63 protein-coding genes, 1 pseudogene and 2 riboswitches (2 of these 66 only partly in view) are annotated in these 53,455 nt (G+C 68.5%); of the genes and pseudogenes, 32 read left to right on the top strand and 32 right to left on the bottom strand.

The features are described from left to right. Positions 1–740 carry the 5' portion of a glutamate ABC transporter substrate-binding protein gene (locus tag ACQI5H_RS18505; protein WP_427080773.1) on the bottom strand. It extends 238 nt beyond the left edge of the window, so the window shows 740 of its 978 coding nt (coding positions 1–740); it begins with the start codon at positions 738–740; its stop codon lies beyond the left edge, outside the window. Beyond that, entirely contained in the window at positions 740–2,059 is a 1,320-nt protein-coding gene (glnX, locus tag ACQI5H_RS18500) for a protein kinase G-activating protein GlnX (protein WP_427080772.1), read from the bottom strand. The genes ACQI5H_RS18505 and glnX overlap by 1 nt, the downstream gene beginning before the upstream one ends. A 139-nt stretch (positions 2,060–2,198) precedes the next feature. Between glnX and ACQI5H_RS18495 the strand changes: the two genes are divergently transcribed. Beyond that, positions 2,199–2,831: an NUDIX hydrolase gene (locus ACQI5H_RS18495; protein WP_427080771.1), complete on the top strand. Its 633-nt coding sequence runs from the start codon at positions 2,199–2,201 to the stop codon at positions 2,829–2,831. On the opposite strand, the gene thiE is transcribed toward ACQI5H_RS18495, so the two are convergent. Further along, positions 2,803–3,486 carry a thiamine phosphate synthase gene (thiE, locus tag ACQI5H_RS18490; RefSeq protein WP_427080770.1) on the bottom strand — a complete coding sequence of 228 codons (684 nt, stop codon included), beginning with the start codon at positions 3,484–3,486 and terminating at the stop codon, positions 2,803–2,805. The two genes, ACQI5H_RS18495 and thiE, sit on opposite strands and share 29 nt — an antisense overlap. A 31-nt stretch (positions 3,487–3,517) precedes the next feature. After that, positions 3,518–3,628: riboswitch (TPP riboswitch) on the top strand. On the opposite strand from thiE, the gene thiO reads away from it, so the two are divergent. From thiO to ACQI5H_RS18470, 4 genes are all read left to right on the top strand, one after another. Continuing rightward, on the top strand, positions 3,619–4,632 hold the full coding sequence (gene thiO, locus ACQI5H_RS18485) for a glycine oxidase ThiO (protein ID WP_427080769.1): 1,014 nt from the start codon (positions 3,619–3,621) through the stop codon (positions 4,630–4,632). It overlaps the preceding riboswitch by 10 nt. Beyond that, positions 4,629–4,835, top strand: a complete 207-nt coding sequence (gene thiS, locus ACQI5H_RS18480) for a sulfur carrier protein ThiS (RefSeq protein WP_427080768.1) — start codon at positions 4,629–4,631, stop codon at positions 4,833–4,835. Before thiO ends, thiS begins: the two co-directional genes overlap by 4 nt. Next, positions 4,828–5,586: a thiazole synthase gene (locus ACQI5H_RS18475; protein WP_427080767.1), complete on the top strand. Its 759-nt coding sequence runs from the start codon at positions 4,828–4,830 to the stop codon at positions 5,584–5,586. Before thiS ends, ACQI5H_RS18475 begins: the two co-directional genes overlap by 8 nt. Then, entirely contained in the window at positions 5,583–6,347 is a 765-nt protein-coding gene (locus tag ACQI5H_RS18470; protein WP_427080766.1) for an SGNH/GDSL hydrolase family protein, read from the top strand. Before ACQI5H_RS18475 ends, ACQI5H_RS18470 begins: the two co-directional genes overlap by 4 nt. Positions 6,348–6,350: 3 nt before the next feature. On the opposite strand, the gene ACQI5H_RS18465 is transcribed toward ACQI5H_RS18470, so the two are convergent. Both ACQI5H_RS18465 and ACQI5H_RS18460 read right to left on the bottom strand, forming a co-directional pair. Next, complete coding sequence (locus tag ACQI5H_RS18465; protein WP_427080765.1) at positions 6,351–6,869, bottom strand: serine/threonine protein kinase; 519 nt, start codon at positions 6,867–6,869, stop codon at positions 6,351–6,353. Between the two features lie 86 nt (positions 6,870–6,955). Then, positions 6,956–7,456, bottom strand: coding sequence for a serine/threonine protein kinase (locus ACQI5H_RS18460; protein WP_427080764.1), 501 nt, complete (start codon positions 7,454–7,456; stop codon positions 6,956–6,958). A 399-nt stretch (positions 7,457–7,855) separates the two neighbouring features. Here ACQI5H_RS18460 and ACQI5H_RS18455 point away from each other — a divergent pair, with 399 nt between their 5' ends. The 7 genes from ACQI5H_RS18455 (at position 7,856) to ACQI5H_RS18425 (ending at position 14,519) form a co-directional block, all read left to right on the top strand. Continuing rightward, entirely contained in the window at positions 7,856–8,191 is a 336-nt protein-coding gene (locus ACQI5H_RS18455) for a CD225/dispanin family protein (RefSeq protein ID WP_427080763.1), read from the top strand. Positions 8,192–8,252: 61 nt separating this feature from the next. After that, complete coding sequence (locus tag ACQI5H_RS18450; protein WP_076062673.1) at positions 8,253–8,630, top strand: DUF2752 domain-containing protein; 378 nt, start codon at positions 8,253–8,255, stop codon at positions 8,628–8,630. 39 nt (positions 8,631–8,669) lie between these two features. Next, positions 8,670–10,163, top strand: coding sequence for a M28 family metallopeptidase (locus ACQI5H_RS18445; protein WP_427080762.1), 1,494 nt, complete (start codon positions 8,670–8,672; stop codon positions 10,161–10,163). 8 nt (positions 10,164–10,171) lie between these two features. After that, entirely contained in the window at positions 10,172–11,638 is a 1,467-nt protein-coding gene (locus ACQI5H_RS18440; RefSeq protein WP_427080793.1) for a M28 family peptidase, read from the top strand. 90 nt (positions 11,639–11,728) lie between these two features. Beyond that, positions 11,729–13,225, top strand: a complete 1,497-nt coding sequence (locus ACQI5H_RS18435) for a peptidase (protein ID WP_427080761.1) — start codon at positions 11,729–11,731, stop codon at positions 13,223–13,225. 10 nt (positions 13,226–13,235) lie between these two features. Continuing rightward, positions 13,236–13,643, top strand: coding sequence for a DUF4190 domain-containing protein (locus ACQI5H_RS18430; RefSeq protein ID WP_427080760.1), 408 nt, complete (start codon positions 13,236–13,238; stop codon positions 13,641–13,643). Between the two features lie 90 nt (positions 13,644–13,733). After that, complete coding sequence (locus ACQI5H_RS18425) at positions 13,734–14,519, top strand: oxidoreductase (protein ID WP_427080759.1); 786 nt, start codon at positions 13,734–13,736, stop codon at positions 14,517–14,519. Positions 14,520–14,537: 18 nt separating this feature from the next. On the opposite strand, the gene ACQI5H_RS18420 is transcribed toward ACQI5H_RS18425, so the two are convergent. Further along, positions 14,538–15,629 carry an NmrA family NAD(P)-binding protein gene (locus ACQI5H_RS18420; RefSeq protein ID WP_427080758.1) on the bottom strand — a complete coding sequence of 364 codons (1,092 nt, stop codon included), beginning with the start codon at positions 15,627–15,629 and terminating at the stop codon, positions 14,538–14,540. A 93-nt stretch (positions 15,630–15,722) separates the two neighbouring features. Here ACQI5H_RS18420 and ACQI5H_RS18415 point away from each other — a divergent pair, with 93 nt between their 5' ends. Next, positions 15,723–16,298 (top strand): TetR/AcrR family transcriptional regulator, encoded by a 576-nt coding sequence (locus ACQI5H_RS18415; RefSeq protein WP_427080757.1) that lies wholly within the window; start codon positions 15,723–15,725, stop codon positions 16,296–16,298. A 3-nt stretch (positions 16,299–16,301) separates the two neighbouring features. Here ACQI5H_RS18415 and ACQI5H_RS18410 read toward each other — a convergent pair whose 3' ends face one another. The 3 genes from ACQI5H_RS18410 to thiC form a co-directional block, all read right to left on the bottom strand. Then, positions 16,302–16,919 (bottom strand): alpha/beta family hydrolase, encoded by a 618-nt coding sequence (locus tag ACQI5H_RS18410; RefSeq protein ID WP_427080756.1) that lies wholly within the window; start codon positions 16,917–16,919, stop codon positions 16,302–16,304. Continuing rightward, a complete protein-coding gene (gene thiD, locus ACQI5H_RS18405) occupies positions 16,916–17,743 on the bottom strand; it encodes a bifunctional hydroxymethylpyrimidine kinase/phosphomethylpyrimidine kinase (protein WP_427080755.1) in 828 nt (275 codons plus the stop codon). Before thiD ends, ACQI5H_RS18410 begins: the two co-directional genes overlap by 4 nt. Further along, complete coding sequence (gene thiC, locus ACQI5H_RS18400) at positions 17,740–19,368, bottom strand: phosphomethylpyrimidine synthase ThiC (protein WP_427080754.1); 1,629 nt, start codon at positions 19,366–19,368, stop codon at positions 17,740–17,742. Before thiC ends, thiD begins: the two co-directional genes overlap by 4 nt. Then, positions 19,359–19,468: riboswitch (TPP riboswitch) on the bottom strand. (Overlaps the previous gene by 10 nt.) Before the next feature lie 83 nt (positions 19,469–19,551). Here thiC and ACQI5H_RS18395 point away from each other — a divergent pair. After that, the gene (locus tag ACQI5H_RS18395) at positions 19,552–20,238 is read left to right on the top strand and encodes a PAS and ANTAR domain-containing protein (protein ID WP_427080753.1); all 687 of its coding nucleotides are present in this window, start codon (positions 19,552–19,554) and stop codon (positions 20,236–20,238) included. 10 nt (positions 20,239–20,248) lie between these two features. Here ACQI5H_RS18395 and ACQI5H_RS18390 read toward each other — a convergent pair whose 3' ends face one another. Next, positions 20,249–20,524: a hypothetical protein gene (locus ACQI5H_RS18390; RefSeq protein ID WP_427080792.1), complete on the bottom strand. Its 276-nt coding sequence runs from the start codon at positions 20,522–20,524 to the stop codon at positions 20,249–20,251. Positions 20,525–20,587: 63 nt separating this feature from the next. Here ACQI5H_RS18390 and ACQI5H_RS18385 point away from each other — a divergent pair, with 63 nt between their 5' ends. Then, entirely contained in the window at positions 20,588–20,782 is a 195-nt protein-coding gene (locus tag ACQI5H_RS18385; RefSeq protein WP_427080752.1) for an Rv1535 domain-containing protein, read from the top strand. Positions 20,783–20,799: 17 nt separating this feature from the next. On the opposite strand, the gene ACQI5H_RS18380 is transcribed toward ACQI5H_RS18385, so the two are convergent. From ACQI5H_RS18380 to ACQI5H_RS18365, 4 genes are all read right to left on the bottom strand, one after another. Then, the gene (locus ACQI5H_RS18380) at positions 20,800–21,237 is read right to left on the bottom strand and encodes a hypothetical protein (RefSeq protein ID WP_427080751.1); all 438 of its coding nucleotides are present in this window, start codon (positions 21,235–21,237) and stop codon (positions 20,800–20,802) included. A gap of 83 nt (positions 21,238–21,320) precedes the next feature. After that, positions 21,321–22,121: an exodeoxyribonuclease III gene (locus ACQI5H_RS18375; RefSeq protein WP_427080791.1), complete on the bottom strand. Its 801-nt coding sequence runs from the start codon at positions 22,119–22,121 to the stop codon at positions 21,321–21,323. Positions 22,122–22,138: 17 nt separating this feature from the next. Beyond that, the gene (locus tag ACQI5H_RS18370; protein WP_427080750.1) at positions 22,139–22,924 is read right to left on the bottom strand and encodes a GNAT family N-acetyltransferase, cg3035/Rv0428c family; all 786 of its coding nucleotides are present in this window, start codon (positions 22,922–22,924) and stop codon (positions 22,139–22,141) included. Further along, positions 22,924–23,517 carry a peptide deformylase gene (locus ACQI5H_RS18365; RefSeq protein ID WP_427080749.1) on the bottom strand — a complete coding sequence of 198 codons (594 nt, stop codon included), beginning with the start codon at positions 23,515–23,517 and terminating at the stop codon, positions 22,924–22,926. Before ACQI5H_RS18365 ends, ACQI5H_RS18370 begins: the two co-directional genes overlap by 1 nt. A gap of 194 nt (positions 23,518–23,711) precedes the next feature. Here ACQI5H_RS18365 and ACQI5H_RS18360 point away from each other — a divergent pair, with 194 nt between their 5' ends. From ACQI5H_RS18360 to ACQI5H_RS18335, 6 genes are read left to right on the top strand one after another with little or no spacing between them, the layout of a single operon-like run. Further along, the gene (locus tag ACQI5H_RS18360) at positions 23,712–24,020 is read left to right on the top strand and encodes a DUF3263 domain-containing protein (RefSeq protein ID WP_046185798.1); all 309 of its coding nucleotides are present in this window, start codon (positions 23,712–23,714) and stop codon (positions 24,018–24,020) included. A gap of 53 nt (positions 24,021–24,073) precedes the next feature. After that, complete coding sequence (locus ACQI5H_RS18355) at positions 24,074–24,550, top strand: LytR C-terminal domain-containing protein (protein WP_427080748.1); 477 nt, start codon at positions 24,074–24,076, stop codon at positions 24,548–24,550. Positions 24,551–24,597: 47 nt separating this feature from the next. Then, positions 24,598–25,302, top strand: coding sequence for a superoxide dismutase[Cu-Zn] (gene sodC / locus ACQI5H_RS18350; protein ID WP_427080747.1), 705 nt, complete (start codon positions 24,598–24,600; stop codon positions 25,300–25,302). Further along, the gene (locus ACQI5H_RS18345) at positions 25,283–26,422 is read left to right on the top strand and encodes a glutamate--cysteine ligase (protein ID WP_427080746.1); all 1,140 of its coding nucleotides are present in this window, start codon (positions 25,283–25,285) and stop codon (positions 26,420–26,422) included. The genes sodC and ACQI5H_RS18345 overlap by 20 nt, the downstream gene beginning before the upstream one ends. Before the next feature lie 3 nt (positions 26,423–26,425). Then, a complete protein-coding gene (locus tag ACQI5H_RS18340) occupies positions 26,426–27,076 on the top strand; it encodes an LON peptidase substrate-binding domain-containing protein (protein WP_427080745.1) in 651 nt (216 codons plus the stop codon). Then, a complete protein-coding gene (locus ACQI5H_RS18335) occupies positions 27,073–27,885 on the top strand; it encodes an enoyl-CoA hydratase/isomerase family protein (protein ID WP_427080744.1) in 813 nt (270 codons plus the stop codon). Before ACQI5H_RS18340 ends, ACQI5H_RS18335 begins: the two co-directional genes overlap by 4 nt. Positions 27,886–27,889: 4 nt before the next feature. Here ACQI5H_RS18335 and ACQI5H_RS18330 read toward each other — a convergent pair whose 3' ends face one another. The 3 genes from ACQI5H_RS18330 to ACQI5H_RS18320 are packed head-to-tail and all read right to left on the bottom strand — an operon-like array spanning position 27,890 to position 30,137. Beyond that, positions 27,890–28,822: an SDR family NAD(P)-dependent oxidoreductase gene (locus tag ACQI5H_RS18330; protein WP_427080743.1), complete on the bottom strand. Its 933-nt coding sequence runs from the start codon at positions 28,820–28,822 to the stop codon at positions 27,890–27,892. Beyond that, positions 28,819–29,313 carry a hypothetical protein gene (locus ACQI5H_RS18325; protein ID WP_427080742.1) on the bottom strand — a complete coding sequence of 165 codons (495 nt, stop codon included), beginning with the start codon at positions 29,311–29,313 and terminating at the stop codon, positions 28,819–28,821. The genes ACQI5H_RS18330 and ACQI5H_RS18325 overlap by 4 nt, the downstream gene beginning before the upstream one ends. Further along, entirely contained in the window at positions 29,310–30,137 is an 828-nt protein-coding gene (locus tag ACQI5H_RS18320; protein WP_427080741.1) for a hypothetical protein, read from the bottom strand. Before ACQI5H_RS18320 ends, ACQI5H_RS18325 begins: the two co-directional genes overlap by 4 nt. A 21-nt stretch (positions 30,138–30,158) precedes the next feature. Between ACQI5H_RS18320 and ACQI5H_RS18315 the strand changes: the two genes are divergently transcribed. Then, positions 30,159–30,761, top strand: coding sequence for a TetR/AcrR family transcriptional regulator (locus ACQI5H_RS18315; RefSeq protein ID WP_427080740.1), 603 nt, complete (start codon positions 30,159–30,161; stop codon positions 30,759–30,761). Here the strand turns inward: ACQI5H_RS18315 and ACQI5H_RS18310 are convergent. The 4 genes from ACQI5H_RS18310 to moeA are packed head-to-tail and all read right to left on the bottom strand — an operon-like array spanning position 30,735 to position 35,730. Further along, entirely contained in the window at positions 30,735–32,921 is a 2,187-nt protein-coding gene (locus ACQI5H_RS18310) for an AAA family ATPase (RefSeq protein WP_427080739.1), read from the bottom strand. The two genes, ACQI5H_RS18315 and ACQI5H_RS18310, sit on opposite strands and share 27 nt — an antisense overlap. After that, positions 32,918–33,781, bottom strand: coding sequence for a CDP-diacylglycerol--serine O-phosphatidyltransferase (gene pssA / locus ACQI5H_RS18305; RefSeq protein WP_427080738.1), 864 nt, complete (start codon positions 33,779–33,781; stop codon positions 32,918–32,920). Before pssA ends, ACQI5H_RS18310 begins: the two co-directional genes overlap by 4 nt. After that, entirely contained in the window at positions 33,778–34,500 is a 723-nt protein-coding gene (locus ACQI5H_RS18300) for a phosphatidylserine decarboxylase (protein WP_427080737.1), read from the bottom strand. The genes pssA and ACQI5H_RS18300 overlap by 4 nt, the downstream gene beginning before the upstream one ends. A gap of 24 nt (positions 34,501–34,524) precedes the next feature. Continuing rightward, complete coding sequence (gene moeA, locus ACQI5H_RS18295) at positions 34,525–35,730, bottom strand: molybdopterin molybdotransferase MoeA (protein WP_427080736.1); 1,206 nt, start codon at positions 35,728–35,730, stop codon at positions 34,525–34,527. Positions 35,731–35,783: 53 nt separating this feature from the next. On the opposite strand from moeA, the gene ACQI5H_RS18290 reads away from it, so the two are divergent. Continuing rightward, the gene (locus ACQI5H_RS18290) at positions 35,784–36,263 is read left to right on the top strand and encodes a VOC family protein (protein WP_427080735.1); all 480 of its coding nucleotides are present in this window, start codon (positions 35,784–35,786) and stop codon (positions 36,261–36,263) included. Then, positions 36,254–37,693, top strand: coding sequence for a flavin-containing monooxygenase (locus ACQI5H_RS18285; RefSeq protein ID WP_427080734.1), 1,440 nt, complete (start codon positions 36,254–36,256; stop codon positions 37,691–37,693). Before ACQI5H_RS18290 ends, ACQI5H_RS18285 begins: the two co-directional genes overlap by 10 nt. Here the strand turns inward: ACQI5H_RS18285 and ACQI5H_RS18280 are convergent. After that, complete coding sequence (locus tag ACQI5H_RS18280; RefSeq protein WP_427080733.1) at positions 37,678–38,187, bottom strand: cupin domain-containing protein; 510 nt, start codon at positions 38,185–38,187, stop codon at positions 37,678–37,680. The two genes, ACQI5H_RS18285 and ACQI5H_RS18280, sit on opposite strands and share 16 nt — an antisense overlap. Positions 38,188–38,213: 26 nt before the next feature. Then, positions 38,214–39,140, bottom strand: a complete 927-nt coding sequence (locus ACQI5H_RS18275) for an SDR family NAD(P)-dependent oxidoreductase (protein WP_427080732.1) — start codon at positions 39,138–39,140, stop codon at positions 38,214–38,216. Between the two features lie 102 nt (positions 39,141–39,242). Between ACQI5H_RS18275 and ACQI5H_RS18270 the strand changes: the two genes are divergently transcribed. Both ACQI5H_RS18270 and groL read left to right on the top strand, forming a co-directional pair. Continuing rightward, the gene (locus tag ACQI5H_RS18270) at positions 39,243–39,812 is read left to right on the top strand and encodes a TetR/AcrR family transcriptional regulator (RefSeq protein WP_427080731.1); all 570 of its coding nucleotides are present in this window, start codon (positions 39,243–39,245) and stop codon (positions 39,810–39,812) included. A 177-nt stretch (positions 39,813–39,989) separates the two neighbouring features. Further along, positions 39,990–41,615, top strand: a complete 1,626-nt coding sequence (groL, locus tag ACQI5H_RS18265) for a chaperonin GroEL (protein WP_427080730.1) — start codon at positions 39,990–39,992, stop codon at positions 41,613–41,615. A gap of 146 nt (positions 41,616–41,761) precedes the next feature. Here the strand turns inward: groL and ACQI5H_RS18260 are convergent, their stop codons facing one another. From ACQI5H_RS18260 to ACQI5H_RS18250, 3 genes and pseudogenes are all read right to left on the bottom strand, one after another. Further along, positions 41,762–42,160, bottom strand: coding sequence for a pyridoxamine 5'-phosphate oxidase family protein (locus ACQI5H_RS18260; RefSeq protein WP_427080729.1), 399 nt, complete (start codon positions 42,158–42,160; stop codon positions 41,762–41,764). A gap of 182 nt (positions 42,161–42,342) precedes the next feature. Continuing rightward, a pseudogene (locus ACQI5H_RS18255) lies at positions 42,343–42,876 on the bottom strand (PPE family protein); the annotation flags it as partial. Between the two features lie 38 nt (positions 42,877–42,914). After that, positions 42,915–44,654: an N-acyl-D-amino-acid deacylase family protein gene (locus tag ACQI5H_RS18250; RefSeq protein ID WP_427080728.1), complete on the bottom strand. Its 1,740-nt coding sequence runs from the start codon at positions 44,652–44,654 to the stop codon at positions 42,915–42,917. Between the two features lie 47 nt (positions 44,655–44,701). On the opposite strand from ACQI5H_RS18250, the gene ACQI5H_RS18245 reads away from it, so the two are divergent. Genes ACQI5H_RS18245 through ACQI5H_RS18235 form a run of 3 tightly spaced genes read left to right on the top strand, consistent with a single transcriptional unit; the run spans position 44,702 to position 46,479 of the window. Further along, the gene (locus ACQI5H_RS18245; protein ID WP_427080790.1) at positions 44,702–45,073 is read left to right on the top strand and encodes a VOC family protein; all 372 of its coding nucleotides are present in this window, start codon (positions 44,702–44,704) and stop codon (positions 45,071–45,073) included. A 10-nt stretch (positions 45,074–45,083) separates the two neighbouring features. Further along, a complete protein-coding gene (locus ACQI5H_RS18240; protein ID WP_427080727.1) occupies positions 45,084–45,608 on the top strand; it encodes a mycothiol transferase in 525 nt (174 codons plus the stop codon). A 10-nt stretch (positions 45,609–45,618) separates the two neighbouring features. Continuing rightward, positions 45,619–46,479: a hypothetical protein gene (locus ACQI5H_RS18235; RefSeq protein ID WP_427080726.1), complete on the top strand. Its 861-nt coding sequence runs from the start codon at positions 45,619–45,621 to the stop codon at positions 46,477–46,479. On the opposite strand, the gene ACQI5H_RS18230 is transcribed toward ACQI5H_RS18235, so the two are convergent. The 6 genes from ACQI5H_RS18230 to ACQI5H_RS18205 are packed head-to-tail and all read right to left on the bottom strand — an operon-like array spanning position 46,476 to position 51,831. After that, a complete protein-coding gene (locus tag ACQI5H_RS18230; protein ID WP_427080725.1) occupies positions 46,476–47,174 on the bottom strand; it encodes an anti-sigma factor domain-containing protein in 699 nt (232 codons plus the stop codon). The two genes, ACQI5H_RS18235 and ACQI5H_RS18230, sit on opposite strands and share 4 nt — an antisense overlap. Then, the gene (locus ACQI5H_RS18225) at positions 47,171–47,746 is read right to left on the bottom strand and encodes a sigma-70 family RNA polymerase sigma factor (protein WP_427080724.1); all 576 of its coding nucleotides are present in this window, start codon (positions 47,744–47,746) and stop codon (positions 47,171–47,173) included. The genes ACQI5H_RS18230 and ACQI5H_RS18225 overlap by 4 nt, the downstream gene beginning before the upstream one ends. An 11-nt stretch (positions 47,747–47,757) precedes the next feature. Next, positions 47,758–48,549 (bottom strand): DUF1295 domain-containing protein, encoded by a 792-nt coding sequence (locus tag ACQI5H_RS18220; protein ID WP_427080723.1) that lies wholly within the window; start codon positions 48,547–48,549, stop codon positions 47,758–47,760. Further along, positions 48,546–49,808 carry a class I SAM-dependent methyltransferase gene (locus ACQI5H_RS18215; RefSeq protein WP_427080722.1) on the bottom strand — a complete coding sequence of 421 codons (1,263 nt, stop codon included), beginning with the start codon at positions 49,806–49,808 and terminating at the stop codon, positions 48,546–48,548. The genes ACQI5H_RS18220 and ACQI5H_RS18215 overlap by 4 nt, the downstream gene beginning before the upstream one ends. Continuing rightward, positions 49,805–50,539, bottom strand: a complete 735-nt coding sequence (locus tag ACQI5H_RS18210) for a DUF1365 domain-containing protein (protein WP_427080789.1) — start codon at positions 50,537–50,539, stop codon at positions 49,805–49,807. The genes ACQI5H_RS18215 and ACQI5H_RS18210 overlap by 4 nt, the downstream gene beginning before the upstream one ends. Further along, positions 50,536–51,831 carry an NAD(P)/FAD-dependent oxidoreductase gene (locus ACQI5H_RS18205; protein ID WP_427080721.1) on the bottom strand — a complete coding sequence of 432 codons (1,296 nt, stop codon included), beginning with the start codon at positions 51,829–51,831 and terminating at the stop codon, positions 50,536–50,538. Before ACQI5H_RS18205 ends, ACQI5H_RS18210 begins: the two co-directional genes overlap by 4 nt. A 113-nt stretch (positions 51,832–51,944) precedes the next feature. On the opposite strand from ACQI5H_RS18205, the gene ACQI5H_RS18200 reads away from it, so the two are divergent. From ACQI5H_RS18200 to ACQI5H_RS18190, 3 genes are all read left to right on the top strand, one after another. Beyond that, a complete protein-coding gene (locus ACQI5H_RS18200; protein WP_427080720.1) occupies positions 51,945–52,625 on the top strand; it encodes a TetR family transcriptional regulator in 681 nt (226 codons plus the stop codon). A 151-nt stretch (positions 52,626–52,776) separates the two neighbouring features. Further along, the gene (locus ACQI5H_RS18195) at positions 52,777–53,322 is read left to right on the top strand and encodes an MmpS family transport accessory protein (protein WP_427080719.1); all 546 of its coding nucleotides are present in this window, start codon (positions 52,777–52,779) and stop codon (positions 53,320–53,322) included. Then, positions 53,319–53,455 carry the 5' portion of an RND family transporter gene (locus ACQI5H_RS18190; protein ID WP_427080718.1) on the top strand. It continues 2,788 nt past the right edge of the window, so the window shows 137 of its 2,925 coding nt (coding positions 1–137); the start codon lies at positions 53,319–53,321; its stop codon lies off the right edge, out of view. Before ACQI5H_RS18195 ends, ACQI5H_RS18190 begins: the two co-directional genes overlap by 4 nt.

The raw sequence follows: 53,455 nt of genomic DNA, 5'->3' as shown, positions 1-53,455 counted from the left end.
TCGGTGCTGACGGCGTCGATCTCCCGCTGCTGCATTGCCACGAGGCAGTCGGCCCAGTTCACCACCGACACGACGACCGGCGGTGGCACGATCTCCCGAATCCGCTGCAGCGACGTCGTGCCCCTCGCCACGCAGACCCGCTTGCCGGACAGGTCGGCCGCCCTGGCGATCGGCGAGTCACGCGGGGCGAGGATGCGCTGGTTGGCGTCGAGGTAGACGGTCGAGAAGTTCACCAGCTTGCGCCGCTCGCAGGTGATGGTCATGGTCTTGACGACGACGTCGACCTCGGATTGCTGCAGCGCGGTGACGCGCTCGTCGGACGACAGGATCCGGTACTCGACATGTGACGGGGCGCCGAAGATGTCGCGTGCGATCTCGCCGGCGATGTCGACGTCGAAACCGCTGATCTCTCCGGTGATCGGGTCGCGGAAGCTGAACAGGTTGCTGCCGATGTCGAGCCCGACGATCAGCCTGCCGCGGGCGCGGATGTCGGCCACCGCGGCGTCGGCTTCGGGCTTGGTGGCGAAGGGACGAAGGCTTGCGGTCGCGTTGCAGTCCTGGGCGGAGTCACCCTGCGGCAGCGGGGGCTCCGGCGGCAGCTGGTCCATGCCGACCGGCGAGGGTGGCGGCAGCGTCGGCACCGTGGCCACGGTCAGCGATTCGGTGTGGCTGCAACCCGCCAGGACGACCGCGGCGGCGAGTGCGCCGCACACCCGTCGAACCCGGGCCGGACGGACCATTATCGATACTCTTTCAGCCGGGGCCACAGGCCCAGCGCGACCGCGATGGCGGCGCCCAGGCTGAGCACCACGCCGCCGACCTGGGCGCCCGACAGCCCGCCGCGCGCGCTGAGGACGTCGTTGCGCAGGTGGATGCGGCTTTGCTCCATGGCCTTGCCCAGCTGGTCTTCGAGCTTGTCGAAGGCGGGGGTGGAGTCGTCCTCGCCGCTGCCGAGCGCGACCTGGGTGGCGGCCCGGTAGTTGCCCACCGAGATGTAGGAGTTGATCCGGTCGTTGGCCTGCCGCCAGCGGACCAGCAGCTGATCGGCGCCCTGCAGGTCGGGCTTGTCGACGGCGTCGCTGCGCGACATGTACTGCTCGAGCTGGGCGTGCATGGAGTCGATCCGCTCATAGAACGACTGCTTGCGCCGGTCCTCGTCGCCGCGCCGGATCAGCGACAGCGTCTCGTCAGCTCGCGCTTGCTGAGCGGTGATCGCGACATTGGTCACCGTCTTGAGTGACTCCGCCGCAGTGTCTTTTGCGCTGCGACTCGCAGTCGTCGAGATTGTCAGCGCAGTTCCGACCCACACCACCATGACGAGGATACCGAGCGCGCCGACCACCAGCCCCGGGTTGATTCGGCGCCGGGTCCGCCGGGCCAGCCAGCGATGGGAGAACGCGCCGAAAACCACCGTCGTGGCGACGACCAGGATCACCGGAGCCGGGAAGTGGGTCGACGCGGTGGTTTCCGTATCGACCCGGTCGGCCGTGGCCTGGTAGAGCTGCGCCGCGTCGGGCAGGATCGTCGACTGCATCAGTCCCGATGCCTCCGACAGATACGACGAACCGACCGGGTTGCCCGCTCGGTTGTTGGTTCGCGCGATCTCGATCAGGCCGGTGTACACGGCCAGTTCGGCGTTGATCTTTCCCAGCAATTGCACCAGCGGCTCGTCGGTCAGCCCGCTTGACGCCCGGGTCACGGCCGACGCGGCGTCGGTGATGGCCTGCTCGTAGCGCTGCCGGACCGGGCGCGGCTCGGCCTGGGCGATGAACGCGGTCGCCGCCGCGGCGTCGGCCACCGACAGCGTGGTGTACAGCCGACCGGCGGCGAACGAGAGCGGCTCGGTGTGGTTGAGCACCGTGGTCAGCACCTGCTGCCGGTGATTGATGGTCGTCGAGGTGGCAAAGGCGCTGGAGACGCCGAGCGCCGCCAGCACGATCCCGATGGTCAAGATGCGGCCCGGCGTCGTCGAGATGAACCACCAGCGTGGATGAGCCGGTTCGGCCGGCGACCGCGACCCCAGCGGCTCGGTCGACGGGTGCGCCAGCTCAACCGTCACGTCTGTTCAGACCTCACCTTTCGGCCTCGAAAAAGTCGCTGCACGAACCTTTAAGCGAATTCTAAGAGAATGTTCCGGCGTGTGGGGGGAGGCGGAGGCAATTGGGCCCGGGCGTCGCAGACCTGCATATCCTGAACTCGTGCAGGGCGACGGTGACGGATGGGTGATATCCGACGGCGGCGTCCACTATTGGGGCCGCTACGGCGCGGCCGGTCTGTTGCTGCGAGCCCCGCGACCCGACGGCACCCCGGCGGTGCTGCTCCAGCATCGCGCCGTGTGGAGCCACCAGGGCGGCACCTGGGGGTTACCGGGCGGCGCCCGCGACAGTCACGAGTCCCCGGAGGAGACGGCGGTCCGCGAAGCGCGCGAGGAGGCGGGGCTCCTCGCCGAGCTGCTGGCCGTGCGGGCGACCGTGGTCACCGCCGAGGTCTCCGGGCACGGCGGTGCGCGCTGGAGCTACACCACGGTCGTCGCCGACGCCGGCGAGCTGCTGCACACCGTGCCCAACCGCGAAAGCGCCGAGCTGCGCTGGGTCGGCGAGGACGAGGTCGCCGACCTGCCGCTGCACCCCGGCTTCGCCGCGAGCTGGCAACGGCTGCGCACCGCCCCGGCCCTGGTGCCGCTGGGCCATGCCGACGAACGGCGGCAGCGCCTGCCGCGAACGTTGGAGATCGAGGCCGGGGTGTTCGTCTGGTGCATGCCGGGCGACGCGAATCAGGAAGCTTCGCCGCTGAGCCCGCAGATCAGCTCGCTGCTGCAAGCGCTGACTTGAGCCGCTGCGCCGCGGCCCCCGGATCCTCGGCCGCGGTGATCGCCCGCACCACCACGACCCGGCGGGCTCCCGCCTCGAGCACCTCGGGCAGCCGCTGGGCGTCGATGCCGCCGATCGCGAACCACGGCTTGTCGGAACCCAGTTCGGCGGCGGCGCGCACCAGCCGCAGGCCGGGCGCCGCGCGACCCGGCTTGGTCGGCGTGGGCCAGCAGGGGCCGACGCAGAAGTAGTCGGGCGCGCCGGCCCCCGAACCAGCAACAGCGGCGCCGACCTGGCCGGTGTCGTGGGTGGACAGCCCGAGCAGCGTCGCCGGCCCGGCGATCTCCCGCGCCACATCGAGCGGCAGGTCACCCTGTCCCAGATGCAGGGCGTCCGCGCCGGCTGCGTGGGCGATATCGGCCCGGTCGTTGACCGCGAACAGCGCCCCGTGCCGGCGCGCGGCGTCCGCGAGGATCTCGCACGCCGCCAGCTCGTCGCGCGCCTCGAGCGGTCCGAACCGCCGTTCGCCCGCTGAGCCCTTGTCCCGGAGCTGGATGATGTCGACCCCGCCGGCCAACACGGCGTCGGCGAATTGGGCCAGGTCGCCGCGCTCCCGCCGGGCGTCCGTGCACAGGTACAGCCGGGCCGCGGCCAGCCGCATGAGACGTTCGTGCACACCGCGACGCTAGCGCGCTAGCGTAGGACAAGAAGAAGAGCACGGGAGTCCCGGCGAGCGGGGACTGAGAGTGGGCGCGCCCGCCCTTACCGTCGAACCTGATCCGGGTCATGCCGGCGAAGGGAGCGGAGGATGCCGATGGCCGGCTCACTAGCCGTGGTAGGCGGCGGCGTCATCGGATTATCCGTCGCGCGCGCGGCTGCCCGGGCCGGATGGTCGGTGCGCGTGCACCGCACCGGGCGGGCCGGCGCGTCGTGGGTCGCCGCGGGCATGCTGGCCCCGCACAGCGAAGGCTGGCCAGGGGAAGAGCGGCTGTTGCGGCTTGGCCTGGAGTCGCTGCGGCTGTGGCGCGAGGGTGGGTTTACCGACGGGCTGCCACCGGAGGTGATCACCGCGCGCGAGTCGTTGGTGGTGGCCGTCGACCAGGCCGACGTCGCGGACCTGCGCACGGTCGCGGAATGGCTGTCCGCGCAGGGGCACCCGGTGATCTGGGAGTCGGCCGCCCGCGACGTCGAACCGCTGCTGGCACAAGGCATTCGACACGGCTTTCGGGCGCCGACCGAACTCGCGGTGGACAACCGGGTGCTGCTCGACGCGCTATCACTGGACTGCGAGCGTCTCGGCGTGCAGTGGGCGCCGCCGGTGCGCGAGCTGGCCGGTGTCGAGGGTGACGCCGTAGTGATCGCCAACGGGATCGACGCTCCCGCGCTGTGGCCCGGCCTGCCGGTGCGCCCGGTGAAGGGCGAGGTGCTGCGGCTGCGCTGGCGAAAAGGCTGTATGCCATTGCTGGGCAGGGTGATTCGCGCGCGCGTGCACGGCCGGCAGGTCTACCTGGTTCCGCGTGCGGACGGCGTCGTCGTCGGCGCCACCCAGTATGAGCATGGCCGTGACACCGCCCCGGCGGTGTCCGGGGTGCGTGACCTCCTCGACGACGCGTGCGCGGTGGTGCCGGCACTGGGCGAGTACGAGCTCGCCGAGTGCGCCGCCGGATTGCGCCCGATGACACCGGACAATCTGCCCCTCGTGCAACGCCTGGACGCGCGCAGCCTGGTCGCCGCGGGCCACGGGCGAGCGGGGTTCCTGCTGGCCCCGTGGACTGCCGAACAGATTGTCTGTCAACTCGTTCCGGTGGGGGCCCACCGATGATCGTCATGGTCAACGACAAACGGGTCGAGGTCGACGAGCGGACCACGGTCGCGGCGCTGCTGGAGTCGCTGGGTTTCCCGGACCGGGGCATCGCGGTGGCCATGGACTTGTCCTTGCTGCCGCGATCACGCTGGACGACAAGGCTTTCCGAGCTTTCCGAGCCGGTCCGACTCGAGGTGGTGACGGCGGTGCAGGGTGGCTGATTCCAAGCTGACGATCGCGGACCGCAGCTTCGCGTCGCGGCTGATCATGGGTACCGGGGGAGCGACGAACCTGGCGGTGCTGGAGGAGGCGCTGATCGCGTCGGGCACCGAGCTGACCACGGTCGCCATGCGCCGCGTCGACGCCGAGGGTGGCACCGGGCTGCTGGATCTGCTGAACCGGCTCGGCATCACGCCGCTGCCCAATACCGCGGGGTGCCGCAGCGCGGCCGAGGCGGTGCTCACCGCGCAACTGGCCCGCGAGGCGCTGAGCACCAATTGGATCAAGCTCGAGGTGATCGCCGACGAACGGACGCTACTGCCCGACGGGATCGAATTGGTCAGGGCAGCAGAGCAATTGGTGGACGATGGGTTCGTCGTGCTGCCCTACACCAACGACGACCCGGCGCTGGCCCGCCGGCTGGAGGACACCGGCTGCGCCGCGGTGATGCCGCTGGGCTCGCCGATCGGCACCGGCCTCGGCATCACCAACCCGCACAACATCGAGATGATCGTGGCCAGCGCCGGCGTTCCGGTGGTGCTCGACGCCGGCATCGGTACCGCCAGCGACGCCGCGCTGGCGATGGAATTGGGTTGCGACGCCGTGCTGTTGGCCACCGCGGTAACCCGGGCCGCCGACCCGGCCGCGATGGCCGCGGCGATGGCCGGCGCCGTCACCGCCGGTTACCTGGCGCGGCGCGCCGGGAGGATCCCAAAGCGGTTCTGGGCGCAGGCATCCAGCCCGCAACGATGACACGCTATGTGGCGCTCGGCAGCTCGATGGCGGCCGGTCCCGGTATCTTGCCGCGCGCCGCGGGCGCGCCCCGGTGGTCGGGCCGATCGGCCCGCAATTACCCGCATCTGCTCGCCGAACGGCTGAAACTCGACCTGGTCGACGTCACCTTCTCCGGCGCGACCACCGCCCACCTGCTGGTCGACCACCAACACGGTCAGCCGCCGCAGATCGCCGCGCTGGACGGCTCGGAGAGCCTGGTCACGGTCACCATCGGTGGCAACGACGTCGGCTACGTCCCGCTGCTGATGGCCGCCGCACTGCCACACTGGGCGCGACGCCTGCCGCTGCTCGGCGGGCGCATATCCGAACTGCTGGACCGTGACACGCGCGATCGCGCCCTTGCCGAGGTGTTCGATTCCTTGTGCGCGGTCGGGCGCGCGCTGCGCGAGCGCGCGCCGCGCGCCCGGATCTACTTCGTCGACTATCTGACGATCCTGCCCGCGGACGCACCGGCCCCGCCGCTCGCGCCCGCGGAATTCGACCTCGGCCGTCACGTCGCCGGGACGCTCGAACGACTCACTGCTGAGGCCGCCGCGGCGACCGGCTGCGAGGTCGTCAGCGCCGCCGCCGCCAGCCGGCAACACCACGCGTGGTCGGCCGAGCCGTGGACAACCCTGCCGGCGCGCTACGGTGTGCCGCTGCCGGGTCGACCGGCCCCGCTGCATCCCAACGGCGCGGGGATGTGTGCGGTAGCGGAGCTGGTATCAGCGCGGTTGTGACGCTTAGCCGTTGGCCTGCCACCACTTGTACAGGGCCGCCGTGTCACCGTTGGACGCGCGGATGAACGCCAGGACGTTCTTGGAGTCGACGGTCCAAAGCACCTCGGCCTGGCCCGAATCCGTTCCGCACGCCACCTGTCCGGCCGAGTCGGAGTTGCCCTGGTGCCATGTGGTCGGCGACTTGGCGTCCCCGCAGTTGGCAAGGGTGTCGCTACTGATCAGTTTGGTGAACGAGCTGGCCGTGTCGGCGCTGCTGCCAAACAGGAAATACTTGCCGCCCATCGGACCGCTGGAGTCGGCGTTCTGTCCGCACTGCAGCACCGCTACCACCGGGGCGGAAAACGAGCCCTGCACGTCGGAGACCTGCTGTGGCGAGCAGTTGCTGCTGGTGTAGCCCTTCGACAGTGCGCTGGTGAGCGTGTCGACGGGGGCTGCCGCTGCGGTGGCGGTACCGGCGATGGCGCAACCGCCGATCAGCGCTACGGCCGTCGCCGCCCGCAGCGTGTTGGTGAGGGGGGACAATTCTGCACTCCTTTGTTTGAGGGGAAAACCGAGTAATGCGAGGATGTCTCGGGCCGCCACGCCGGAATGCGGTGCGGTGCAACCGTTCAGCCGTTGGCTCGCCACCACTGGTAGAGGGCGGCGGTGTCACCGTTGGATCCGCGGATCAGGCTCATCACGGTCTTGGCATCCGTGGTCCAGATGACCTCGGCCTGGCCCTGATAGGTGCCGCACGCCACTTGCCCGGCCGAGTCGGTCGAGCTGCCCTGGTGCCACACGGTCGGCGATTTGGCGTCCCCGCAATTGGCCAACGTGTCGGAGCCGATGCTGTTGGTGAACGAACTGGCCAGGTCGCTGGCGTTGTTGAAGAGCAGGTACTTGGCGAACACCGGCCCGCTGGGGTCGTTGTTCTGGCCGCACTGGAGCACGGCCGACACGCCACTCGGGGGCGACTGCGAGGAGCAGTTGCTGGTGTTGTAGCCCTTGGACAGCAGGCCGGCAAGCGTGTCGGTGGGATCTGCGGCGGCGGTGGCGGTGCCAAGGCAGACAGAGCTACTCACGAGTGCTGCCGCCGTCGCGGCTCGCAACGTGATGGTGAGGTGAGACATTCGATGACTCCTTACGGTCGCCGGACCGACGGTGCGGCTGCGCTGACGTCCCGGAGTGTATTTGCGTTGTCCGCCGAAAACAGCGCTTCAGCTAAAAGGATCGTAAGGCTATCTCGTGGCTATGCAACACATTCCGTTGGAAATTGTCTGTTTGGGCATCATTCTAGGCGCGCCTCGGTGCCGTGCCGAAAACCGGCCTGCGCTCAAAGCGCCCAGTAGACAAGCCATTTCGATCTGATTCGCCCGCGTTCGACAGGAAACGTCTACCCGGCAATTTTTCCCACCGCGTTTGGGAAGAATCGTTGAGTTAGGAATTTCGCGGACATGCTGCTCGAAGGGCGGCGCTCAGGTATGGTAAGCACGCTTTACGCCAGCTAACTTCTCTTGACTGGAGACCCGATGACTGCACAGCCGCCTCCCCCTCCCGGTTACCCGCCGCAGCAGCCGCCCGCGGGGCAAGCGCCGAACAACTACTTGGTGTGGTCCATTTTGGTGACGTTGTTCTGCTGCCTTCCCCTGGGGATCGTGGCAATCGTCAAGTCCAGCCAAGTCAACGGATTATGGGCGCAGGGCCAATATGCCGAGGCGCAGGCGGCCGCCGACAGTGCCAAAAAGTTCGTGATCTGGTCGGCCGTCATTGGTGTTGTCGTGGGCATCATTTACGCGATCATCGCGATTGCGGGCGGGTTGGCGACCAACTCGAACTCGGCGATGCTTGCCACGATGTTCTTCTAAGGTCGCGATTGGTTCCACGGTGATCCCTGGTTCGAGCCGGCTGAGTCTCGGTGCGCCACTGATGGTGGCGGCGGGCACGACGCTGGTGTGCGCGGCCATCTGGGTGGGCGATCCGACCACCCCGCACGGTCCGCTGCCGGTATGCCCGACCAAGGCGTTGTTGGGGATCGACTGCCCCGGTTGCGGCAGCTTGCGGATGCTGTACTCGTTGATGCACGGCAATCTGCTAGCGGCCGCGAGGTTTAACGCTGTGGGCCTGGTGGCGATCGCACTGTTGGTGTGGGCATTCGCGGCGTGGACCTACGGCCGCGTTTCGGGCCGCCGGATTCGCGGCTGGCAGCACCATCGATGGTCCGCGGCGGTGACGCTCGTGGTGGTGCTGGCCTGGTTTGTGGTGCGCAACATCCCGTTTGCGCCCTTCAGCGCGCTGTATGTCTGAGCTGGAGCTCCGGACCCCCCGCGTCTAACGTTGGGCGCGATGGTGCACAAATCCAGGGCTGTCGCGGCGGTGCTCGGCTTGGTCGGCGTCACCGTCCTTGCGTCCGGGTGCTTCCATCCGGCGACCACTTCGCCGCAACCTACCCCCGCCGCGGCCAAGTTCGCCAGTGCCTTGCAGCACAAGGTCACGACCGATGCGATGATGGCGCACCTGTCGAAGCTCCAGGACATCGCCAATGCCAACAACGGCACCCGTGCGGTAGGCACCCCCGGCTATGAGGCCAGCGTCGACTATGTGGTGAATACACTGCGTAACAGCGGGTTTGACGTGCAGACGCCGGAGTTCTCGGCCCGGGTGTTCCATGCCGACAAACCGGAGGTGACGGTCGGCGGCAAGCCCGTGGAGGCGCGTGCGCTCGACTACAGCGCCGCCACACCGCCGGACGGCGTGAGCGGGCCACTGGTGGCCGCTCCGACCGGAGAGAGCGCGGCCTGTAAGGCCTCCGACTTCGACGGGCTGGCGGTGCACGGTGCCGTGGTGCTGGTGGACCGCGGCACCTGCCCCTTCGCCCAGAAGGAGGACGCCGCGGCGCAGCGCGGCGCCGTGGCGATGATCGTCGCCGACAACGTCGACGAGCAGCAGATGGGCGGAACCCTGGGCGCGGACACCGATGTCAAGATCCCGGTGATCGGGGTGAGCAAGTCCGTGGGGGTGCAGCTGCGGGTCCAGCCGGGGCGGACGACGATCAAGCTCAATGCCAGCAGCCAGAGTTTCAAGGCTCGCAATGTCATCGCGCAGACCAAGACCGGTTCCCCCACCGACGTAGTGATGGCGGGGGCGCATCTGGACAGCGTGCCGGCGGGACCGGGCATCAACGACAACGGGTCGGGCGTAGCCGCCGTTCTGGAAACCGCGGTGCAGCTGGGTAATTCACCGCAAGTGCACAACGCGGTACGGTTCGGCTTCTGGGGTGCGGAGGAACTCGGACTGATCGGATCGCGCAACTACGTCGAGTCACTCAACCTCGACGCGCTCAAAGACATTGCGCTGTACCTCAACTTCGACATGCTCGCGTCGCCGAATCCCGGCTACTTCACCTATGACGGAGACCAATCGCTGCCGCCGGATGCGCGCGGGCAGCCGGTGGTACCTGAGGGTTCGGCGGGCATCGAGCGCACGTTTGTCGACTACCTGAAGTCGGCCGGCAAAACCGCACAGGACACCTCGTTCGACGGGCGCTCCGACTACGACGGCTTCACCCTGGCGGGCATCCCCGCGGGCGGCCTGTTCTCGGGTGCGGAGAACAAGAAGTCCGACGAGCAGGCCAAGCTGTGGGGCGGGACGGCAAACGAGCCGTTCGATCCCAACTACCACCAGAAGGGCGACACTCTCGACCACATCGACCGCACCTCGCTGGGCATCAACGGCGGCGGCGTCGCCTACACGCTGGCGCTGTACGCACAGGACCTCGGCGGACGAAACGGCGTCCCGGTCATGGCGGACCGAACGCGCCACGTGCTCTCCAAGCCATGACGCGTGCCATGCCCCGTCGGCTGGGCGCGCTGCTGGTGATCGGGCTGCTGGCCGCCTGTTCGTCGGCGCGGCCGGCTCCGCCCGCCGCGGCGCCGGACCTCGGCCGTGGCCTGGCCGCAAAGGTGAGCGTGGAGGAGATGTTCGGCCACCTGCGCGCGCTGCAGGACGTCGCCAATGCCAACAAGGGGAACCGGGCGGACGGCACACCGGGCTACGACGCCAGCGTGGAGTATGTGGTGAAGACGTTGCGCGGCAAGGGTTTCGAGGTATCGACGCCGCAGTTCGACCGCCTGTACGCCATTGCCCAGGGCAAGCCGGCGCTGACGGTCGCCGGGCGTGGCTATCCGGTCGACCAGGCCTCGCTGTTGGTCCGGACACCGCCCGGCGGTCTGACCGGGCAACCGGTCCGGCCGGCGGCGCCGTCGGGCTGCGCGGTCGGCGACTACCCGGCCGCCCTACCCAAGGGTGCGATCGCCGTCGTCGACGACACCCGCTGCTCGCTGGTCGACAAACAGAACAGCGCGGTGGAAAAGGGCGCCGTCGCGCTGGTGGTGCTCAGCACGCCGGGCGGCCAGGGCGCGCCGCCGACGTTGTTCAATCCCGGTTACTTCAAGCAGCTGACCGTTCCGGTCGCGGTCGCCGGCGCCGACGCCGCCGGCGCGCTCGCACGCAGCACCGCGCCGGTGCATCTGGTCCTGGACGCCGAGAACGTCAAGATCACGTCGCGAAATGTGCTGGCGCAGACCAAGACCGGCTCGACGAACGACGTGATCATGGTCGGCGCGCATCTGGACGGCCCGCGCGACAGCCCGGGCATCAACGACAATGGCTCGGGGGTTGCCGCGGTGCTGGCAACCGCGCTGCAGCTCGGGCCGCTGGCGCCGGTGAACAACGCGGTGCGGTTCGTGTTCTGGGGTGCCGACGAGGACGGGCTCAACGGCGTGATGGACTACGTGTTCGGCCTGGATGACCAGCAACGCAACGACATCGCCATGTACCTGAACGTCAACCTGATCGGCTCGCTCAACGCCGGCTTTTTCACCGACGACGGCGATCAGTCCGGTCCGCCCGGACAGGGCGTCTCGTTCGGTGATGTGCCCGACGGCTCGGCCGGCATCGAGCGGACGCTAGACGGCTACCTGAACCTGGCCGGGAAGCGGCCCGCCGACATGCCGCTGGGCACCCGGACCGACTACCACCCCTTCATGGTGGCGGGCGTGCCGATCGGCGGTCTGAGTGCCGGCGCGTCACAGCTGAAAACCCCTGTGCAAGCACGGCTATGGGGCGGCAAGGCCGGGGTCGGCTTCGATCCCAACTTCCAGACCCCCCGCGACACCATCGACAACATCAGCCGGGAAGCATTGGCGGTCATGGGTTCTGCGGTGGCGTACGCGGTCGGCAGCTATGCCGTGTCGATTGGGGGCGTCAACGGCGTCCCGTCCCACGACAAGCGGCACCGCACGCGACTGCCGTAGCGCTCTCATTTATGGCACGCTCGTTGATCAACGGATCTACAATGAGTCCCTTTGATGCAGTCGTGCAGGCCGGTCGGGATGAGGTTGGTCATGGATAACCACGCGCGGTATCGACGTCGACCGGCCGGAGGTCGCCGACGCAGAGCGGCGGCATCGCTGCGGGTGGCAATCGCCTGCGCGGCGGCGATACTCGTAGTGGCCGGCTGCAGCACCTTCGTCGAGGGTCGAGCCCTGTCGATGCTCAACGACCCGTTCCGGGTCGGGGGTCTGCCCGCCACCAACGGTCCCAGCGGGATCCGCCCGAACGCACCCGCTCCGACCGGAACGGTGGTCAACACCGACAACGGCACGATCGACAAGTTGTCATTGCTATCGATCAACGACATCGAGGAGTACTGGAAGTCGGTCTACGGAGAATCGCTGCAAGGAACGTTCGTCCCGGTCGGCAAGCTCATCTCCTACGACTCCAACAATCCCAGCAGTCCGATCGTCTGCCACAACGACACCTACAAGCTCGTCAACGCCTTTTTCACGTCGAGATGCAACCTGATCGCCTGGGATCGCGGCGTGTTCATGCCTGTCGCGCAACGCTATTTCGGCGACATGTCCGTCAATGGCGTGCTGGCCCACGAGTTCGGGCATGCCCTGCAGCAGATGGCGAAACTGGTGACCCGCAAGGACCCCACCATCGTTCGCGAGCAGCAGGCCGATTGTTTCGCCGGCGTGTATCTGTTCTGGGTGGCCGACGGCAAGTCGCCGCGCTTCACGCTGAGCACCGCCGACGGACTCGACCACGTGCTGGCCGGAATCATCACCACCCGTGATCCGGTGATGGACGCCGATACCGTGAACGACGACGAACACGGATCGGCCCTGGATCGGATCAGCGCCTTCCAGATGGGCTTCATCAGCGGGGCCTCGGCCTGTGCGGGAATCAACAAGCAGGAAATCGAGCAGCGCCGCGGCGACCTTCCCAAGACCCTGCGCGTCGATAACAACGGGGACCCGGAGACGGGCGAGGTCACGCTCAACGAAGACACCCTGTCGACGCTGATGGAGCTGCTGGGAAAGATCTTCTCGCCGAAGAATCCGCCGACGTTGTCCTACAAGCCGGCCGATTGCCCGGATGCGAAAGCCAGCCCGCCGGCGTCGTATTGTCCGGCCACCAACACCATCGTGGTCGATCTGCCCGGGCTGGCGAAGATGGGCAAGATCTCCGCCGAGAGCGAACACACGCTGCCGCAGGGTGACGACACCGCGCTGTCGGTCGTCATGTCGCGATACGCGCTGGCGGTACAGCACGAACGCGAGCTGGCGATGCAAAGCCCGTGGACCGCGCTGCGCACCGCATGCCTGACCGGTGTTGTGCATCGCAAGATGGCCGAACCCATCGACTTGCCTTCCAAGAAGGAGCTTTTGCTGACCGCCGGCGATCTCGACGAAGCCGTCGCGGGCTTGCTCACCAACCACCTGGTGGCCAGCGACGCGGACGGTACCAGCGTTCCGGCCGGTTTCACGCGGATAGCGGCGTTCCGCGGCGGCGTGACCGGCAACATGGACGCGTGCTTCTCGCGTTATCCCGGATAAGGAGGCGTCCGTGTCGGAACCACCTCCCAGCTATCCGCCGCCACCACCGGGTGGCTACGGCGCGCCCCCGCCCCCGGATGGTTATGGTTACCAACCGCCACCGCCGGCCGTCGGCACCAACGGGATGGCCATCGCCTCGTTGGTGTGTTCCTTGTTCGGGTGGCTGTGCGTCATCGGGGGGATTCTGGGCATCATCCTCGGCATTGTGGCGCTGGGCCAAATCAGGCAGAGCGGCCAGGGCGGCCGCGGATTGGCGGTCGCCGGAATCGTTATCGGCGGCATCGTGACCGCGCTGGTGATACTCGCGGGGATCGTCGGGGCCGTCTTCGGCGGCGCGTCACACACGCATTCCAGCGCGCCGGCGACGGCGATAGTCGTTGCAGCTCAACCTATCCCAACGAGTCTCGCTATCGGCTGATCGGCCTACCCGACCGAATTTGACCATGTCGACGCCCAGCGCGGCGTAGCCTTTAGCGTCGAGCGCGCCGCAGACGCGGGAAGGACGGATATGGATTTGCATCTCGCGGGGAAGACCGCAGTGGTCACCGGCACCAGCAAAGGCATCGGTTTCGCGATCACCAAGGCCCTCGTGGATGCGGGAGTGCATGTCGTAGCCGCGTCGCGGACCCCCGGCAACGGACTGCCAGCGCTTCAAGAGACGGGGCAGGTGTCGTTCGTGTCCGTCGATCTTTCTCAGCCCGCCGCCGCCGAAGAGCTGGTCGCCGTGGCAGCCGAGCGCGGCGGGATCGACATTCTGGTCAACAACGTCGGCGGTTCGAAGGTGCGTGCGGCCGGGCTGGCCGGCATTACCGACGACGAGTGGCAAGCGTCGTGGGATCTCAACGTGATGGCCGCGGTGCGATCCATCCGCGCCGCGCTGCCCCAGATCGAAAGGCGCGGCCGCGGCTCTATCGTCATCATCGGCTCGATCAACGCCTACCTTGCCAATCCCGAAAGCTATGACTATTGCGCCGCCAAAGCTGCCCTCGCCAGTTTTTCGAAAGCATTGTCAATAGAGTTGGCGCCGAAGAACATCCGAGTCAACTTGGTCAGCCCCGGGGCGGTGCTGACCGAGATTTGGACCGACGAGGGCAGGTTGGCCGCTCAGTATGCCGCCGCCGATGGCCGCACGCCCGAGGAAGTCCGGGCCGCGATCATCGAGAAAACTCCGACGGGCCGGTTCACCACCCCCGAACAAGTCGCCGACCTCGTCTTGTTCCTTGTCAGTGAACGCGCCGGCAACATCACCGGATCCGACTATCGCATCGACGGCGGCTTCGTCACGACCCTGTGATCGGCGCAGCAGGCGCAGCTAGAGCTTGCCGGTCCTCAAATCTGCACTGCCTTTGAGGACTGCGGAGTCAAGGCTCCAGTTTTCCGGCTGGATCCTCTCCCACAGACTGCCTTTTCCGAGCTCTCGTCCCAACTGATCTTCTCGTCTGAACCATTCCTCGGCACTGCTGATCCTGTTGGGGTGGATCTCGTCGAGCAGGGCGTAGTCGCGGGTGATGATCCCGTGTTTCCAGATGTTCCAGAACCCGGTGAAGTTTTCCCGGAAGCTCATGGTGCTCTTGTCGTTTGGGTCTGCGTTGTACCCGGCCGGCAGGTCCGCAACCCCGCTGAGTGGCCCGTTCTTCCAATAGTCATCGAGATCAGTGTCGATGTACTGGGCGGGGTGTCCGGTCACCTTCTCGAACGCCGACGCGACTTCGGTGTAGGTCATGTGGCCGATGGCCACTTCCAGGTTCATGCCGTTGGCCAGGCGTGGATGGTCGAAAAGCCAGCGTACGTAAAAGCCGCAGTCGTCCAGAGCCACGTGCGGGATGGCTCCCTGGCCGAGGGGAACTCGCCAAGTGACGACGCCGTCTTCGACGGTTGGCGTCATGGGGGTCAGTGGCGAGATGGTCATTTCGATGTAGGGGCCCGACGTGAAAACTGCCGCACCCATCCTGTTCCCGTTTTGGTTCTGGGACAGGATCCATTCGGCGATGCGCCCCTTGCCGTCATAGTGGCCCGCGCGAAACGTGGAGTCATAGCCGGATTTCTTGAGCGCATAGTCCAGATTTCCGTAGACGAAGAACTTGATTCCCTCTTCGAGGGCGATCTCGTAGCTACGGATGGCCCAGTAGGTTTCGGTTTTCTCGCCGGTGTTGAATCCGTCGATGTTGACGTACGCCCCGTCGCATCCGCGGAACCCTTCCCGCAGGACGTCATCATCGGCGAATGAACCTTCAACGATGGAGACGTTGCCAAGCGCGAGCAAGGCTTGGGCCCGCGACGAGGTGGCGTCACGGGTCAGCACTCGCACGGAGTACTTCCCGTCTGCGACGAGGTCACGCACGATCGGCATCCCTTGAGCGCCGGTGCCGCCGATGACGAAAACGGTGGAGGTGTGTTCGGACATGGCGTTGGACTCCGTTGGTTGGCTGCGCGGGATCCCGAAATCCAATATTGAACCGATCGGTTCAATAAGTCAAATCGTCGGTACCATCGCCGGGTGGGTCGGCTGAAGCAGTTCGACGACGCGACGGTGGTGCGCGCCGCCCGCGACGCGTTCTGGCAGCGCGGCTATGCCTCGACCTCCCTGGCGGACCTCGAGGCGGCGACCGGACTGAGCCGATCCAGCCTGTACCTGACCTACGGCAGCAAGAGAGGGCTGTTCGCCCGCGCGCTTCGGAACTACCTGGACGAGCTGATCTGGCCGATCCTTGCGCCCATGGAGGCCACCGGGGCCGGCCGCGAGGAAATCGCCGGCTACTTTGTCGCGCAGGCGGCCCGTCTTCGCGGTTCGCCGCACGCACACTTGCCGCGCGGGTGCCTGATCGCCAACACGTCGACGGAGCTGAATGTCCTCGACGACGAGGCCGTCCAGGTCGTTCTGCAGTACCGCAGCCGCGTGCGGGCGGCCATCCTCCACGCGCTGGGCGGGACGGCCGAAAGCGTTCACGACCGCGAAGCCAAAGCGGACATCCTGGCGGCGGCGCAAATCGGCGTGATGATCACCGCGCGGGTTGACCCGAATACGGCAGCGACGCTGGCCGAGACGATCGCGACCGAGGTCAAAACCTGGTGAATGTCAGCGCAGCAGGCGCAGCGCCGCGTCCACCGCGAGCGCGGGCACATCGAGTTTCTTGGATCGCAAATCGTGCCGGGCGCCGGCGATTTCGACAATCTCGATCGGTGCGGCGACCAGTGCCGCCGCCGCACGAACCTCGTCGGGGGTTCCGAAGGGGTCCGACGTGCCGTGGGTGAACACCGTCGGCACCGTGATGTTGGGCAGGTGTTCGGTGCGGGGCCGTTCGGGCTTGCCGGGCGGATGCACCGGATAGGAGAACAGCGTCAGCACGTCCACCGGTGCTTCGTCGGCGGCGACCACCATCGACGTCTGCCGGCCACCGTAGGAATGTCCGCCGGCGATCAGCGGGCCGTCGGCGAGGTCGCGGCACACGGTGATCGCCTCCACGATTCCGGCACGGTCGCCCGCCGCCGAGCCGGACGGCGGGCCGGTGGGCCGGCGCCTGCGATAGGGCAGGTTGTAGCGCACCGCGAGCCAGCCACGTCTCGCCCATTCGTCGCAAACCTGTTGCAGCAGTGCGGATTCCCTGCTACCCCCCGCGCCGTGGGTCAGCACGACCACCCCGGTGGCCGGGCCCGCCGGTCGATGCGCGACACCCGCGATCCGTTCGAGGTTCATGACAACCGGAACAGCGGCGAGACCGGCCCGTGTCCGTGGCCCAGCGGATAGGATGCGCGCAGGCATTCGGTCACCCACCCCTTCGCGAACTGCACCGCGTCGGGCACGGTAAAGCCGTGCGCCAGCGCGCAGGCCGTCGCCGCGGCGAGGGTGTCCCCGGCGCCGTGGTCGTGAATGGTGTCGACCCGCGGTGAGTCGAACTCGTGAAAGTCGGTGCCGTCGAACAAGATATCCGTGCTGTTCGCCGACCCCTGCAGGTGCCCGCCCTTGACCAGCGCCCACTTGGGTCCCAAGGCGTGCAGCGCGTGTGCGGCCTCCCGCTGCGACCGCGAGTCGACGACGTCGATATCGACCAGCAGCCGCACCTCGTGCAGGTTCGGCGTGACCAAGCATGCCAGCGGAAACAGTTCGGTGCGAAGCGAATCCAGTGCGCTCGCGTCCAGCAGCGGGTCGCCGTGCATCGACGCACACACCGGGTCGACCACCAGCGGCGCGTCGCCGCCGTGATCACGCCAGGCCGCGGCGACCGCTTCGATGATTTCGCCCGACGCCAGCATGCCGGTCTTGGCAGCCTGCAGCCCGATGTCGTGACAGACCACCTCGATCTGGGCGGTGATGACGTCGCCGGGGACCTTGTGAAAACCCCTGACGCCCACCGAATTCTGCACCGTCACCGCGCTCACCGCACACAGGGCATGAACCCCGAGCAGCGTGCAGGTGCGCACATCGGCCTGCATACCGGCGCCGCCACCGGAGTCCGATCCGGCGATGGCCAGCACCCGCAGCGGCGTCTCGCCCGGCCCGGGCAGCGGCAGGTACGTCACGTTATAGGTAGATACACCCGATTGCCGTGCTCGGCGAACTCGACCGACTTCTCGGCCATCGCGGCCTCGATGGCTTCCTCGCTGTCGAGCCCGTGCGCGGCGGCGTAGTCGCGGACATCTTGGGTGATCCGCATCGAGCAGAACTTCGGCCCGCACATCGAGCAGAAATGCGCCGTCTTGGCCGGCTCGGCGGGCAGCGTCTCGTCGTGGAACTCCCGTGCCGTGTCGGGGTCCAACGACAACGCGAACTGATCGTTCCAGCGGAACTCGAAGCGTGCCGTGCTCAAGGCGTCGTCGCGCTCCTGCGCGCGCGGATGGCCCTTGGCCAAGTCCGCCGAGTGCGCGGCGATCTTGTAGGCGATCACCCCGTCCTTGACGTCCTTGCGGTCGGGCAGTCCCAGGTGCTCCTTCGGGGTCACGTAGCACAGCATCGCGGTACCGGCCTGCGCGATGATGGCCGCGCCGATCGCGGAGGTGATGTGGTCGTAGGCCGGCGCGATGTCGGTGGCCAGCGGGCCCAGCGTGTAGAACGGCGCCTCCTCGCACAGCTCCTCCTCGAGCCGCACGTTCTCGACGATCTTGTGCATCGGGATGTGTCCCGGACCCTCGATCATCACCTGTGCGCCATGGGCTTTCGCGATTTTCGTCAGCTCGCCCAGGGTGCGCAGCTCGGCGAACTGCGCGGCGTCGTTGGCGTCGGCGATCGAGCCCGGACGCAGCCCGTCACCGAGCGAGAAGGTGACGTCGTAGCGCGCGAAGATGTCGCAGAGCTCTTCAAAGTTGGTGTATAGGAACGACTCCCGGTGATGCGCCAGGCACCAGGCGGCCATGATCGACCCGCCGCGGGACACGATGCCGGTGACGCGCTTGGCGGTCAGCGGCACATAGCGCAGCAGCACGCCGGCGTGCACGGTCATGTAGTCCACACCCTGCTCGCACTGCTCGATCACGGTGTCGCGGTAGATCTCCCACGTCAGCTCGGTCGGATCGCCCTTAACCTTTTCCAGCGCCTGATAGATCGGCACCGTGCCGACCGGCACCGGCGAATTGCGCAGGATCCACTCGCGGGTTTCGTGGATGTTCTTGCCGGTGGACAGGTCCATGATGGTGTCGGCGCCCCAGCGGGTGGCCCACACCATCTTGTCGACCTCTTCGGCGATCGACGACGTCACCGCCGAGTTGCCGATGTTCGCGTTGACCTTGACCGCGAATGCCTTGCCGATGATCATCGGCTCGCTCTCGGGGTGGTTGTGGTTGGCCGGAATCACCGCGCGGCCGCGGGCGACCTCGTCGCGCACCAGCTCGACCGACACGTCCTCGCGCGCGGCGATGAACGCCATCTCCGCGGTGATCTCGCCGGCGCGGGCGCGCTGCAGCTGGCTCCCGCGGTCGCGGACCACGCCGGGCCGCGCCGGCAACCCCGCCGCGAGGTCGATCATCGCCTCCGGATCCGTATACGGACCGGAGGTGTCGTAGAGGTCGAAGTGGTCGCCGGTGGACAGGTGCACCCGTCGGAACGGAACCTTGAGACCAGCGCCGGTGCCCGGCGCCGCAATTTCGCGATAGGCCTTGCTACTGCCCGCGATGGGTCCCGTGGTCACGGACGGTTCGACAGTTGCGGTCATTGTCATCTCCCTACGCCGGCATTACCCGGTCAGGTTCGTACGGTCGACGGCCCCAGCCGTCCTCTCAGCGCACTGGGCGTGCGCTCCCGCGTCCTATTGTTTGATCGTCCGCACGCGACGTTACCCCCAACCCCGTGCCTGACGACTCTCGCCGTCGAATCCAGCCGGTGGAATGATGGAGACGTGCCACAGCCCACGCCAACGACCGGCGACGCCGAGGGCGCCGCCTCGGGACACTTGAGCGTCGGCAGCTTCCGCTTCTGGTTCGCCGGCGAGCGCTGGGAATGGTCCGACGAGGTCGCGCGGATGCACGGTTACGAACCCGGGTCGGTGGTGCCGACGACGGACCTGCTTCTGTCGCACAAGCATCCGGATGACCGTGAACACGTCCGTGATCTGCTCGACCACGCGGTGCAGTCGGGAGAGTCGTTCTCCAGCCGCCACCGCTTCATCGACACCGCCGGCGGTGAGCACGATGCGATCGTCGTGGCCGACCGCATCGTGGACGAATCGGGTGCGGTGCTGGGTACGGCGGGCTACTACATCGACCTCACCGACACATTCGGTGAAGCGCGCTCGGAGACCCGGCAGGAGGTGCTCGACGAGGCGCTGCCGGACTTGTTCGAGAACCGCGCGGCCATCGAGCAGGCCAAGGGCGTGCTGATAGCCGTCTACCGGGTGAGTGCGGATCAGGCCTTTCGGGTGCTGCAGTGGCGCTCTCAGGAGACCAACGTCAAGCTGCGTGTGCTGGCCAAACAGCTCGTCGCCGAAGTCGTCAGCCTGCCGCCGCCGTCGCCCACCGTGCAAAGCCAGTTCGACCACGTGCTGCTGACCGTGCACGAGCGCGTCCCCGCCGAATCCACCCGGTGACGGGGCGCGGCTAGACCTCTTCCATCGCCTCGCCGAGTTCTTCGAGGACCTTGTTGTGGTGGTTGCTTGCCAACAGATGTCCGGCCGCGATGACCATGGCCACCGGCCAGTCGATGAGTTCGAACGCCGCCAGCGCGGCCAGACCGCCGTAGTAGGCCATTTGCTCGGGCCGCGGAATCTCCAGCTGGCCGAAAACCGGAAGATTGACGGCGAAGGTCTCGCCTTCGCGGATTTTCTGCACCGCCTCGCTCTGCGAGGTCCCCCTGCGAGCCTTCTTTTCGGCCATCATTTGCCTTTCCGTAACTAAGGATTTGCCGTTGAGCCGGGTCGGGTGGTCAACGTCGGACATATGTCGACGACCAACGCCCTGGCCGATCCGATGACTTCGACGGTAGCTTCTGTGCTGACCATGCCCGTACAGCAGCTGTATGCGCTGCTCTGGCGCGTGGGCGTCGTGGAGATTGTGGAGCCCGATCCGATGTCTCGTCGCGCCTCCGAGCCCGCGCCAGCGAGCCGGGCGGGGCACAGCCGAGCAGTCGGCTGAGCCCGGTACTCAAACATTCAGTTGGTGCTGCGCAATTGGGCGCTGCCCGTCCGGCGGCCCGTCGTCTTCTTGGCCGGCCGCTTGGCGGCGGCTTTCTGGGCCTTTTGCGGGGGCTGCTCCGTCGGAACCGGCTTGAGGTTTGCTTTGCCAGCCGTTGGCGTCTCCGGTTTGCGGTTCAGCCGCTGCAGCAACAGCGCCCCGCCGCCGACCGCCAACAGCACCGGCCACTCGACCAAGCCGGCGACACCGAGCGCACCGAGGGCCAGCGCGGCCGCGGGCGTCGAGTGACTGCCAGAGTTGATTCCGCGCCTAATGCCTTCCGCGGCTCCGGTTACGCCGCCGACGATTCCGTTCACCGCCGCGCCGCCCACCGCTCCAGCGGTCGCCGTGGTCGCCGCTGCCGCACGATTCACCGTTTTGCCCACGCTTCGGACTGTTCCGCCAACGACACCCATAGCAACTCCCTGGCCTTAGATATCGCAAGCGTACGCCGGCTCTGCACGATTTCAACGGGAGCGAACGGCCGTACGGATTCGGCTCAGCGAATGTCGATCAGCACGGGCGCGTGATCGCTCGGCGCCTTGCCCTTGCGCTCCTCACGGACGATCTGCGCATCGATCACGCGGACGGCCAGAGCCGGCGACGCGAGGATGAAGTCGATGCGCATGCCCCGGTTCTTCGGGAACCGCAACTGGGTGTAGTCCCAGTAGGTGTAGACCCCGGGGCCCGGTGTGAAAGGCCTTACCACGTCGCTGAATTGCGCGTCGACGATGGCGTTGAACGCGCGCCGCTCCGGCTCGGAGACGTGCGTGGCCCCGGCATAGAATTCGGTGCTCCATACGTCGTCGTCGGTGGGGGCGATATTCCAGTCGCCGACCAGCGCGATCTGCGCTGTGGGATCGTCGTGCAACCAGCCGGCCGCCGTATCGCGCAGCGCGGCAAGCCAATCCAGCTTGTAGGCGTAGTGCGGATCGACCAGGGCTCGTCCGTTCGGCACGTAGAGGCTCCACACCCGAACACCACCGCAGGTGGCGCTCAGGGCGCGGGCCTCCGCCGCGGCGGCCACCTCGGGCTTGCTACTCCAGCTGGGCTGGCCGTCGAAGCCGATCTGCACTTGCTCCAGACCGACGCGGGACGCGATGGCGACACCGTTCCATTGGTTGAAGCCGACGTGTGCGACCTCGTAGCCGAGTTCGAAGAACGGCAGGGCGGGAAATTGGCCATCGGCGCATTTGGTCTCCTGCATGGCCAGCACGTCGACGTCGGCGCGAGCAAGCCAGTCGACGACGCGGTCCAGGCGGGTGCGGATCGAATTCACGTTCCAGGTGGCGAGCCGCAGCGTGCCGTCGGGCATGGCTAGACCGTATCGATTCTTCGGGCCGGCATGTAGCGGCGGCGGTGGTGCAGCCGGAAGCCGAGCGCATCGGCGAATGCGATGCCGGCGCTGTCGTCGTCGCCGACTTGCACGCAACACCGAGTTGCGCCGCGACTCGCACCCCAGGCCAACAGCGCCTCGCCCGCTGGGCGTGCCGGTTCACCCGCCACGGAAAGGAACATCCACCGGGTGCCGTCGGGTGCGTCGGTCACCGCGGCTCGCCAGCGCTCCCGTTGTATGACGCTCGGGTCCGGCGGTGACGGTGGCGTGACGCTCGACAGGTTGCGCACCGAGACTCGCTCCGTGTGCTCGGCCGCCAGGCCGGGCGGCGGCCGCAGCAACCGGTCGGGAAACGCCAGCCAGGGTGTCAGGCCGCGCCGGTCGTACCAGTCGGTGATCGCGGGGATCGAAGCGATGTGGGCCGAAATATCCAGGGGTACAGCGGAATTGGCCCAGAGGGTGGTATCGTCTCCGGCGCGCAGGAGCCAGCCGTCCAGCCACGCGTGTTCGACCCCAGGCCACGCGGCGGCGGCCGCGTGTTCGAGTGCCCGGATGGCCGACGCGCGCACCGGTGCGTCGGTCAGCACCCGCAGCGCCACCACTTCGGCGGGCGAGCACTCGACGACAGCGCCGGTTTTCGTCCGTACTCGCACCACCGGTTCGACCGCCAGCAGGTGCCCCACCGCATCGGTTAGCGGTGGGACCGAACCGGCGGGGCGTCGGTAGCGAACCGTCACCCGCGTTCCCGGCTCGGGCCACGAGACCATCAGTGGCCGAACGGGTCTGGTCCCTCGCCGGGCAACCACGACAAACCCGGAACGCCCCAGCCGTGCGACTTCACCGCGCGCTTCGCGGCGCGGGCGTGTCGGCCGATGAGTCGGTCCAGATAGAGAAAGCCGTCCAGGTGCCCGGTCTCGTGCTGCAGCATGCGCGCGAACAGGCCGGTGCCCTCGATGGCGACCGGGCTGCCGTCGGCGTCGAGCCCGGTGACCCGCGCCCACTTCGCGCGGCCGGTGGGGAACGACTCGCCGGGAACCGACAAGCACCCTTCGTCGTCGTCGCCGGGGTCGGGCATGGTCTCGGGGATTTCGGAAGTTTCCAGGACGGGATTGACGACCACACCGCGGCGGCGGTCCGTCATTCCGCGGTCCTCGGCGCAGTCGTAGACGAACAGCCGCAGTCCGTAGCCGATCTGGTTGGCGGCCAACCCCACCCCGTGGGCGGCGTCCATGGTGTCGTACATGTCGGAGACCAATGTGGCCAGATCCGCAGGGAGCGAACCATCGGCGGCCACCGCCACCGGTGTGGTCGGGGCGTGCAAGACCGGATCGCCCACGATGCGAATGGGTACGACTGCCATGGTCGGCTAGCTTAGGCGGGGTGGACATCGGCTTGGGGGACAGCCGGGCAATCTTGGCCAATCGGCCGACTCGCGGGTCTGGATTACGGCTTGAGGGTTCGCGGCGTGGTTCAATATTCGCCGAAACATGCCCCTATGTAAGTCAAGTCATTCGCACAGTTGAGAATCGCCGAGAAGGGTCCAGGGGAAGCGATATGGACAGCGCCATGGCGCGGGCAAATCGATCGGGGGACGACTCTGAAATCGCCGATGGGCTGACGCGCCGCGAACACGACATCCTCGCATTCGAACGCCAGTGGTGGAAATTTGCCGGGGTCAAGGAAGAAGCGATCAAAGAGCTGTTCTCGATGTCCGCGACGCGCTACTACCAGGTGCTCAACGCGCTGGTGGACCGGCCCGAGGCGCTGGCCGCCGACCCGATGCTCGTGAAGCGGTTGCGACGGCTGCGCGCCAGCCGCCAGAAGGCCCGCGCGGCGCGGCGCCTGGGCTTCGAGGTCACCTGACACCTGACGCGCCTTTGCAGGTTCCGGCCCGGTTCTAGCTACAGTGGGCTGCGATGAAAGAGCGCGTCCCCGACTCGACGGGGCTTCCCCTGCGGGCCATGGTGATGGTGCTGCTGTTCCTCGGCGTCATTTTCCTGCTGCTGGGCTGGCAGGCCCTGGGTAGCTCGGGAAACTCCGAGGACGACTCGGCGTCGCAGGTGTCCAGCATGACCAGCACCACGTCGACGACGGCCTCGACGACCGGTAAGCCCCCGGCGAACCAGGCCGAGGTGCGCGTGTACAACGTCTCGTCCAAAGAGGGCGTCGCCGCACACACCAAGGACCAGCTCACGGGTGCCGGCTTCAAGGTCACCGAGGTTGGGAACCTGTCGATCCCCGATGTCGCGGCCACCACGGTGTACTACACCGACGCCGACGACGAGCACGCCACCGCCGATGCCGTCGGCCAGAAGTTGAGCGCGCCCGTCCAACCGCGGATCCCCGCACTGGCCAACCAGCCGCCCGGCGTCATCGTGTTGGTGACCGGCTGACGTTCGCATCGCTGCAAATTCGGAGGTCGGCGGGCTAGGCTTCCGCTATGCCTAAGCACCGCAATGTCGCAGCCGCCGCCACGTTCGCGATCGCGTTGGTCGGTGCGTGTTCGTCGCCCCAACACGCGTCGACGACCCCGGGCACCACGCCCACGGTCTGGACCGGCTCGCCCGCGCCGTCGGGAGGCTCGGGCGAGGAGGGGGCGCCCGCGGGCGCCGGCGCGGCGTCCGCATCGCAGCGCATGATCACCCATCTGAAGGCTCCGGACGGCGCCCAGGTCGCAACCGCGACGCTCGAGTTCGCCAACGGGTATGCCACCATCACGATCGCGACGACCGGTCCGGGTCAGCTCACGCCCGGCTTCCACGGGGTGCACATCCACAAGGTGGGCAAGTGCGAGCCGAATTCGGTCGCACCCACCGGCGGCGCGCCCGGCGACTTCTTGTCCGCCGGCGGGCACTTCCAGGTGCCCGGGCACGCGGCCGAGCCGGCCAGCGGTGACCTGACGTCGCTGGAGGTTCGCAAGGACGGTTCGGGGACGCTGATGACGACCACCGACGCGTTCACGATGGAAGACCTGTTGAATGGCGAGAAGACCGCGATCATCATTCACGCCGGTGCCGACAACTTCGGCAACATCCCGCGCGATCGCTACACCCAGACCAATGGCACGCCGGGGCCCGACGCGACGACGATGAGCACCGGCGACGCCGGCAAGCGGGTGGCCTGCGGTGTCATCGGTGCCGGCTAACAAGACCCGCGCTCGCATCGATTTCAAGCGCTCACCGCGGCCGACCATCGGCGTGGAGTGGGAGTTCGCGCTCGTCGACGCGCAGACCCGCGACCTGAGCAACGAGGCCACCGCCGTCATCGCCGAGATCGGCGAAAACCCGCGCGTGCACAAGGAATTGCTGCGCAACACCGTCGAGGTCGTCAGCGGTATCTGCGATTGCACCGGGCAGGCGATCGAGGACCTGCGCGAAACTCTGGGACCGGCACGCCGGATCGTCCGCGACCGCGGCATGGAGCTGTTCTGCGCGGGCACCCATCCGTTCGCGCGATGGTCCACCCAGAAGCTCACCGACGCGCCCCGCTATGCCGAGCTGATCAAGCGCACGCAGTGGTGGGGCCGGCAGATGCTGATCTGGGGTGTGCATGTGCACGTCGGAATCTCGTCGGCGCACAAGGTGATGCCGATCATGTCGTCGCTGCTGAAGTACTACCCGCATCTGCTCGCGTTGTCCGCCTCTTCACCGTGGTGGGGCGGCGAGGACACCGGATACGCCAGCAATCGCGCGATGATGTTTCAGCAGTTGCCCACCGCCGGGCTGCCGTTCCAGTTCCAGACCTGGGCGGAGTTCGAGGGCTTCGTCTACGACCAGAAGAAGACCGGCATCATCGACCATATGGACGAAGTCCGTTGGGACATCAGGCCTTCGCCGCATCTGGGCACCCTCGAGGTGCGTGTCTGCGACGGCGTGTCCAACCTGCGCGAGCTGGGCGCGCTGGTGGCGTTGACGCACTGCCTGATTGTCGACCTGGACCGCCGGCTGGACGCCGACGAGTCGTTGCCGACCATGCCGCCCTGGCATGTGCAGGAGAATAAGTGGCGAGCCGCCCGCTACGGCCTGGACGCGATCATCATCCAGGACGCCGACAGCAACGAGCGCCTGGTCACCGAGGATCTCCTCGACGTGCTGAACCGGCTCGAGCCCGTCGCGAAGTCGCTGCACTGCGCTGACGAATTGGCCGCGGTGGCCGACATCCCGCGAGTGGGAGCCTCCTACCAGCGGCAGCGGCGGGTCGCCGAAGACCATGACGGCGATCTGCGCGCCGTTGTCGACGCGCTCGTGGGCGAGCTGGACAGCTGAGTCATGCCGGACCTCGAAGCTGTTGACATGGCGATGTTTCCGCTCGAATCGGCGGTGCTGCCCAACCAGGATCTGCCGCTGCGGATTTTCGAGCCCCGCTACGTCGCGCTGGTGCGCCACTGCGTCGAGGCCGGCGATCCCTTCGGCGTGGTGCTCATCTCCCGCGGGCGCGAGGTCGGCGGCGGCGAGACGCGGTGTGACGTCGGCGTTTTGACCCGGATCATCGAATGCGTCGATCACGGCCTCGACCGATACTCGCTGCGCTGCCGTACCGGCGAGCGAATTCGGGTGCGCGAGTGGCTGACCGACGACCCCTACCCGCGGGCGACCGTCACGCAGTGGCCCGACGAGCCGGGGGATCCGGTGACCCGCGCGCAGCTGCACGACCTCGAGGACCGGGTGATCGCACTGTTCGAGCGGATCGCCGAAGCGCGCGGCGCGCAGCTGCCGGGCCGCGACGTGCTACTGGGCTACGAGGAAGCCGACGCGGACGACCCAGGCTCGCTCATGTTCGCGTTGGCATCCCGCCTTCCGATCGGCACCGCCGACCGTTACGCCGTGCTGTCCGCGCCGTCGGCGGCCGATCGGCTGGCCGCGCTGCGCGAGGCCGTGGACACCGTTGCCGAGATGGTGGAGTTCCAGCTATCCGAATGAATACCGATGTGACAGTTGAGATCGACGGCGGCGTGGCGGTGCTCACGCTGAATCGTCCCGAACATCTCAACGCCTACACCGCCGAGATGGGCGCGCTGCTGAGTCGGGCTTATCGGGATTGCGACGGTGACGACAACGTCCGCGCAATCGTCGTCACCGGGGCGGGCGGCGCCTTCTGCGCCGGCGCGGACTTCTCGGGCAACGTATCGCCGTTCGACGCCCCGGCCGAGACCTTCTCGGCATCGCCGATCAACCCGGCGGCCTTCGAATTGCGCAAGCCGGTGATCGCCGCGCTCAACGGCCACGCCATCGGCATCGGCCTGACCATCGCGCTGCAGGCCGACATCCGCATCGTCGCGAGCGACGCCAAATACGGTGTGGTGCAAGTGCGCCGGGGCGTGATTCCGGACTGCATGTCGCACTGGACGTTGGCGCATCTGACCACCCTGGGCGCGGCCGCGGAGATACTGCTCACCGGCCGCACCTTCACCGGCGCGGAAGCCGTCGGGCTCGGCGTCGCCAACGCGGCGTTGCCCGCCGAACGGGTGCTGGCCCATGCGATGGAGATGGCGCGCGACATCGCGGTCAATGTCGCCCCGATGTCCGCGGCGCTGGCCAAGCGGCTGCTGTGGGACAGCGCGATCAACAACTACACAGCGCGGGAGGTCGCGTCGCTGGAAACGCAACTGCACCACCGGGTGATGGGAACCGCGGACGCCCGCGAAGGTGTCGCCGCGTTCCTGGATCGCCGGCCGCCGCGGTTCAGCGCGCGGGTTTCCGCCGAGTGGACGGCTCTACCGGAGCCGTGAGAGCTCACCGCGCCGCACACAACTCCTCGGACAGGATCCACAACTGCGCCGCGCGCTCGGTGTCGCGGGCATAGGGCGCGACCGCGTCGCTGACACGGCAGTCTTCGAGATACGAGCCACCCCGGTCCGCCAGGTCGGGGCTTACCGCCGCCCACACCTGGGTTGCCGCACCGTGTTCGGGCGTCACGACGTCGAGGAAGCCCTCGGACGCTTCGCCGCGTGCCGCGCCGCCGGCGGCGGCGTGTTTGCGTAGCTGGGAGAAATCCGAGCGCGACATGTACCGCGCCAGCGACGTGGCGACGGTGCCGGGATGGACGGCGTAGGCGCGGATTCCGCTCTCGCGCAGGCGCCGGTTCGCCTCGACGGCGTGCAGGATGTTCGCCGTCTTGGACGCGCCGTACGCGGCGAACTTGTCGTAGTCGCGGCCCATCCAGTTGGGATCGCCGAAGTCGACGTCGCCCAGGAGGTGACCGCGCGACGACAGCATCACGATGCGGGCGTTTCCGGCGGCCGCGAGCTGCGGGACCAGGAGCCGGGTGAGTTCGAAATGCCCGAAATGGTTTGTCCCGATCTGCATTTCGAATCCATCGTGCGTCCGTCCGAAGGGGGTGAACATGACGCCGGCGTTGTTCATCAACACATGGATCACCGGCGCGAGGTCGCCGATCGCCGTGGCCGCCGCGCGCACGCTGGAAAGCGCGGTGAGGTCGAGGTGAACCGTCGACGTCCGCGCTCCGGGCACTTCGGCCCGAATCCATTCGGCGGTCTGGGCCAGCGCGTCATGGTTGCGCGCGGCCAGCACCACATGCGCGCCCGCGGCGGCCAGCGCCCGTGCCGACTCACGGCCCAGGCCGGACGACGCGCCCGTGATCACACACGCCTTGCCGGACAGGTCGATTCCCTCGACGACCTGTAGGGCCGTCGGGCGTTCGGTCATCGCGATCCGGCTTCCCGCTCGGCCAAGGACTTCAGCGTGAGCAGCTGCTTGCGCATCATCACCAGGTCGCCCAGGGCCAGCGCGCGAGCGGGCAGCCGCGGCCCCGCGAACCACACGCGCGCGTGCAGCCGCGAGCCGGGCCCCTCCGGCCGGACCGCGTAGGTGACGGTGACGCCCTTGGACCGCAGGGTGATCTGCTCGTCGTCGGTGAACGACTGCAAGGTGAACACGGTCATGAATCGCTGTCCCACTTCGAGGTGAACCAGTTCGGGGTCGCGCGCTCGAGGACTGCGGCGGCCGAGGTTGTCCAGGATGTCATAGCTATAGGGCGCTACGCGCAACTGGCACAGCCAGCAGAACACGATCGACCGCGGCGCGGCGATGCTGATCGCGCGGTCGGCCTGGACGCCGGCGCGCCCGCACAGCGCATCGCATGGCAGCGGAACCGTCCGTTCCGCCGGCCGCGCCCCCCACGTCAGGCCCGGGCTCAAGGGACGGCCGCTCCGCGGGTGAGGCCGCGGCGGGCGCTGCGCGCCATCAGCCGCGGCGCCACGATCCGGTGCAGCGGGCCGACCGCGGACCAGACCACTCGGGCGGCGACCTTGTGACGGTAGTGCAGGCGCGTGGTGAGGACGGCGCGCCGACCGTCCTCGCGCCCCAGCGTCAGCCGCGCGTCCATGAGGGGCCCGCCCGTCGCCAGTTCGATCTCGTCGCGATCCGAATGCGCGATCGGCCAGCCGATTACGTGCTCGGGCGAGGAATACGGGCCCAGGCGAAATCTCAGGATGTGGCGGTGGATCCAGACGACGAGGTCGCCCAGGGTGCCCGGCTCGTCCCCCAACCCGTCGCGGATAGCCTGTTCGGCGGTGCGCGAGTCGCCGTCCAGGATAGGGATTTCGAAGACGTCCGCGTAGTCGGCCGCGGTCTCGCCGGTTTGTGCCGGCGCCGCGAGCACGGCCGCGGCGATGCGGCGCAGGGTCCATCGCACCGCGACGCGGTGCCCGCCGGTTCCGATGACCAGCGCGCGATAGGCCTTGCCGTGGACACCCGGGAAATCCGCCCACGTCGCCGCCCGCAGCCGGGTCTGCTGTCCCGATTCGTCCAGCTCGAACACCCAGCGGTAGACGGCGAACGGGTGGCGCCCCTTCAGCGCGAACCGTTCGGGTGGCCGCGCCTCGTCCAGCACGAAACCGGGCGGCACCGTGCAGGGGTCGCGCGGGTCGCGGCACATCACTTGCAGCAGTGCCGACCACGTGTCGTCGCGATTCGCGTCAACGGTTATGGCATGCTCATCGATATAGGGTAATCGTTCCATATAGAAGGATCGTACTAGATCATGGCCCCACCGCGGAAGCACGAAACCGATGTGATCCTCGACGCAGCGCGGGCGCTGGTGCTCGACGGCGGACCGCGGGCGGCGAGCGTGGCCGCGATCGCGAAGTCCAGCGGTGCGCCGGCCGGCACGCTGTATCACCGGTTCGGCAACCGCGACGGCATCTTGGCGGCGGCGTGGCTGAGGGCGCTGGAACGCTTTCAGGCGCGGGCGATGGCGGCCGGGACGAAAACGGCCGACCCGATGGAGAGCGCCGTCGCGATGGCCGTCGCGGCCATCGGTTTTACTCGCGACCTTCCCGAGGACGCCCGGCTGTTGTTGACGATGCGGCCGGGTGATCTGCTCGACGGCGAGCCCGACGCGGCGTTCTCGCAGACGCTGGCGGCGATGAACGCGCCGCTGATCCAGCGGGTCCGCGGCCTGGCGCGGGAGCTGTTCGGCAGCGGCAGTGCGCGGTCCGTCGATGCGGTCGCCCGGGCGGTTGCCGACCTGCCGTACGCCGTGGTGCGGCGCCACGCGCATGACGAGCCGATGCCGCGCTGGCTCGAAGCCGACGTGGCGGCGGCGGCGAGGGCGATGCTAGAGGGCTTTGGCGAACGCGCGTAGCGCGTCCACCTGGACCGGATCGAGCGAGGGGCGCACGGTTTTGCGGGCCGCCGCGAGGTCGGCCGCCGTCACGTCCGCGGCGTCGATGGACCGGCGCATCGCGCTGAGCGCGGCCTCCCGCAGCAGGGCCACGCAATCGGCCGCGCTGTAGCCGTCGAGTTCCGCGGCCACGTCATCGAGGTTGACGTCGGCGCTCAGCGGGATGGATTTGCCTGCGGTGCGCAGGATTTCGCGGCGGGCGGCGGCGTCGGGCGGTTCGACGAAGACCAGCCGTTCCAGCCGGCCCGGGCGGAGCAGCGCGGGGTCGATCAGATCGGGCCGGTTGGTGGCGCCCAGCACCACGACGTCGCGCAGCGGGTCGATGCCGTCGAGTTCGGTCAGCAGCGCGGCCACCACCTTGTCGGTCACGCCGGAGTCGAAGCTCTGGCCGCGCCGCGGCGCCAGCGCATCGATCTCGTCGAGGAACACCAGTGACGGTGCCGAATCGCGGGCCCGCCGGAACAGTTCGCGGACGGCCTTTTCCGAGGCGCCCACCCACTTGTCCATCAGCTCGGAGCCTTTGACCGCGTGCACGCTCAGCTGTCCGGTGCTGGCCAGCGCGCGGACCACGAAGGTCTTGCCGCAGCCCGGCGGGCCGTACAGCAGCACCCCGCGCGGCGGGTCGACACCCAACCGGGCGAAGGTGTCGGGATGCTGCAACGGCCACAGCACCGCTTCGGTCAGCGCCTGTTTGGCCTCGGCCATGTCGCCGACGTCGTCGAGCGTGACATTGCCGACGGTCAGTTCCTCGCTGGCCGAACGGGACAGCGGCCGGATGACGCTGAGCGCGCCGACGAGGTCGGGCTGCTCCAGCTTGGGCGGCTGGCCGTCGACGCTGGCGCGCGAGGCCGCCCGCAGGGCCGCTTCGCGCACCAGTGCGGCCAGGTCGGCGGCAACGAAACCCGGTGTGCGGCCCGTGATTTCGTCGAGATCGAGGTCGCCGGTGGGCACCGGCTTGAGCAGTGTCTCCAGCAGTGCCCTGCGGGTGGCCGCGTCGGGCAGCGTCAGGCCGAGTTCGCGGTCACACAGCTCGGGGGCACGCAGTCGCGCGTCGAGCTGATCGGGCCGCGAGGAGGTGGCGATCAACGCGACCCCGTCCGTGGCCACCGCGATGCGCAGCTCGGCGAGGATGAGGGCCGCTACCGGCTCGGCGGCCTCCGGCAGCAGGGCGTCGACGTCGCTGATCATCAGGACACCGCCGCCGTCGCGGATCGTGGTCGCCGCCGCGGCCACGGCCTTCAACCGATCCTCGGCGGCCAGGGCGCCGACCTCCGGGCCGTCGAGCTCCACCAGCCTGCGACCGGCGCTCACCGCGCGGACCAGCGTCGCCTTGCCGACGCCGGCCGGACCCGACACCAGCACACCCAAATTAGTCCCGGCGCCAAGGGTTTTCAGCAGATGCGGTTCGTCGAGCGCCAGCTTGAGCCACTCGGTGAGCTTGGCGGCCTGCACCTGCGCGCCCTTGAGGTCCTCGGCGTGGATCGGCGGGTTCGCGAGGCTGGCCGAGCCCCGGGCCGGCGCGGCGGTGCTCGGGGGAACGCCGGCGCCCCAGGTGACAAGCGAGTTCGGTTGCACGCTGACCGGTCCCTCGGGGTCGACGCCGGTGACGGTCAGCAGCTCCGACGTCCAGCTGATCCCGACCGCCGACGCCAGTGCAGTGGCAGCCGCGCGGCTGCCGGCAGGGGCCGATGTACCCGGGCCCAGGTCGCGCGGCAGCAGCGACACCGCGTCGCCGACCGTCATCACCTTGCCCAGCAAGGCCTGCCGCAGGTTCGTCGGCGTGATCGATTGGGTGGTCAGCGTCGAGCCGGACAGCGTCACCGACCGCGCGCCGTAGACGGTGACCGGGCTGACGATCACCGCGGTGCCCTCGCGCAGCCCGGCGTTGGACAGCGTCACGTCGTCGAGCAGCACGATGCTCACCGGGATGTCCTGGTCGGCGAGGCCGGCCACCGCGGCCGTGGTCCGCGATCCGGTCAGCGACACGGCATCCCATTCCCGGATGCCAAGGGCGGCAATGGCATTCGGGTGCAATCGGATGACGCCGCGGCGTGAGTCGACGGCCGAGGTGTTCAGCCGCGCGGTGAGGGTGAGCTGGCTGCCCGCGCGGTCGGGGTTCACGGCAGCCGCCTGCCCGGCTTGCGCAGCCCCAGCCGCGTCATCGATCGGCGGTTCGGGTGCGCCTGGCGGATCGCGCGCCGCGTCGCGCGCCGCTGCTTGGGTTCGTCGTCCCAAGCCTCGGGGTGCGCGGCCAGCCAGCGCTGGCTGTGCACCGCGAAGGGGACGTGGCACAGGTAGGCGACGATGATCACCCAGATCAGCATGTAGGGAGCCAGCACCGCGGCGGCCGCGGCGATGGCCAGCAGGGCCAGCAGCGGAGCAGCCCAGTTCGGCGGCACCGCGGCGGCGTGCATCTTGCGCATCGGGATTTTGCTGATCATGAGCGCGGACGTCCCGGTGATCCAGATGCACAGGAACGTCGCCGACGTCCACCAGCCCTCGCCGAACTGCAATTTGAGTCCGATCAGCCCGATCATCGAGATCGCGCCGGCCGGCGCGGGCATCCCGACGAAGAATTCGTGTGTGTAGGCCGGCTGGGACCCGTCGTCCTGCAGGGCGTTGTATCGGGCCAGCCGCAGCACGACGCAGACCGCGTACAGGAGCACGACGACCCAGCCCGCCGGCGACTTCGACAGCATGGTCACGTAGACCACCAGCGCGGGCGTCACTCCGAAGTTCACGGCGTCGGCCAGTGAGTCGATCTCCGCGCCGAGCCGCGACTGAGCGTCCAGGATGCGGGCCACCCGGCCGTCCAGGCCGTCCAGGATCGCCGCCGCGGCGATCAGTGCCATCGCGGCCTTGGGCTGATGCTCGAGGGCGAACTTGATCGACGTCAGCCCCGCGCAGATGGATAGCACCGTCATCGCGCTGGGCAGGATCTGGAGGTTTACCGGGCGCCTCGCGCGGGACCTGCTGATCACGGCAGTTCCGCCAGGACGGTCTCGCCGGCGACCGCTCGCTGCCCCACCTTGACAAGCGGCTCCGCGCCCGGCGGCAGGTAGGTGTCCAACCGGGAGCCGAACCGGATCAGGCCGTAGGTGTCGCCGATCGACAGCTTGTCCCCGACGTGCGCGTCGCACACGATGCGGCGCGCCAGCAGACCGGCGATCTGCACCGCGACGACGTCGGCGCCGCCGGCCGTCCGGATCCGCAGGCTGGTGCGCTCGTTGTCGGTGCTCGCCGACGCCAGATCGGCCGACCCGAAGCGGCCCGGCCGGTGCTGCATCGCGATCACCTCACCACTGACCGGTGCCCGCTGCACGTGAGCGTCCAAGAGCGACAAGAAGATACTGATCCGCGGCAGCGGTGTCTCCGCCATGCCGAGCTCGGCCGGCGGCGCCGCGGAGTCGATCACGCAGACGACGCCGTCGGCGGGCGCGACGATGGCGCCGGGCCGGGTGGGCGGCACCCGCGGGGGATGACGGAAGAACCCCGCGCAGGCACCCGCCGCCAGCAGCCCGGCGCGGCGCAGCCAGCGGTGATTGCGCCCGGCGAAGGCCACCGCCAGGCCCGCGGCGATGAACGGTCGCCCGGCGGGGTGCACCGGCGGGATGGTGGAGCGCACCAACTCCACGATGTGTTGCGGGCCGAAAGTCGGATCCTCGGCCGTCGGGCCGATGGTGCGGGGGCGTCGTGCCACGCGGCCATCTTACGGAGCGACGGCCTAGCTCAGATCCCAGACTTGCAGTTGGGTTCCGGCGGACACTTCCACCACGTTCTCGGGGATGTCCAGCAGCCCGTTCGCCGATGCCAACCACCGCAAATGGTGCGACGCCGGGGGGCCGTAACTGGTGACGCTGCCGGTGTCGGCGTCGAGTATCGCGCGCCGGAATTGGCGCTTGCCGCGCGGCGAGGTCAACGACTCGGCCAGGATCGCGGGCCGGTGTGGGCGCTCGGGATCGGGGAGTCCCATGGCCGCCCGCAGCGCGGGGCGGATGAACACCTCGAAGGACACCAGCGCGCTGACCGGGTTGCCGGGCAGGGTGACGATCGTGGTGCCGGCGACCCTCCCGATGCCCTGCGGCATTCCGGGTTGCATCGCTACCTTCACGAATTCCACGCCCTGATCGCCGTCCCGGCCGAAGGCGTCTTTGACGACTTCGTAGGCGCCGGCGCTGACGCCGCCGCTGGTGATGATCAGGTCCGCGTCCGCCGCGTATCGGTCGAGGAGCGAACTGAATTGGGCGACATCGTCTTCGGCGGTCGCGACGGCGATCACGTCGGCGCCCGCCTCGCGGACGGCCCCGGCCAGCATGATCGAGTTGGACTCGTAGATCTGCCCCGGGCGCAGCGGGGTGCCGGGCGCCACCAGCTCCGACCCGGTCGATATCACCAGCACCCGCTGGCGCGGGATCACGGTCAGCTCCGGCATGCCCAGCGCCGCGGCCAGGCCGAGCACGGCCGGCGTCACGACCTGACCCGCGCGCAGCACCGTGGTGCCGGGCGCGACGTCCTCGCCCGCCCGCCGGATGTGCTTGCCGGGCTCGCGGGGCGCCCGGATCGCGACGGTGTCCACGCCGCCGTCGGTGTCTTCGACCGGCACGATGGCCGTCGCGCCGGCCGGCAGCGGCGCGCCGGTCATGATCCGGTGCGCGGTTTTCGGTTGCAGCGTCAACTGGTCGGTGCGCCCGGCGGGGATGTCCTCGGCGACGGGCAGCACGACGGGGCGTTCGGGCGTGGCTTCCGACGTGTCCTCGGCTCGCACCGCATATCCGTCCATCGCGGAGTTGTCGAAAACCGGCAGCGCCAGCTGCGCGACCACATCCTCGGCCAGGACCAGCCCCTGGGCCTCGGCCAACGCGACCGCGACCGCCGGGCGGGCGTGAATCATGCCCGATACAACACGCTGATGTTCGTCGACTGAGCGCACTCGGCCATTATCGGCCTCCCCGATTTCCGGCTCGCGGACGTACAGTCGAGAACGTGATTACCGGGTTGGCCCACACCGGCGTGTGCGTTCCCGATTGCGAGGCCGCGGTGGCGTTCTACCGAGACGTATTGGGCCTGCGTGTGCTGTCGCCGCCATACGTGATGGCCGGTAACGCCATTCGCGACGACATGGGTGAGATGGTGTCCGATCCCACGATGAAGGCGGCCATCGTCGGGTTCGACGACGGCAGCGACCGCGTCCTCGAAGTGATCGAATACCTCGGCGTCGACGGCGATGGGCAGCGCGCCGCCGCGGCCCTGACCGACCACGGGCTCTCGCACGTCGGGCTGATCTGTCAGGACCTCGACGCGACGCGCGCGGAGCTGGAGAGCAAAGGCGTGCGCTTTCTGGTCAGCGGGATCGCGGATGTCGCGCGGGTGCGCACGACGTGGTTCGTCGACCCGTGGGGAGTGGTGTTCATCCTCGTGGAGAAGACCCGGCCCGAGCGACCCTATTTCGCCCAATGGGGGTGAAGCGCAGGGTCGGTGTCATCGGCGCCGGTGCCGGGGGCATCGCGATGGGCATCCAACTCGCCGACGGCGGATACGATTTCACGATCTTCGACCGCGCCGACGGCTTCGGCGGCACCTGGCGCCACAACACCTTTCCCGGCGCGGCCTGCGACGTGCCGTCGCATCTGTACTCGTACTCGTTCGCGCCGAACCCGCGGTGGAGCAAGACCTATGCCAACCAACCCGAGATCCTGGCCTACCTGGAGAAGGTGGCCGCCGAACACGGGCTGGGTCCACACCTGCGGCCGGGAACCGCGGTCACCACGGCGCGCTGGTCCGACTCTCGGCGCCGCTGGACGCTGAGTACCGACGACGGCGCCGAGCACGACTTCGATTTCGTGGTGAGCGCCGTAGGGATGCTCGATGTGCCCCACATTCCGGAAATCCCTGGGGCACAGCGGTTTCGGGGCCGCCAATTCCATTCGTCGCGCTGGGACCACAGCAAGCCCACGGCCGGCGAGCGGGTCGCGTCGATTGGGACGGGCGCCAGCGCGGTCCAATACGTGCCCGCCATCGCGCCAAAGACGGCGCACCTCACGGTGTTTCAGCGAACCCCGATCTGGATCGCGCCCCGGTTCGACTTCCCGTTCACCGTCGAGCAGCACGAGGAGTTCGAACGCCATCCCGAGATGGCGCAAAAGCTGCGCGACGAGGCTTTCGATGCCTACGAGTCGTCCAGCTTCGACGTCGACGCCGCGCAGACGCGCGAAGCGACCGAGCTGGCCCGCAGCTATCTGGCGCGCAAGGTGGCCGACCCCGAGCTGCGCGCAAAGCTGACGCCGGACTATCCCGCCGGCTGCAAGCGCCCGCTGATGTCGCGCGAGTGGTATCCGACGTTCGCGTTGCCGAACGTCAGCCTGGAAACGACGGCCATCGCCGAGCTCACCGAACGGGGAGTGCGCACCGTCGACGGCGTCGAACACCGCGTCGACACCGTCATTTACGGCACCGGCTTCAAGGCCGCCGACTACCTCTCCAGCATCGACGTCTACGGAACCGGCGGCCGCCACCTTCGCGACGAGTGGAGCGACGGCGCGGAGGCCTACCTCGGCACGCTGATCACCGGGTATCCGAACTTCTTCACGCTGTATGGCCCAAATACCAACGGGGTCAACTCGATTCTGTACATCCACGAGGCGCAGACCACCTTCATCCGCCACATTCTCGACGTGGTGGATGGCCGCGGTGCGCGCACCGTCGAGGTCACGCCCGCGGCGCAGCGGCGCTACAACGACGAGATCCAATCAGCCATGCAAGGCAAGGTCTGGCTGGCGTGCACCAACTACTTCAGGCATCCCAGCGGAAAAGTCGTCACGCAGCTGCCGTACAGCGGGCGGACCTTCTTCGAACGGACCCGCACGCTGGTTCCCGACGATTACTGGATCCAGTAGTTGTCGTGCCGGATGAACCATTCCCGGCGTTCGTCGTCGGTCATGTCGGCCAGCGCGCCGAAACCCTCGAAGTAGGCCTCGCGCGGCGCGCCGGGGGCGAAGAGCATCAGGATCGATGCCGCTTCGTCGGCCTCGTTGCGGAAACCGTGGATGCCGCCGGGCGGGACGTAGAGGAAGTCACCCTGGTGACCGTCGACCCAGTCGGTGCCGTCGTAGAGCCGCATCGTCCCGGACAGCACGAAGAAGGCCTCGGACATGGCGCGGTGAAAATGCGGTCCGGGGCCGCCGCCAGCCGGGGCGATGTCGACCCGGTACAGGCCGTAGTCGCCATCGGTGGCCCGCTGATTGGCCAGGTAGTGGTAACTAATCCCGGCGGGCGAGTGATAGTCCGGCGGCGCCCCTCCATTTTCGGGGGCCCGTTTCAGCCAGGCGCTGATCTCGGGCTCGTCCTTGGTGTATCGGGGCGGTGGATAGGGCGGCACGACAAGGGACATGAGTCCAGTGTGGCCCCCGCCGCCGATCAGCCGACCGGATAGACCACCCCGGTCAGCTCCTCCGACACCGCCCACAACCGGCGCTGCCGATCGGCGTCATGCGACTTCTTGCTCGACCCCACGACCTTGGGGTAGCCGCGCGTCTGGCCAAGGCCGTCGGGCCCGTAGTACTGCCCGCCGAGCACTGCGGGATCGGTGGCCGCGCGCAGGGTGGGTAGCGCGCCGGTGGCCGCGTCCTGGGCGATGAGCGGTGCGACCCGCTCGAAGGCCGAGACGAGCGGGGCGGGCATGTTGCGCATCAACTCGGTGTCCGACATGCCGGGGTGGGCGGCCGCGGCGATCGTCGTCCCGTTGGACGCCAGCCGCCGTTGCAGTTCGTAGGTGAAGAGCAGGTTGGCCAGCTTGGCCTGCCCGTAGGCCGCGACCCTGTTGTAGCGACGCTCCCACTGCAGATCGTCGAAGTGAATGTCGGCCAGGATGCGGTGGCCGACGCTGCTGACCGTCACAACCCGTGAACCCGCAACCGGCAACAGCCGGTCGAGCAGCAGACCCGTGAAGGCGAAGTGGCCCAGGTGGTTGGTGCCGAACTGCAGCTCGAAGCCGTCCTTGGTGGTCGATTTCGGCGTGTACATGACGCCGGCGTTGTTGATCAGCAGGTCGATGCGCTCGTGCTCGGCGCGCAGCTGTTCCGCGGCGGCGCGAATGGACTGCAGCGACGTCAGGTCGAGTTCCTGGAGCACGACGTCGGCATGCGGACTGCTGGCGGTGATCCGCGCGGCGGCGTCCTTGCCCTTGTCGAGGTTGCGCACCGCGAGCACCACATGGGCGCCATGGTCGGCGAGCGCGGCGGCGGTCTCGTAGCCGAGACCGGTGTTGGCCCCGGTGATGACGGCGACGCGGCCGGTCTGGTCGGGAATGTCGGCGGTGGTCCACTTGGCCTTAGAAGGGGTCATGCAAGCTCCTAAGCTTGTAAGGTAAACGGGGCGAGCGCTCCGGTTGATTCGTACTATACGGAACGACCGCCCCGCTTTGTCAATCGAAAGGGTGCTGAGCACATGGCGCAACCGGCTGCCCGACCGTTGCGCGCCGACGCGGCGCGCAACCGAGCGCGGGTGCTGGAGGTCGCCTACGACACCTTTGCCGCCGAGGGCCTGTCGGTGCCCATCGACGAGATCGCCCGGCGCGCCGGGGTCGGTGCCGGCACCGTCTACCGGCACTTCCCGACGAAGGAGGCGCTCTTTCAGGCCGTCATCCACGCCCGGATGCAGCACCTCGTCGACGACGGGTATGCCCTGCTGAAATCCGACGGGCCGGGCGAAGCGCTCTTCAGTTTCCTGCGCTCGATGGTGCTGCAGTGGGGCGCGACGGACCGCGGGCTGGTTGACGCGCTGGCCGGGTTGGGCATCGACATCGCGAGCGTCGCGCCCGACGCCGAGGATGCGTTCCTGGCCGCGCTCGACGACCTGCTGCGCGCGGCGCAGGAAGCGGGCACCGCGCGCCGCGACGTCGGCGTGCGCGAGGTCAAGTCGATCCTGGTCGGCTGCCAGGCGATGGAGGCGTACAACTCGGAGTTGGCCAACCGGGTGATCGAAGTCGTCGTCGACGGTTTACGCGCGGGGCGATAACCGCCGGGGTCTTCTTGCACTCGACATAGGCGAGTGCTAAGAATGACGTTGGCACTCGCGACCGGTGAGTGCTAGGTCGGGACGGTGAGACCAGGTCCAACGACAGCCCGGTCGTCCGTCGCGGGCACTGCACCCGGCCAGGACGTGTCATCCCCAATCCGGAGGAATCACTTCGCAATGGCCAAGACAATTGCGTACGACGAAGAGGCCCGGCGCGGCCTCGAGCGGGGCCTGAACAGCCTCGCCGACGCGGTAAAGGTGACGTTGGGTCCCAAGGGCCGCAACGTCGTCCTAGAGAAGAAGTGGGGTGCCCCCACGATCACCAACGATGGTGTGTCCATCGCCAAGGAGATCGAGCTGGAGGACCCCTACGAGAAGATCGGCGCCGAGCTGGTCAAGGAGGTCGCCAAGAAGACCGACGACGTCGCCGGTGACGGCACGACGACGGCCACGGTGCTCGCCCAGGCCCTGGTCAAGGAGGGCCTGCGCAACGTCGCGGCCGGCGCCAACCCGCTGGGCCTGAAGCGCGGCATCGAGAAGGCGGTCGAGAAGATCACCGAGACGCTGCTCAAGACGGCCAAGGAGGTCGAGACCAAGGAGCAGATCGCTGCCACCGCGGCCATCTCCGCGGGCGACCAGTCGATCGGCGACCTGATCGCCGAGGCGATGGACAAGGTCGGCAACGAGGGCGTCATCACCGTCGAGGAGTCCAACACCTTCGGCCTGCAGCTCGAGCTCACCGAGGGCATGCGGTTCGACAAGGGCTACATTTCGGGCTACTTCGTCACCGACGCCGAGCGTCAGGAAGCGGTCCTCGAGGACCCCTACATCCTGCTGGTCAGCTCCAAGGTGTCGACCGTCAAGGACCTGCTCCCGCTGCTGGAGAAGGTCATCCAGGCGGGCAAGCCGCTGCTGATCATCGCCGAGGACGTCGAGGGCGAGGCTTTGAGCACCCTGGTCGTCAACAAGATCCGTGGCACCTTCAAGTCGGTGGCCGTCAAGGCCCCCGGCTTCGGTGACCGGCGCAAGGCGATGCTGCAGGACATGGCCATCCTCACCGGTGGCCAGGTCATCAGCGAAGAGGTCGGCCTGACCCTGGAGAACGCCGACGTCTCGCTGCTGGGTAAGGCCCGCAAGGTCGTCATCAACAAGGACGAGACCACCATCGTCGAGGGCGCCGGTGACTCCGACGCCATCGCCGGGCGGGTGGCCCAGATCCGCGCCGAGATCGAGAACAGCGACTCCGACTACGACCGCGAGAAGCTGCAGGAGCGCCTGGCCAAGCTGGCCGGCGGTGTTGCGGTGATCAAGGCCGGCGCCGCCACCGAGGTGGAGCTCAAGGAGCGCAAGCACCGCATCGAGGACGCGGTCCGCAACGCCAAGGCAGCCGTCGAGGAGGGCATCGTCGCCGGCGGTGGCGTGACCCTGCTGCAGGCCGCCCCGGTCCTGGAGGAGCTGAAGCTCTCCGGTGACGAGGCGACCGGCGCCAACATCGTCCGCGTGGCGCTGGAGGCTCCGCTGAAGCAGATCGCCTTCAACTCCGGGCTGGAGCCGGGCGTGGTGGCCGAGAAGGTGCGCAACCTTCCGGCGGGCCAGGGCCTGAACGCCGCCAGCGGTGAGTACGAGGACCTGCTGAAGGCCGGCGTTGCCGACCCGGTCAAGGTGACCCGTTCGGCGCTGCAGAACGCGGCGTCCATCGCGGGGCTGTTCCTGACGACCGAGGCCGTCGTAGCCGACAAGCCGGAGAAGGCGGCCGCTCCGGCGGGCGACCCGACCGGCGGCATGGGCGGTATGGACTTCTAGGTCCCAGTTACGAAAAAGCCCGGTTCCCTTGGGGGCCGGGCTTTTTCGTGTCGCCGATCGTGGGCCTTCGCCGAATGTGCGGCCAGCCGCACATTCGACGCCGAGCGTGCCGCCAGCTTCACGTTCGGCGGCTGTGAGGGCGAGACTCACGCCGGCAGCGAGAACACCACGCAGTCGTGCAGGCAGCCTTTGGCCGCCGACGGGGAGTCGGCCTCGCGATGCAGCAGCGCGCGGGTGGGCACCACGTCCAGGCGAACCGCCTCGTCGCCGCCGTCGCTCACCTCGGCGGTGCCGTCGACGATCAGCGAGTAGCCGCCCGGCTCGGTCGGTGGCCACAGCAGGGTGACATCGCTGCGCTGGGCGAGGTTTTCGCGGGTGCGCCCGCCGATCAGCCCGACGTCGAGGACCGCGCCGTCGCGCAGCTGCGGTTCGACCGTCACGGTGTGGGCGCGGTAGTCGTCGCCGACGGTGATCAGATACGCGAACGGGTAGTCCGGCAGGGCGGCCGCGAGCCGCTGCAAGTCCACCCTCTTCTTCGTGCGCATGAAGTCGAGGATAGGCGCGTCGGTCAGGTCTGGTTGAGCAAGCCGGGGCCGCTGACGCCGGGGTTGAAGCCCGTGCTCGCGGTGGTCGAGTTGAGGATGCCCGAGCCGATGTGGGGGCTCACGCCGCCCGTGACGTCGGCCGGCGTGCCCGTGGCTAGACCCACAGCGGGCGGGCCGAGATCGAGTTTCGGCAGCACCTGATGCCAGGGCGCCAGCTTCGCCACCGCCGCCGACGCGTCGGTGTGGTAACCCGACATCGCCACCACGTCCGTTGCCCACATCTGTTCGTACGCGGCCTCGATGTCGGCGATGGCCGGGGCGTTCTGCCCCAAATGATTCGTCGACGCCAACGCTTGCACCAGGTTGCGGTTGGCGGCCACCACCGCGGGTTGCACCGTGCTCTCTAGTGCGGTCTCGAACGCGGCCGCGATGGCCGAGGCCTGGCTGGACGCCGCCTCCGCCTGGGCGGCCGCCGCGGACAGCCAGCTCACATACTGGGTCGCGACGGACATCATCGCCGCCGCCGACGCGCCCTGCCAGGAACCGTTGGCCAGATCCGATGTCACCGAAAAGAACGAGGATGCTGACGATGCGAGGTCCTCGGCCAGCCCGTCCCACGCCTTCGCCGCAGCGAGCAGTGGCGCCGCACCGGGTCCGGCGAAAATTCGTGCCGAGTTGATTTCGGGCGGCAACCGCGCATAGTGCGGGCTCGTCACTAACCAAAGTTAACCGGGACGAGCCGCCCTTCGTGGCGTTATGGCGCAGGTACCGGAGAAGGCTTGCGGCCGCGGACCAACCTGCCAGGACGGGCGTCGGTGGGAACTCCGTCCTCGGCGATCACCTCACCGGACACGATCGTCGCGACATAGCCGTCGGCGGTCTGGTCCAGGCGACGCCCGCCGGCGGGCAGGTCGTAGGTGATCACGGGCTTGTGCAGCCGCAACGCCGCATGGTCGATGACGTTGAGGTCGGCCTTGTAGCCGACGCCGATGCGGCCGCGATCGCCCAGCCCGGCGATGCGGGCCGGCACGGACGTCAGCTCGCGGACGGCCTCCGGCACGGTGAACCGTCCGGCCTTCCGGTCGCGCGCCCAGTGCGCCAGGAAGTACGTCGAGTAGCTCGCGTCGCAGATCATGCCGTAGTGCGCGCCGCCGTCGCCGAGGCCCAGCACCACGTCGTCGCGGTGCAGCAGCTGCCCGACGGTGTCCAGCGAATTGCGCTCCAGGTTGCTGGTGGCGACCAACAGCATGGCGCGGCCGTCGTCGTCGAGCAGCCGGTCGTAGGCCTCCTCCATCGGGTCCACCCCACGGGCCCGCGCGCGGGCCCCGACCGACGTCGACGGGTCCGGCTCGTAATCGGGGGTGTCTCCCAGCGGGAAAATCCAGTCCCACATCTGCGCCACGTACAGGATCGGGTGACCGACGCCGGGCTTGTCGGCCAGGATGCGGGCGCGGACCTCCGGCTTGCGCATCTCGGCCACCCGCTCGGCCAGCGGCAGGTGGGCGATCTCGCGGTAGCTCGGATAGAGCACGAACGGGTTGGCGGACAGTTGCAGCCCGATGATCAGCCCGATGGGCCGCGGCAACAGCTGCGCGGTGATATCGCCCCCGGCCGCGTTGGCCTTCTCGATCATCGTGATGGCCTCCGGCCACGTCGGGTCTCCGGCGTTGGCGACGACGAGCGTGAACGTGAGCGGCAGCCCGACGTCCTCGGCGACCTCGAAAACCGTCTGCAGCACCGGCTGGTAGCCGCCGGCGGGAATGTCGGGCACGAATTGCAGCAGGCCCCCGCCGCCGTCCACGACGCCGCGCGCGATCTCTTCGATCTCCTCGCGGGCCGCCTCGTAGCTCGGGATCGGCGAACCGCTCTCCGTCTTGTGGATGGTCAACCGCGACGACGCGAAGCCCAGCGCGCCGACCTCGACCGCCTCCTTCGCCAGCGCACGCATCCTCGCGAGGTCGTCGGCGGTGGCCGGCTCGCGGTTGGCGCCGCGCTGACCCATCACGTAGACCCGCAGCGGCGAGTGCGGCAGGTAGGCGGCCACGTCGATGTCGCGCTTTCCCGCGTCCAGCGCATCCAGGTATTCGGGGAAGGTCTCCCACGTCCAGGGCAGGCCGTCGGTCATCACGACGCCGGGAATGTCCTCGACCCCGGCCATCACGTCGACGAGCACGTCGTGGTCTTCCTGGCGGCACGGCGCGAAGCCGACCCCACAGTTGCCCATCACGACCGTTGTCACCCCGTGCGCCGATGACGGGGTCAGGCGTTCCGACCAGATCGACTGGCCGTCGTAGTGGGTGTGCAGGTCGACGAAACCGGGCGTGACCAGCAGCCCGGTCGCGTCGATCTCCCGGGCGGCGCCGTCGCCGTTGACCGACCCCACGGCCCCCACCTTTTGGATCACTCCATCCTTCACCGCCACGTCGCCGACGTACGGCTCACCGCCCGAGCCGTCGACGATGGTGCCATTGCGAATGATGAGGTCGTAGGTCATCTAAATAATCTACGACCGTGTCGGGCGGTCATGCCAGGATCAGTTCCGTGATCGACCACCTGGGCATCAACTGCGCCGACTACCCGAAATCGCAACAGTTCTACGACACCGTGCTGGGCACGCTGGGCTACTCGCGGCAGCTGGACTTCGGCCGGGCCATCGGATATGGCCGCGACGGGCATCCGGCATTTTGGATCTCCGACGGCGCCGGAATGGGATCCAACCGCGAAAACCACATCGCGTTCGAGGCCGCCGACGAGCAAGCGGTGCGCGCGTTCCACGAGGCCGCGGTGGGTCTGGGCGCCGAGTCGCTCCACGAGCCCCGCGTGTGGCCCGAATACCACCCCGGCTACTTCGGCGCGTTCGTGCGCGACCCGGACGGCAACAACGTCGAAGCGGTCTGGCACGGGCGCCCGTAATGTCGGTGGCATGGCCAACACCCCCGGCGCCGACGCCGCCGCGCAGGAGCTGCTTCGCGACTCGTTCACCCGATTGATCGAACACGTCGACGAGCTCACCGACGGGTTGACCGACGAGCTGTCCAATTACCGGCCAACACCGAACGCCAACAGCATCGCCTGGCTGATCTGGCACAGTGCCCGGGTTCAGGACATCCAGCTGGCCGATGTGGCCGGGGTCGAGCAGGTGTGGACCCGCGACGGCTGGGTGGACCGGTTCGGGCTGGACCTGCCGCGCAACGACAGCGGCTACGGGCACGGCCCCGAGGAGGTCGCCAAGGTGCGCGCGCCCGCCGACCTGCTGTCCGGCTATTACCACGAGGTGCACAAGCTCACGCTGTCCTACGTCGCGGGCGTGACCGCCGCCGAGCTGTCCCGCGTCGTGGACACCAACTGGGACCCCCCGGTAACCGCGAGCGCGCGGCTGGTGAGCATCATCGACGACTGCGCCCAGCACCTCGGGCAGGCGGCCTATCTGCGAGGGATCGCACAGTAGGTTCTAACGCGTGCGATTCGCGGCTGCGGTTTCCAAGGCGGTCATGTGGCTCGCCGCCACGGTTGCGCTGGCCGTAGCCATCCCGGCGACGTGGGCGCAGTGCAATCTCATCAACGACGACGGCTACGCCGCGCTGGCGAAGAATGCCGCGGCCGATCCCGCGCTGCAGTCGGCGGCGGCCTCCGAGCTCACCACCCGGGCGATGGCGCTCATCGCCGAGCGCGGCGGCGGACGCTACCCGGTCGACGGCCAGCAGGTGCACGACGCCGCCACCGCGTTCACGTCCGGGCCTGGCTTTCCGCCGCTGTTCGCCCAGGTGAACCGGGCCGCGCACGGCTGGTTGTTCACCGGCAGCGGATCGAGCGACTCATGGGTCGTCGACCTGGCCCCGATGCTCAAAGACGATGCACTCCAACGGATTTTGAACAGTCACAACGTGAAAGTGCCTGCGACGCTGACCGTTCCGCTGACGGTGTCCGGACCGTTGCGGCAGGGCCAGCTGAGCCGGTTCGCCACCTGGGGCCCATGGGTGAGCATCGGCGCGGCGGCCCTGAGCGGTTTCTGCGCGCTGCTGACGCTGGCCGTCGCCCGGCGCCGCGGCAAGGCATTGACCAGCCTCGGCGTCTCCGCGCTGCTCGTCGGTGCGGCGGGCTGGGCGGCAATCGAGGCCGCCGGCGGGTACGTGAACACGGCGCTCAACCGCACCACCGGCGACATCCGCCAGATCGCCGATGTGATGGTCGGCCACGCCGAGGCCGGGCTGCGTCACTGGCTGAACCTGACCCTGGTCGCCGGCGCCGCGCTGGTGGTGCTGGGCGTGGTCGTCGCCGTGCTGGGCGCCCTGCTGCAGAAGTCCCCGAAAACGGCCTAGCTCAGCGGCAATTCGGCCAATATCGGGGTGGTCGGCTGCGGCGACCCCGCGCCGGGTTCGACGGTGAACGCCAGGGCCGTCGACGACCCGAGGTTGGTCAGCGTCTCCTTCGTCGACGGCGCGACCGCCGCGGCGCCCATCGTCCCGGCCGAGGTCGGGCCGTTGGCCCCGATCAGCCACATCTGATAGACGCTGCCCGGCGCCGGCGGCGGCACGTTGTTCATCACCAGCACGCCCGCGTTGCGGTCACGGGAGAACATCACCGTGGCGGTCCCGTTCGCCAGCGGGCGCGAGACCGTCCGCACATCCGGGGCGGCCAGGACCTGTTCGGCGACCGTCGACGGCGCCGGCGGCCGCATCAGCACCCCGACGCCGAACGCCGCGGCGCCCACCACGACCGCCGCCGCCGCGGACGCCAAAACGGCCGTCCGCCAACTCAATTGGCGCACCTTGGGGGTGTCCACCGCCGCCAGCGTGGCCGTGCGCAGGTGGGCCGGGGGTTCGGTCGCGGTCGCCGCCGCCACGAGCGCCATCGTCTCGCGGACGGCGCGGACCTCGTCGTTGAAGGCGGCGGCGAGCGGCGTCGGCGCGGACGCCACCCGCCGGTCGAGGTCGGCCCGTTCCCCCTCCGACATGGCGTGCAGGGCATATGGCGCGGCCAGTTCGAGCAATTCGAATTCGGTCGGGTCGGTCATGACGCGTCCAGGCAGTTGCGCAGGCCGCGCAGTGCGTCGCGGATGCGTGACTTGATCGTCGACAAATTGGCGGCCAGCCGCTGCGACACCTCTGAGTACGTCAGGCCGCCGTAGTAGGCCATCTCGATGCACTGCCGCTGCGCCTCGGTCAGCGCGTCCAGGCATTCGGTCACCCGGCGACGTTCCTCAACGGCGATCGCGGATTCGGCGACCGGGTCGTGGGCCGCGGCGCTGACGGGTTCGACATTGGCTGCGCCATAGCGTGATTCCCGACGGCTGCCGGCCTGCTCGGCGCGCACCCGGTCGATGGCCCGCCGGTGTGCCATGGTCATCAGCCAGGCGAGGGCGGAACCCTTCGCGGCGTCGTACTCCGACGCGGTCCGCCACACCTCGAGATAGATCTCCTGCGTGGTTTCCTCGCTGTAGCCGGCGTCGCGCAGCACCCGTACCACCAGTCCGAACACCCGGCTCTTGGTCAGGTCGTAGACGGCGGCGAAGGCGTCGCGGTCCCCGCGCGCAACCCGGCCCAGCAGGGCGTCGAGGTCCCCGCTCAGCTGCGCCGCTCCGGTCATCGATCGGTAGCCTATCGCCACACCGATCGGGGCGGCCGCGGGAAGAAAAACGCGGTCCGTTGCCGGTATTCGTCGAAGCCCGGGCGGCCGGCCATCAACTTCTCGGTGAGCCGGGCGCCGGTGACGTACACCAGGAAGTAGGTCATGAGCAGCGGCGAGCCGATCGTCGCGAGCGACACCCACCCCGTGATCGTGATCAGCCACAATCCCCACCACACCGCCGCGTCGCCGAAGTAGTTGGGGTGGCGCGTCCAGGCCCACAGGCCGCGGTCCATCACCATGCCGCGGTGCGCGGGATCGGATTTGAATGCCTTCAGCTGCCAATCGCCGACCGCCTCGAACGTCACGCCGACCAGCCACACGGCCACGCCAAGCACGGTGACGGCCGTCAGCGGCTTCGGGGTGGGACCGCTGACCGCCGACAGCTGCAGCGGGAAGGAGACGAACCAGGTGATGAAGGCTTGCAGCACAAAGACCTTGCGTATCACCTGGGACAGCGTGGCCTCGCGCAGCATGGCGCCGTAGCGGGGATCCTCCCCCTTGCCCGCGGTCTTGCGCTGGATGTGCCAGCTCAGCCGCAGGCCCCAGAACGTCACCAGCGCCAGCAGCAGCCATCGCCTGCTCGCCTCGCCGTGCCCGAGCGTCGCGGCGACGGCGGCGATGGCCACGAAGCCCACGCCCCACGCGACGTCGACGACGTTGTAACGGCCGATCCGCCTGCCGATGGCGAACGTGACCGAGTGCACCACGGCCAGCGCCACAATCGACGCGCCGGATACCTCCAGGAGGTTGATCGGATTCATCTGCGGCCCTCGCGTGCGAACGTCCACTGGTAGACGTCAAGATAGCCCGACCGGAATCCGGCCTCGGAGTACGCCAGGTAAAGCTCCCACATGCGCGCGAAGACTTCGTCGAAACCCAAGTGCGTCAACTCATCTCGTTGCCGCGTGAACCGCTCGCGCCACAGGCGCAGCGTTTCGGCGTAGTGCGGGCGCAGCGACGTCACGTCGACGGTGTGTAAACCGGTGCGCCGCTCGGTGATCGCGGAAATGGCCTGTGTGGACGGCAGCAGCCCGCCGGGGAAGATGTACTTCTGAATCCAGGTCTGGGTGTTGCGCGTGGCCAGCATCCGGCGGTGCGGCATGGTGATCGCCTGGATCGCCACGCGACCACCGGGGCGCACCAGCCGCTCGAGCGTGGCGAAATACCGCGGCCACGAGTGATATCCCACCGCCTCGATCATCTCGACCGACACCACCGCGTCGTAACACCCGTCGACGTCGCGGTAGTCGCACAGGTCGATCTGGACCGACTCCGACAGCCCTGCCGCGGCGACCCGACGCCGCGCCAGGCGCTGCTGCTCGGCCGACAGGGTCACCGAGCGGACGTGTGCCCCGCGGGCGGCCGCGCGGATGCACAACTCACCCCATCCGGTGCCGATCTCGAGAACCCGGCTGCCGCAGCCGACTTCGGCCATGTCGAGCAGCCGATCGATCTTGCGTCGCTGCGCGGCGGCCAGGTCGCCCGCGGCCGCGGGCAACCGGGGGAACAGCGCGCACGAGTAGGTCATGGTCTCGTCGAGGAACGCCGCGAACAGGTCGTTGGACAGGTCGTAGTGCTCTGCGACGTTGCGGCGCGCCTGATCTCGGCCGGCGCCGCGCCAGCGCGGCCGAAATGCCGGGCCGATCGGCCGCAGCCACTGCAACGCGCGCGGCACCAGATCGGCCACCGAGCTGGCGAAGACCGTCAACACCGCGGTGAGGTCCTCCGACGCCCATTCGCCGGCCATGTACGACTCGCCGAACCCGATCAGCCCGTGTCGCCCGATCCGGCGCGCCAGCGCATCCGGTCGATGCACCACCAACGTCGGGGCAGTCGGGTCGGCCGCTCCGACCACCGCGCCGTCGGGGTAGACCAGCCGTAGCGGCAGGCGAGCGGCCGCGCGCCGCAGCAGCCGGTCGGCGATAGCCGCGGCGATCGCGCCCGACGGCACCGTCGCGACCGCCGGCCAGCGCTTCGAATCGATTGCCGCCGAGGGCTTTTGGATGGTCTTCAGACTCATCGCGGTACCACCGGAAGTCGACGTAACCACAGCTTGATCCCCTGTATCCGGATGCGCGCGGCCACCGCCAACGGCGCCAGCGGCGAAATGACTTGCATGATCGCGACCTGTCTGCTCGTTGCCGGACGCCGCTGTCCGCGCATGGTGGCACTGAATTCCGGCGACGGCCGACGGTGATCGCGGTGCAGCGACACGGTGATGTCGACGTCGACGCCGGGCCGGGGGGCCCGAACCAGGTAGTAGCCGTCCACCGGGTTGAACGGCGAGACGTAGAAGCGTTTGGCCGTCACCACCGGAAGGTCGGCCGGGGGCAACAGATAGGCATGACGTTCGCCGTAGGTGTTGTGCACCTCGGCGATCACATGACGCAGCCGGCCGTCCCGGTCATGGCACCAGAAGACGGACAGCGGGTTGAAGACATAGCCGAACACGCGGGCCTGCAGCAGCGCGGTGATGCGGCCCTCGGGTGCGGCCACGCCGTTCTCGGCGAAGAAAGCGCCGAGGCGTTCGCGCAGTGAGCCGCCGTTCGAGAAGTGATCATCGGCGCGGAATCGTGCGAACGGCCGCAGCCACCAGCGCAGCCGGGGGAGGTGGTCGACGTCGACATACCAGCTGTAGCTTCGGTATTCGAACGCATGGCGCACCGGAACCCGCCGACAGTGGGTGATCGTGGTGCGGTAGATCGCGGGTGTGAGCGCGTCGGGAAGCGCGTCGGTCGGCGCGTCGGTCAGCACGCGGCCACCTCCCGGCGACGGGTCGCCGCCGGCCAGTCGGCGCCGAGCCGGCGGGCCGCGCGCAGCCCCGACGCGGCGCCGTCCTCGTGGAACCCCCAGCCGTGGTAGGCGCCGGCGAAGACCGCGCGGTCGTCGTCCAGGGTCGGCAACAAGCATTGGGCCGCAACGGATTGCGGGGTGTACAGCGGATGGCTGTAGGTCATCTCGGCGATCACCGATTCGGGCCGCACGCGGTCATGCCCGCCCAGGGTGACCAGGTACCGGCGCTTGGAGTCGATACGCATCAGCCTGCTGATGTCATAGCTGACCACCACGCGGTCGTTGCCGGGGGTCACCAGGTAGTTCCACGACGCCCGCGCGCGGCGGTGATGCGGCAGCACCGAGGAGTCGGTGTGTAGCTGGGCCCGGTTGGTGGAGTACGGAATCGCGCCCAGCACGGCGCGCTCCCGGGGCGTCGCGCCGTCGAGCAACAGCAACGCCTGGTCGGGATGGACCGCGACGACGGCGGCGTCGAAAAGGCGCGGCGGGTTGTTGCCCGCCCGCACCACCACCCCGTCGGGCACCCGGCGCAGCGAGTGCACCGGCGTCGAGGTCGACACCTCGTCGAGCCGTGCGGCGACGGCCGCCACGTACGTTGCCGAACCCCCGGTCACGGTGCGCCACCTGGGGGAGCCGAACACCGACAGCATGCCGTGGTGCGCGAGGAAGACGAACAGATAGCGGGCCGGATACCGCAGCGCGTCGTCGCCGGCGCAGGACCACACCGCCGCCACCAACGGGGTGATGAAGTAGTCGACGAAGTACGGCGAGAACCGGTGTCGGGTCAAGAAGGCGTCCAGCGTCTCGAGACTGGCGGCATCGTCGCCCAGCAGCCGCAAGGCGGCACGGTGGAAGCGGACGATCTCGGCGAGCATCCGCAGATAGCGCGGTCGCAACGACTGCCGGCATGCAAACAGGCCCCGGAGGCCAAGAGCGCCTGCGTATTCGAGCCCGATGTCGTCGGCCCGCACCGACATCGACATCTCCGATTCTTGGGTGGCGATGCCGAGGTCACCGAACAATCGGCACAGTGTCGGGTAGGTCCGGTCGTTGTGCACCAGGAAGGCCGAGTCGACGCCGATGATGCGCCCGTCACCGTCGTCGACGAAGTGGGTGTGCGCGTGGCCGCCGAGCCGCGCGTCGGCCTCGTACAGGGTGACGCGGTCGCGCCCGGACAGGACGTAGGCGGCGGTGAGGCCGGCGACGCCGCTGCCGATGACCGCGACCGAGCGTGCGTAGGGCTGATCCACATCAGCTATTCGGAACCATCGACCTGGCGGACGGGCTGCTGGGCGCTTACCGATGTCTAGCCGAGGGTGAACGACCGCAAATCACACGATGTGCGTTATACAAATCACACGATGTGCGTTATCCTCAGCCGGTGGCGCAACTCACCTTCCAGCGCGCCCGCACGGAGGAGAACAAGCGCCAACGTGCGGCGGCCCTCGTCGAAGCCGCGCGCTCGCTGGCGGTCGAGACCGGAGTCGCCTCAGTCACTTTGACCGCAGTCGCCAGCCGCGCCGGAATTCACTACTCCGCCGTGCGCCGCTACTTCACGTCGCACAAGGAGGTCCTGCTCCAGCTCGCCGCCGAAGGCTGGGCCCGTTGGTCGGGCACGGTGTGCGAGGAGTTGGGCAAGCCGGGGCCGAAGTCACCGGCGCGGGTGGCCGAGACGCTGGCCAATGGGCTGGCGGCCGACCCGCTGTTTTGTGACCTGCTCTCCAACTTTCACCTGCACCTCGAGCACGAGGTGGAGATCGACAGGGTCGTCGAGATCAGGCGGAACATCGCCGCCGCCGCGGTCGCGCTGGCCGACGCCATCGAGCGTGCGCTGCCCGCGCTGGGTCGTTCCGGTGCGTTCGACGTCTTGATCGCCGCGTACTCGTTGGCCTCGGCGTTCTGGCACATCGCCAACCCCCCGGAGCGGCTGACCGACGCCTATGCGGAGGAGCCCGACGCCCTGCCACCGGAGTGGAACATCGACTTCGCATCCGCCCTGACCCGAGTGCTGACGGCGACGTGCATCGGCCTTGAATCGTCATGATCAGGAAAGGAGACGACGGCGCTGTGGCTTGGCGAATTGCGACCCGTGCGACCGGTCCCGGGATCTCCGAGCGCTCCGCGTCCGAGAGGCTGTGGGGCGTCGCTAACGTTAGGCTGTTTAATGTTTCGCCCGTGAAGGACTTGAAGCGCCCATGACGATGACTGAGCCAAGGACCGAGCCAATAGAGAAGCAGGGCTCCGCCGACAGCGAGGACAACAAGACCCCGCAGCGCGGTGGGAAAAAGGGGCTGTTCGCGCGTTTCTGGCTGGTGCTCACGATCGCGGCTGTCGTCGCGGTGTCGGGATTCGTCGTATACCGATTGCACGGCGTCTTCGGCGTTCACCGCGGTTCGTTCGGTGGTGGCACCTCGGGCGAGGTCCTCGACGAGTTCAACGCCAAGACGATCACGCTCCAGGTCTGGGGCCCACCGGGCAGCACGGCAACCATCAACTACCTCGACGAAAACTCCCACCCACAGCAGGCCCTCAACGTGCCCTTGCCCTGGAGCAAAGTATTGAGTTCAACGAAGCCCGGTATCCCGGCAAACCTGGTGGCGCAAGGCGACGGCAGTTGGATCGCCTGCCAGTTCGTGGTGAACAAGCACGACGGGAGCGGTGACGTCATCAAGACTCCGAACCGCTCAAATCCCAACCAAACCGTGAACGCCTTCGTTTACTGCCTGGACAAGTCCGCATGAGCGAGCCAGCCGAGGCTCCGCCGCGCGTCGACCAGCCGCTGATCCCGCCGTTCCTGCCGCGGATGATCCACCGGCTGGCCCTGCCGATCGTCCTGGTCTGGTTGGGCATCGTGTTCATCACCAACACCGTGGC

Origin of the sequence: Mycobacterium heidelbergense (assembly GCF_050205645.1) — a bacterium.
In the GTDB taxonomy this organism is placed as follows: domain Bacteria; phylum Actinomycetota; class Actinomycetes; order Mycobacteriales; family Mycobacteriaceae; genus Mycobacterium; species Mycobacterium heidelbergense_A.
The sequence above is the reverse complement of the archived record's forward strand: the minus strand, read 5'-3'. Positions and strand labels throughout refer to the sequence as shown.

Coding starts and splice junctions, on each gene's coding strand:
- thiO (WP_427080769.1), top strand. CDS start 3,619: ATGCCGATGGCCGGCTCACTAGCCGTGGTAGGCGGCGGCGTCATCGGA.
- thiS (WP_427080768.1), top strand. CDS start 4,629: ATGATCGTCATGGTCAACGACAAACGGGTCGAGGTCGACGAGCGGACC.
- ACQI5H_RS18470 (WP_427080766.1), top strand. CDS start 5,583: ATGACACGCTATGTGGCGCTCGGCAGCTCGATGGCGGCCGGTCCCGGT.
- ACQI5H_RS18460 (WP_427080764.1), bottom strand. CDS start 7,456: ATGTCTCACCTCACCATCACGTTGCGAGCCGCGACGGCGGCAGCACTC.
- ACQI5H_RS18455 (WP_427080763.1), top strand. CDS start 7,856: ATGACTGCACAGCCGCCTCCCCCTCCCGGTTACCCGCCGCAGCAGCCG.
- ACQI5H_RS18450 (WP_076062673.1), top strand. CDS start 8,253: ATGGTGGCGGCGGGCACGACGCTGGTGTGCGCGGCCATCTGGGTGGGC.
- ACQI5H_RS18445 (WP_427080762.1), top strand. CDS start 8,670: ATGGTGCACAAATCCAGGGCTGTCGCGGCGGTGCTCGGCTTGGTCGGC.
- ACQI5H_RS18440 (WP_427080793.1), top strand. CDS start 10,172: ATGCCCCGTCGGCTGGGCGCGCTGCTGGTGATCGGGCTGCTGGCCGCC.
- ACQI5H_RS18435 (WP_427080761.1), top strand. CDS start 11,729: ATGGATAACCACGCGCGGTATCGACGTCGACCGGCCGGAGGTCGCCGA.
- ACQI5H_RS18425 (WP_427080759.1), top strand. CDS start 13,734: ATGGATTTGCATCTCGCGGGGAAGACCGCAGTGGTCACCGGCACCAGC.
- ACQI5H_RS18420 (WP_427080758.1), bottom strand. CDS start 15,629: ATGTCCGAACACACCTCCACCGTTTTCGTCATCGGCGGCACCGGCGCT.
- ACQI5H_RS18410 (WP_427080756.1), bottom strand. CDS start 16,919: ATGAACCTCGAACGGATCGCGGGTGTCGCGCATCGACCGGCGGGCCCG.
- thiC (WP_427080754.1), bottom strand. CDS start 19,368: ATGACCGCAACTGTCGAACCGTCCGTGACCACGGGACCCATCGCGGGC.
- ACQI5H_RS18390 (WP_427080792.1), bottom strand. CDS start 20,524: ATGGCCGAAAAGAAGGCTCGCAGGGGGACCTCGCAGAGCGAGGCGGTG.
- ACQI5H_RS18385 (WP_427080752.1), top strand. CDS start 20,588: ATGTCGACGACCAACGCCCTGGCCGATCCGATGACTTCGACGGTAGCT.
- ACQI5H_RS18380 (WP_427080751.1), bottom strand. CDS start 21,237: ATGGGTGTCGTTGGCGGAACAGTCCGAAGCGTGGGCAAAACGGTGAAT.
- ACQI5H_RS18370 (WP_427080750.1), bottom strand. CDS start 22,924: ATGGTCTCGTGGCCCGAGCCGGGAACGCGGGTGACGGTTCGCTACCGA.
- ACQI5H_RS18365 (WP_427080749.1), bottom strand. CDS start 23,517: ATGGCAGTCGTACCCATTCGCATCGTGGGCGATCCGGTCTTGCACGCC.
- ACQI5H_RS18360 (WP_046185798.1), top strand. CDS start 23,712: ATGGACAGCGCCATGGCGCGGGCAAATCGATCGGGGGACGACTCTGAA.
- ACQI5H_RS18355 (WP_427080748.1), top strand. CDS start 24,074: ATGAAAGAGCGCGTCCCCGACTCGACGGGGCTTCCCCTGCGGGCCATG.
- sodC (WP_427080747.1), top strand. CDS start 24,598: ATGCCTAAGCACCGCAATGTCGCAGCCGCCGCCACGTTCGCGATCGCG.
- ACQI5H_RS18340 (WP_427080745.1), top strand. CDS start 26,426: ATGCCGGACCTCGAAGCTGTTGACATGGCGATGTTTCCGCTCGAATCG.
- ACQI5H_RS18335 (WP_427080744.1), top strand. CDS start 27,073: ATGAATACCGATGTGACAGTTGAGATCGACGGCGGCGTGGCGGTGCTC.
- ACQI5H_RS18330 (WP_427080743.1), bottom strand. CDS start 28,822: ATGACCGAACGCCCGACGGCCCTACAGGTCGTCGAGGGAATCGACCTG.
- ACQI5H_RS18320 (WP_427080741.1), bottom strand. CDS start 30,137: ATGGAACGATTACCCTATATCGATGAGCATGCCATAACCGTTGACGCG.
- ACQI5H_RS18315 (WP_427080740.1), top strand. CDS start 30,159: ATGGCCCCACCGCGGAAGCACGAAACCGATGTGATCCTCGACGCAGCG.
- ACQI5H_RS18285 (WP_427080734.1), top strand. CDS start 36,254: ATGGGGGTGAAGCGCAGGGTCGGTGTCATCGGCGCCGGTGCCGGGGGC.
- ACQI5H_RS18280 (WP_427080733.1), bottom strand. CDS start 38,187: ATGTCCCTTGTCGTGCCGCCCTATCCACCGCCCCGATACACCAAGGAC.
- ACQI5H_RS18275 (WP_427080732.1), bottom strand. CDS start 39,140: ATGACCCCTTCTAAGGCCAAGTGGACCACCGCCGACATTCCCGACCAG.
- ACQI5H_RS18270 (WP_427080731.1), top strand. CDS start 39,243: ATGGCGCAACCGGCTGCCCGACCGTTGCGCGCCGACGCGGCGCGCAAC.
- groL (WP_427080730.1), top strand. CDS start 39,990: ATGGCCAAGACAATTGCGTACGACGAAGAGGCCCGGCGCGGCCTCGAG.
- ACQI5H_RS18260 (WP_427080729.1), bottom strand. CDS start 42,160: ATGCGCACGAAGAAGAGGGTGGACTTGCAGCGGCTCGCGGCCGCCCTG.
- ACQI5H_RS18250 (WP_427080728.1), bottom strand. CDS start 44,654: ATGACCTACGACCTCATCATTCGCAATGGCACCATCGTCGACGGCTCG.
- ACQI5H_RS18240 (WP_427080727.1), top strand. CDS start 45,084: ATGGCCAACACCCCCGGCGCCGACGCCGCCGCGCAGGAGCTGCTTCGC.
- ACQI5H_RS18230 (WP_427080725.1), bottom strand. CDS start 47,174: ATGACCGACCCGACCGAATTCGAATTGCTCGAACTGGCCGCGCCATAT.
- ACQI5H_RS18225 (WP_427080724.1), bottom strand. CDS start 47,746: ATGACCGGAGCGGCGCAGCTGAGCGGGGACCTCGACGCCCTGCTGGGC.
- ACQI5H_RS18220 (WP_427080723.1), bottom strand. CDS start 48,549: ATGAATCCGATCAACCTCCTGGAGGTATCCGGCGCGTCGATTGTGGCG.
- ACQI5H_RS18215 (WP_427080722.1), bottom strand. CDS start 49,808: ATGAGTCTGAAGACCATCCAAAAGCCCTCGGCGGCAATCGATTCGAAG.
- ACQI5H_RS18195 (WP_427080719.1), top strand. CDS start 52,777: ATGACGATGACTGAGCCAAGGACCGAGCCAATAGAGAAGCAGGGCTCC.